The organism is Pseudobacteroides sp. (assembly GCF_036567765.1).
Taxonomy (GTDB): Bacteria; Bacillota; Clostridia; order Acetivibrionales; family DSM-2933; genus Pseudobacteroides.
Genome location: NZ_DATCTU010000004.1, coordinates 115343 through 173013, shown reverse-complemented (window position 1 = coordinate 173013; position 57671 = coordinate 115343). Strand labels below are relative to the sequence as shown.

The window sequence follows — 57671 nt, the reverse complement described above, 5'->3', positions numbered from 1 at the left end:
CAGATATTCATTAAAAGAAAACCTTTTTATAGCCTTAAGTTTCGACGGGATTCAAAAAGCACATGATGCAATGAGGGTTGACAAGTCAGGGGAAGGTACATATACGAGGCTTATAGATAAGCTTAGAATGATTATAAATGAGAGGCCTTATGCACCGGTAATGCTGGTGGTAAGTCCCGGCACAGTGAAGTATTATTATGAATCTGTTGTCTTTCTTTATGAAAAAGGCTTTAAGTATATAATATGCTCCTTGGACTATTCAGGGGCATGGACCAAAGAGCACACGGATGTTTTGAAAAAGGAGTATAAGAAGCTTTCAGAGTTTTATTATGATAGAACAATTAAGGAGGAAAAATTTTATTTTAGTCCCTTTGAGGTCAAGATAAGCTCCCATATTAATTGTGACAGTTATGGCACTGAAAGGTGTGAGCTGGGTAAAAAACAGATTTCGGTAGCACCTGATGGCAGCCTTTATCCATGTGTTCAGTTTGTGGGAAACTCATTTTACAACATTGGAAGTGTATGGACAGGCATTGACGAATATAAAAGGCAGGAGCTTTTTTATAGAAACGAAGAGGAAAAGGAGGGTTGCAAAGACTGTGCCGTTAGAAAGCGGTGCAATCACCATTGCGGATGTCTTAACTTCCAGACAACAGGAAGCATTGACATGGTATCGCCTGTACTGTGTGCACATGAAAGGATTGTAATGCCTGTTGCAGACAGACTGGCTGAAAGGTTATATAAAAAAAGAAGCGAAATGTTCATACAAAAGCATTATAACGATATGTTCCCACTCATATCACTGATCGAAGATAAAACATGATCGACGTTTTTTCATATTTTTCTTTATTTTTTTATGGGATTATTATAAAATATGTATATTAAATGTGATTCTAATCACATTTAATATACATATCAATTTCCTAGTATAAATCCATAAGGATGGTCAGTACGGTAGGTATTGAAATTTAGAAAAGTGAGGATGGTAGAACATGGATCTTGGGACATTAGGGTCTCTCTTATTGACCCTGTTACCGATTGTGGTAATTTTGGGTATGCTTATTATCTGGAAAAAACCAGCAGATATAAGCGGTATTGTAGGTTGGTTGGTAATCTCGATAGTAGCAGTTCTCTTTTTTAAGACTTCATTCGAAGTCATAGGTCGTTCAACTATAGCTGGTATTATTAAGTCCTTTCCGGTATCACTCATAGTAGCAACTTCTCTTCTTCAAATGGCTTTTATGGAAAAAACCGGTGCATTAAAAAGAGTTATCATTTTTATCAAGACCATAGCTAGTGATAACAAGGCTGTACAGATAATGATGATAAGTATCGGGTTTGGTACACTTATGGTTGCAGTTGGAGCAACTCCTGTATCCATACTACCTCCCATTCTTATAGCCATGGGATACAGCACTTATGTTGCAATCGCACTTCCGGCTATTGGATATGATTCATTATGTACATATGCACTTTTAGGTGCCCCTGTAGTTGTTTTCTATGACATAGCTAACGGATTTATAAAGCAAAATCAATTGGGGCCGGAACTGACACTGGCACAGATAGGAAGCATATTCTTCATGTTCCTGCCGGTGGTTTCCACCATGATAGGATTTTGTATGTTGTGGATAGTTGGAAAGTGGAATGCTATTAAGCAAGGATGGCTTCCATGTATAATTACCGGGATTGTCATTGGTGTAGTATCTTTCTTTACAAATCGATTTGAAAATTTGGTTACCCTTACAGGTGTACTGTCAGGTTTGGCGGTAATTGCTGCAATGGTAATTTATCTCATAGTTACAGGCAAAAAGGTTATAGATAAAAGCAAGCTTTCCAAGGAAGAATTGGATTATGAGAAGAAATATCCTCTATGGAAAGCACTTACACCCTGGTTCTTACTTATAATTGTTATACTGGCATTAAACATGCCAAAGAGCATGTTTGACTTTTTATACAAAGAAATGACTTTACCCATTAAAGGGTTATCAGCAAACTTCAAGGAAGAAATTAAGACAAGGGTGCTGTGGAATGCTTATACGTGGATTCTTGTAAGCACAATACTTTCAATGATATTTATTCGCCCGACAGGCAAGCAGATAAAGGAAACGCTTTCAGTATGGAAAAAAAGGGCACCCAGACCGGTGTTTTCTGCGGCAATATTTTTTGCCATAGGTGAAATTATGAACATGTCGGGGTTTAGCATTGCAGACCAGAAGCAGGCAGTAAACAGTATGGTCCAGGTTCTTGCAAGCTTTTCATCCGACTTATTTAAAGGTGCATATGGAGCTGTAGTAGGATTTATAGGCCTCTTCGGCGGTTTTATAACCGGAAGTGAAGCCTCCACAATAGCAATGTTTGCCAAATATTCAATGGCTACTGCACAGAATCTGGGCCATGGAATAACAGGTCTTGTAATAATAACAGCGGCACTGGCATTTGGCGGCGGTCTTGCCAGCGTAATTTCGCCGGCGAAGCTGCAAAATGCTGCGGCATCAATAGACAAATTAGGCGAAGAGAACAAAGTTATTAAAGTAGCATTTGTATTTTCACTGATACTTACAGCAGTTACTTCTATATTTGCAGTTATTTTGTTAAACACTGTGAAGTCGTTAATATAAAGATTTAAAGGGGATAGGTATATGATTTGGAATAAAAATGCTGAGGTTTCAACCAGAAAAGACATGGAGGAGTTGCAGCTTCAAAGTTTAAAAACCGTTGTAAAAAGAGCTTATGAAAATGTGCCTTTATACAGAAACAGGTTTGATCAGATAGGCTTAAAGCCTGAACACATTGTAACCCTTAAGGATATTGAAAAGATACCTTTTACAACCAAGCTTGATCTAAGGGATAATTATCCATATAAGCTGTTTGCAGTTCCCATGAAGGAAATAGTAAGAATCCATGCCTCCTCTGGAACTACCGGCAAGCCTATTGTTGTAGGGTATACCAGAAGGGATATGGAAGCTTGGAATGAATGTGTGGCAAGGCTTATTGTAGCTGCAGGAGGAAACGATGAGGATATAGCCCAGGTAGTGTTCGGCTATGGTCTTTTTACAGGCGGTTTTGGACTCCATTACGGTCTCGAAAAGGTTGGAATATCCGTTGTGCCGGCTTCCAGCGGAAACTCTGAAAGACAGCTGATGCTGCTTCAGGACTTTGGAGCCACCATTATAGTAGGTACACCTTCATATGTGCTTCATCTATCGGAAATTGCAGAGGAGATGGGTGTTACAAAAGGCAAGCATAAGTTAAGGCTAGGTCTGTTTGGCGGAGAAGGCCACACTCCTGAAATGAGGGCACAAATAGAAAAACGCTGGGGAATACTTGCAACTGAGAATTACGGCTTAAGTGAAATTGTAGGCCCTGGAGTATCCGGCGAATGTATTCACCAGTGCGGCATGCATATAAATGAAGATCATTTCTATCCTGAAATAATTAACCCTGAAACAGGAGAAACACTTGCGTATGGGGAAAGGGGAGAACTAGTTCTTACAACCCTTACAAAAGAAGGTATTCCAATGCTTCGATACAGGACAAAGGATATTACCGTATTAAATCCCGAAACCTGCAAATGCGGAAGGACAACAGTAAGGATGAACAAAGTCTTAGGTAGAACAGACGACATGCTTATAATTAGAGGAGTTAATGTTTTTCCTTCACAGATTGAAAGCGTTCTCGTTGGTATGGAACATATAGGACCCCATTACCAGATAATTGTTACTAAAAAAGGTTATATGGATGCTATAGAAGTATTAGTTGAACTTATTGACGGAAGCGTCTTAGAAAAGTTCAGCGAGCTTGAAAAGCTTGAAAACCAAATAAGGCATAAGATCAAGACAACTCTGCAGGTTGATGCCAAAATCAGACTTGTGGAACCGAAGACAATCGAGAGGTCAATGGGCAAAGCAAAGAGGGTTATTGATTTAAGGAACAATTAATGTTATAAATATATTAATGATTATGTAAAACAAATTACTTTCAATATCAATGTATTCTTAAGAAAATAATATTATCTTTATAAACGATTTTAATCAGATGGGGGATTTTAATGAAAAAACTAATGCTTGGTAACGAGGCAGTAGCAAGGGGAGCATACGAGGCTGGAGTAACAGTCGCTGCGGCTTATCCCGGAACGCCCAGTACAGAAATTACTGAAAATATTGCAAAATATGATGAGATTTATGCCGAGTGGTCGCCGAATGAAAAGGTTTCATTAGAGGTTGCCATAGGTGCATCGGTTGCAGGTGCACGTGCTATTTGTTCAATGAAGCATGTCGGACTTAATGTTGCAGCAGATCCATTGTTTACAGCATCCTACACAGGTGTAAACGGTGGGCTTGTGATTATGGTAGCGGATGATCCGGGTATGCACAGCTCACAGAATGAGCAGGATAGTAGATTTTATGCCAGGTCATCAAAGGTTCCTATGCTTGAACCGTCAGACAGTCAGGAATGCAAGGATTTTGTGAAGGAAGCCTTTCAAATCAGCGAAAAGTACGACTGCCCCGTTATAGTGAGGCTTTCAACAAGGATTGCTCATTCACAAAGTATTGTTGAACTTTCAGAAAAAGTTGACTATAAGTTAAAGGATTATGTTAAAAATCCTGCCAAGTATGTAATGATGCCTGCCATGGCTAGAAAAAGGCATGTTGAGGTAGAAAAGAGGATGAAGCTTTTAAGGGAAGACTCAAACACGTCTTTCTTAAATAAAATAGAATGGGGCAGCAAGGATGTTGGAATTATAACCAGCGGTGTTGCATACCAATATGCAAGGGAAGCTTTCGGGAATGTATCCTACCTCAAGCTGGGGATGGTTTATCCTCTTCCTGAAAAACTTATCAGTGAGTTTGCCAAGGAAGTCAAGACCCTCTATGTTATTGAAGAATTGGAGCCTTTTATTGAGGATCATATTTTAAAAATGGGCATTAAGGTAATAGGCAAGGAACGCCTGCCTGTTATTGGAGAATTAAGTGCACAAATAATAAAGGAAAAAATCCTTGATATTAAAAATGATCAAGGTGCAAAAATAGAAGAAAATGTTCCTGTCAGACCTCCTGTAATGTGTCCGGGATGTCCCCACAGAGGAATGTACTACATCCTTAAAAAACAAAAACTTACAGTTAGCGGTGATATAGGGTGTTATACATTAGGGGCACTTCCTCCGACAGAAACAATGGATATGTGTGTGTGTATGGGTTCTAGTGTAAGCGGTGCCCATGGATTTGAAAAGGCAAGGGGTAAGGAGTTCGGCAAAAAGACTGTTGCAGTTATAGGTGATTCCACATTTATGCATTCAGGTATTACAGGACTTATCGATATTGTTTACAATAAAGGAAATTCCACAGTCATAATATTGGATAACTCCATAACTGGTATGACCGGACACCAGCACAATCCTACAACAGGTTTTACAATTAAGAACGAGCCTACAAGACAGGTCGACCTTGTAAAACTGGCAAATGCAGTAGGAATTGACAGAGTAAGGGTAGTTGATCCCTTCAACATAAAAGAGGTTGACAAAGTGGTAAAGGAAGAAACATCCGCAGATGAGCCATCGGTAATAATTGCTCAAAGACCGTGTGCTCTGTTAAAGGGTGTCAAATATGACGGACCTAAGAAGATAAACATGGAAAAGTGCAAAAAGTGTAAGCTGTGCTTTACTATAGGCTGTCCTGCCTTGGTTAATGTTGGGGACCATATTGAAATAAACGATGCATTATGCATAGGCTGTGAGTTATGTACTAAACTGTGCAACTTCGGTGCAATAGAAAAGGCTGGTGAAAACAATGGATAAACTTAATATAATGATAGTTGGAGTTGGCGGACAGGGAACATTACTTGCCAGCAGGATTTTAGGAAATGTTGCGATGAAGTTGTCCTTTGATGTAAAGGTTTCTGAGGTTCATGGAATGGCTCAGAGGGGTGGAAGCGTTGTAACTTATGTGAAGTTTGCAAAAAAAGTTTATTCTCCTATTATCGAAAAGGGGGAAGCTGATATAATACTTGCCTTTGAGAAGTTGGAAGCATTAAGATATGTTGAATATCTTAAAAACGGAGGAAGCTATATAGTAAATACACAAAGGATTGATCCAATACCTGTAATATTAGGAAAGGAAAAATATCCTGACAGTATTGTCGAAAAAATAAATGGGGTTGTAAATAAGACTATAGCCGTGGATGCTTTACCTATGGCCAGAGAATGTGGAAATATCAAGGCTGTAAATGTTGTTCTGTTAGGTCTGTTAGCAAAGGCAACAGGTATTGACAAGGAAATATGGCTAGAGTCCATTCGAGAGACAGTGCCGCCTAAACTTCAGGAAATAAATTTCAAAGCATTTGAAGCTGGATATGCTCTTGCAGTATAATTAATAAGAATAAGATTAATCAACTTTCATATGTATAAAACTGATTGGTCCATATTGACAGTCATATATTTCTAATCTTTTGAGGAGGTTTGAGGATGCAATACTGGAATTCCACCTATGAGTGTATGCCAAGAGAAGAGTTAAGGAAGGTTCAGAGTGAGAGACTTGTTGATATAATAAAAAAGATATATCACAACGTACCCTTTTACAGATCAAAGATGCAGAAACAGGGCATAGAGCCTGGAGATATCAAATCTGTAGACGACCTAAAAAAGCTGCCGTTTACTTATAAACAGGATTTGAGAGACAATTACCCTTACGGCTTATTTGCAGTACCGATGAGTGAGATTGTAAGAATACATGCCTCTTCAGGTACTACCGGAAAGCAGACTGTTGTAGGGTATACCAGAAAGGACATAGATACCTGGGCTGAAGTAATGGCAAGGACTCTTACATCCGCAGGTGCCAACAGAGAATCCTTTATTCAGGTAGCTTACGGCTATGGTCTGTTTACAGGCGGACTTGGTGCACACTATGGTGCTGAGAGAGTAGGAGCATCCGTTATTCCTATATCAGGCGGAAATACTTCAAGGCAGCTCCAGATAATGAAGGATTTTGGAACAACGCATCTTGCTTGTACTCCATCATATGCCCTTTATCTTGCAGAGGCCCTTGAAGAAGCAGGCTTTAAAAAAGGTGATTTGAAGCTTCGGGCAGGGGTATTCGGTGCAGAGCCCTGGTCTGAAAATATGAGAAAAGAAATTGAAGACAGGCTTGGCATCTTAGCAATAGACATATACGGACTTAGCGAGATAATCGGACCTGGCGTGGCAAGCGAATGCCACTGCAAGGTAGGTATGCATATACAGGAGGACCATTTCATACCCGAAATAATTAACCCTGATACAGAAGAGGTTCTTCCTGCAGGGGAAAAGGGTGAACTAGTATTTACAACCATCACTAAAGAGGGTCTTCCTCTCATTAGATATAGAACAAGAGACCTTACAGTCCTCAATACTGATACCTGTGATTGCGGAAGGACTTTGACAAGAATGAATAAAGTTACAGGCAGAACAGACGACATGCTTATTATTAGAGGTGTAAACGTTTTCCCATCCCAGATTGAAAGCGTTCTGTTGGAGATTGGTGAAACAGCACCCCATTACCTGTTAATCGTTGACAGAATGGATAACCTGGACTTACTTGAGGTTCAGGTAGAAATGACTCCGGGACTGTTCTCCGATGAAGTCAAGAAGATTGAAGAGATTGAAGGAAAAATTAGAAAAGGTATTGAAAGCACTCTTGGAATCAATGCGAAAATAAGGCTTGTTGAACCAAAAACTATTGAAAGAAGCGAAGGTAAAGCAAAAAGGGTTATAGATAAGAGAAAAATGTAATCCGATTAAAATGCATAATAATTATCGCAAAACATATAGTATTTGATAGACAAAAATAAAAAATAGGAGGGTTTGGTATGCTGGTAAAACAAATATCTGTTTTTCTGGAAAACAAGTCGGGAAGGCTTGCAGAAGTAACTAAAACTCTTGGTAAAGAGGGAATAGACATAAGTGCATTGTCTATAGCCGATACAACGGATTTTGGGATATTGAGGCTTATAGTTAACCAGCCTGAAAAGGCAGAAGCAATTTTAAAGGAAAACGGTTTTACAGTCAGCAGTACAAGTGTTATAGCGATTGCTGTACAGGATAAACCCGGAGGATTGGCTTCTGCACTGGATGTATTGGAGAGCCAGTCTATTGGAATTGAGTATATGTATGCTTTCATTGGAAAGACAACAGATGAAGCTCTTGTCATTTTAAGGGTTGAAGACTCTGAAAAGGCTATTCAAACCTTGGAAAACAATAATATAAAGGTTATTTCTTCAAAGGATGTCTATGATCTGTAATTATACAGAAATATTGAATTTTTCACGAACACAATCAATGTTTATAATAAGGCTGCTGCATTTATGTACTTTGCAGCAGCCTTATTAGTATTTCAAGTTTTATTCATATCATATAGCAAGGATTGAAAGGATGATTAAATATGAAAAAGGAAGTACTTACAACAAAAAAGGCTCCTGAAGCAATTGGTCCATATTCACAGGCAATTAAGGTAGGGGATTTTATTTACACATCAGGTCAGATTCCCATTGAGCCTGTAACAGGTCAAATAGTGCCGGGTGGTATCGAGGCACAAACAAAACAGGTTCTCGAAAACATAAATGCAATTCTAACTAATGCTGGAAGCAGTTTTCAAAATGTTATTAAATCAACAGTCTTTGTAAAGAACATGAATGATTTCACTGCCATAAATAATATATACGGGCAGTATTTTAAAGAGCCCTATCCTGCAAGATCTCTGGTAGAAGTTGCAAGGCTTCCTAAAGATGTTCTTATTGAAATTGAGGTTATAGCCTTAGTGTAGATAAAAAGTTATAAATCTTTTAATAAAAGTAAATCAGTATAAGCAAAATAGTTAATTATTTGACAATTGAATGAATTGCTGATTTTGAGGGCGATTTGTTATAATTTTAATATATGATTTTTTGCTGATATTAAAATACTTCACAGATTCAATTATTTGTGGAGTATTTTAATGCCTAGGGAATTATGGTATATTCTATACCAAATTTCTCACAGCAACATATATAAATATAAAATTATAGGAGGTAAGTATGTATAAGTGGAGCAAGTTACACAAAAAAATTGCTTTTTTTCTTTTGATCACGTTTACCGTATCAATTACCGTTTTGCCTCGGACTGTTTCGGGTGCGGCAGACTTCAACTATGGTGAGGCCCTTCAGAAGGGGATAATGTTCTATGAGTTCCAGCGTTCGGGTAAGCTTCCAGACAATATGAGGACCAACTGGCGTGGAGACTCTGGAATGACCGACGGTGCAGATTCCGGGTTGGATTTGACAGGCGGATGGTATGATGCGGGAGACCACGTCAAATTTAATCTTCCGATGGCGTATACAGCTACCATGCTTGCATGGAGTGTTTACGAAAACCGCAGCAGCTATGAAAAGAGCGGACAACTTCCTTACATACTGGATAACATCAAATGGGCAACTGATTATTTGATAAAATGCCATCCAAGCCCCAACGTGTACTATTATCAGGTAGGTGACGGAGGGCCTGACCATAATTGGTGGGGACCGGCAGAGTGCATGCAGATGAAGAGACCTTCCTATAAGGTAGATACTGCAAAGCCGGGATCGGCTGTTGCAGGGGAAGCAGCAGCAGCACTTGCGTCAGCGGCAGCCATATTTAAGGCTACAGATCCGGAATACTCGGCTTTGTGTCTAAAACACGCAAAGGAGCTTTTTACTTTTGCCGATGCAACAAAGAGTGATGCAGGATATACCGAAGCTGCAAATTTCTACAAGTCATGGAGTGGATTTTACGATGAGCTGACATGGGCTTCCATGTGGATATACCTTGCCACTAATGACGAAACATACCTTAAAAAGGCTGAAAGCTATGAGCCAAATTGGGCAAGGGAAAACCAAAGCACTACTATAAAGTACAAATGGGCACACTGCTGGGATGACAAGCTTATGGGTGCGTTATTGCTTCTTGCAAGGGCTACAAACAAGCCGCTCTATAAGGAGTGCTTTGAAAGGCATCTTGACTATTGGACAACCGGAGCCGGTTCAAACAGAATTGCTTATACCCCTAAAGGTTTGGCATGGCTTGATACATGGGGGTCATTAAGGTATGCAACAACCGAAGGTTTTTTAGGAAGTGTTTATGCTGAGTGGTCAGGAGCCAATGCTACAAAAGCTGCAACATATAAAAGCTTTGCAAAGAGCCAGATTGATTATGCGTTAGGAAGCACAGGAAGAAGCTTTGTAGTGGGATTTGGGGTCAACCCTCCGCAGCATCCTCACCACAGAACAGCACACGGCTCATGGTCCGATCAGGACACTGTTCCAGATTATCATAGGCATGTTTTGTACGGTGCACTTGTAGGAGGACCAAATGCATCTGATGGTTACACTGATGAAATAAAGGATTTTACATCCAACGAGGTTGCATGCGATTATAATGCAGGCTTTGTTGCCCTATTATCATATATGGTAGGCAAGTATGGCGGAACTCCAATACCAAACTTCAACGCAATAGAAAAGCCAACCAATGATGAATTCTTTGTTGAAACATCAATCAACGGTAAAGGCGATAACTACATAGAAATAAAGTCATTGACCAATAACAGGTCTGGATGGCCTGCTAAAGTGTCAGACAAATTATCCTACAGGTACTATATAGACATAACTGAAGCGGTTAATGCAGGGTTTAAGGCAGAGGACATGGTTGTTTCAACAAATTATAATGACGGAGGAAAGGCATCAAGCCTAAAGCCTTATGATGCAGCAAAGAATATATATTATGTTGAGGTTGACTTTACAGGAACCAAGATTTATCCTGGAGGACAGTCAAATTACAAAAAGGAGGTTCAGGTAAGGATTGCCGGACCAAAGGATACCAAGTTCTGGGATAATACAAACGATTTCTCCTTCCAAGGTGTTGCACCACAAGGAGAAACACCTAAATTGAATAAGTATATTACAGTTTATGACAACGGCGTGAAGGTTTTCGGTACCGAACCAAACGGTTCTGGAGTGCCAAGCCCAACGTCATCGGTTAAACCAACAGTGTCGCCAACAGTATCACCTACAAATACACCTGTTCCCTCCGGAACTCCTGTAGTATCAAGCAGACCCATTAGCGGATATGTAGACGGATCAGGTTTCAAGGTTGAACTTGAAGGAACACAATACTATTCAACATCCGATTCAAACGGATACTTTATTATTAATGACGTTACCCCTAATTCATCCGGATATACGGTTAAGATTTCCAAACCTGGATTTTTAGCCAGAAGGGTTACTACCAAAATTCCAATAAACTACTACAGTATTTCTATATCAAGTAAAAGCAACCCTATAGGCTTAGTAGAGGGAGACTTCAATGATGATGGAGCTATAAATATGGGAGATATAATACTATTGGCAAGATACTTTAATACTACGACTGGCCAAGCGGGTTATGATTCTAAGTTTGATCTTACTAAAGATGGTGCACTCAATATGGCTGATGTTATGAAGCTTGCCATACGTTTCGGAATGACATCAGAAGATTATGCACCTATTTATGTTCCTCTTCCTCAGGGATGATGCAGATATAGACAGCCACGTTTTTTAGACCTATGTAATAGTATATTACTAGGAATAGAATAATGTGGTTATGAAAATGGAAATATTGAGACTGGGCTCAACAGGGCCAAATGTGAAACTGATTCAAAGCCTTTTAAGACAGATTGGTTATAATATTGAAGCGGTTGACGGGGTTTTTGGAAATAATACAAGGCAAGCAGTGGCTAGCTTTCAAAGGAATAATGGGCTTACCTCGGATGGAATTGTCGGGCCTGCAACATGGGCTGTTTTTGATAGGTTGTTACTGGGCTATGACACTTATGTTGTTAGGCCCGGTGATTCTCTATACAATATTGCAAGGAGGTATTACACTACCTTAAACGCTATATTGACTGCCAATCCCGGAATAAATCCAAGTGCATTAAGGATTGGTCAGCAAATAATTGTGCCTTATGGTATTGATGTTGTTTTTACAGATATTGACTACACATATGAGATTCTTGAGAGACAGATAAGAGGGCTCAGGGTGAGGTATCCCTTTATAGAAATTGGTGTTGCCGGAAAAAGTGTTTTGGGTAAAAATTTATACTACATTAGACTTGGACGAGGTACAAAGCAGGTGTCCTACAATGCTTCACACCATGCAAATGAATGGATAACAACGCCTTTACTGATGAAGTTTGTTGAAAACTTCTCAAGGGCTTACTCTGTAGGTGGATTTTTAGGAGGATATAACGTTCCCGACATATGGAGGCAGACGAGTATCTATATTGTGCCAATGGTTAATCCTGATGGGGTTGATCTGGTAAATTACTGGCCTAATTATACCAACCCTGCTTATGTGGAGGCAGCAAGAATAAATACAACAGGACGACCCCTTCCAAGTGTATGGAAGGCAAATATTAGAGGTGTTGACATAAACCTCAATTACCCTGCAGAATGGGAAAAGGAGAAAGAGCTTGAGATTGAAGCAGGAATAACGGGACCGGCACCAAGAGATTATGGAGGGCCTGCACCATTATCAGAGCCCGAATCTAATGCCATGGTAAACTTTACTAGAAACCGGAATTTCAGGTTGGTTATAGCTTACCATACTCAAGGTGAGGTAATATATTACGGCTTCCAAAACCTTGAGCCGCCTGAAACACAAACTATTGCACAGCTATTTGCAAGAGTAAGCGGGTATGCAATATCAAATAATCCGGCAGAAGCATCATATGCAGGCTATAAGGATTGGTTTGTTCAGGATTTTAGACGACCGGGATTTACAATTGAGGTTGGACGGGGCGTTAATCCGATTCCCGTTACACAATTCCCGACAATTTATCGTCAGAATGAGGAAATACTTATATTGGGAGCATTGGTATAGCTAAATAAAAAGGCTGCGGCAAAACTATTAAAGTTGTTTGCTGCGGCCTTTTTTATAGATACCAAAACCCAAAAGCCATTGTTCATGTGTGAAAATATGGAGTATTCTATACCCCTCTAATATAATTATATCATGTATTGTTTTTTAAAAATAGACTTATATTAAGCATTGATTCTGTGTATCATAGATTGTATGTATTATAGGAACAGGAGGAATATGATGATTACTGACAAAAAGACTTGGGATTATGAAAAGGCCTACCTGGACAGAGTTATCGACGAAATAAGGAAACAATTTGATAATGGGATTAATGCTGCAAGCAGCTACAAAAAAGAAGCCATCGAGCTGCAGAAGAGTATGTGGGAAGATGTTAGATGTGCACCTACCGGTTTATCTGATCTGGAGGGTGCTGCTCAGATGTGGCAATATCAGGTGGAGTTGTCTAATCAAGCACGAAAATACAAGTTTTCAAATGAGAAGGTAAACCGTCTTGAAAAGATGTATCAAGGCCCATACTTTGGAAGAATAGACTATATTGAAGATGGCGAAGAAAAAGTAGAACAAATTTACATTGGTATATACACATTAAGCACAAACAATAACATGGACATTCTTGTTTATGACTGGAGAGCACCAATTTCCAGCATGCTCTATGATTATGAAATTGGTTTATGCAGCTATGAGTGTCCAGCAGGTTCTATAAACGGGGAAATGATGCTTAAAAGACAATACAAAATCCAAAATTCCAACATAGTTTATATGTTTGACAGCAGTCTAAGTATTAACGATGAAATGCTGAAAGAAATTTTAGGAAAAAGCACGGATAATAGAATGAAAACTATCGTGACCAGTATACAAAGAGAACAAAATTCTGTTATAAGGAATAGTCAAAACAGAATACTTATAGTAGAAGGTCCTGCCGGCAGTGGTAAGACATCTATTGCACTTCACAGAGCTGCATATCTTTTGTATAAATACCGGGAGAGTATAAAATCGGAAAATATTCTTGTTTTTTCTCCGAACCATGTCTTTGAGGATTATATTTCCAATGTTTTACCTGAATTAGGTGAAGAGAATATAAGAAGAAGCACATTTATGGACTTTTTTGCAAATATGTTTGAGTCCAAGTTTCGAATTGAATCTATGAATCAACAAATGGAATATATACTGTCAGGCAATCATGATAAAACAAGATTACGTTGCATTAGATTCAAAGCCTCATTAAAGTTTCTAAACATATTGAAAAAATATATACAACATGTTGAAAGCGGTTTGTATACTGAATTTAAAGATTTAATTTACAATGGTACCCTTATTATTTCTGCTGAAGAGATATTTAGCACCTTTAAAAATGATTATAGTCTTTTTTCCTATGCACAGCGGCTGGAAAAACTTCGTCAAAGGCTTTTTTATCTTCTGGAGCAATACGAGGAAAAGAGGGTCAGGGAATTATTGGAGAAAGAAATGTTGGAAGACAATACAATTAGTGAAGAAAAGAAAAAAGTGGCAAAACAAAAAGCAAGGGAGGAATTTGAAGCAGTTAAAAATGAAATAATTAAAATGACATCTTTTGATATTTACATGCTATACACTGAATTATTCAGGAATATGGAGTCATTTGCCGAGCCTTCTGATAAACAGGAAAGTGAGGAACTCAGTAGTCTGGCTAATTATACCATTCGACAATTAGGGCGGGATATCATCCATTATGAGGATCTGGCACCAATTATATTGCTAAAAACGGTACTTGATACCGTAGATAATACAAAATCCTTAAAGCATGTAATTATTGACGAGGCTCAAGATTATACAGCCCTTCATTATGAGATTATAAAGAAAGCTTTTGATCATTCCAACATTACTATTTTAGGCGACTTGAACCAGTCTGTTAATGGGTACATGAATATTGGAAGTTTTGAAACTATCTCAGATACATTCAATATGAAGGATACTAAAAGTATTAAATTAACAAAAAGCTATCGTTCAAGCAAAGAGATAGCGGATTTTTGCAAGGAAATCCTTATGTCACAAAGCAACTTGGAACAGCTAAATCGACATGGAAGTAAACCAAAAATCATAAAAGCTGATAAAAGTAATATATTTAAAAGAATATCTGATGATGTTACTGAACTAAAGGACAAGGGCTGTAAGCTCATAGCAGTTATATGCAAGACAGCAGGCCAATGCGAAATGTTATATAAATCAATAAAATCATATGTGGGTATAAGTCTTATTTCCAATCAAAATGAGGTTTATCGCGGGGGTGTAGTGATAATCCCGTCCTACCTGGCTAAAGGCCTTGAATTTGATGCTGTTTTAGTTAATTCAATTGAGGATACGGTTTATTCTCAAGAAGAGGATAGAAGGCTTCTATATACTGTATGTACAAGAGCTTTACACGAGCTGTATTTATACTACTCTGACACAATGTCTCATTTTATAAAAAACATAGGGGAGGAATATTACAATATAATTTCTTAAACATAACATACACATCAAAAAAAGCACATCGAAATGTGCTTTAATAATATCTGTGCTATCTACTAAAAAAAAGAGGTATAAGGAAATATCATATTACCTAATTTCCTTTAATTTATCTTAAAGAGCTATAAACAGAAGCTTTTAATGGCGGCCTGGCAATCATAGTATCAAACTTTAGACCCACGGCTTTGCGTCATCTTCTTTCAAAGACTTTGCCCTGTTTCATAAGGTTCTACTTATATCTCCTTATACCTGTTAGTAGGGGAATTATTTAACCTCAATATTATTATATCACATCCCAATGTAAAAAGTAAGTACTTTATATAAAATAAAGCATAGTTTTTATGTTAATTATGATTAACCCAAAATTACTTGTTCTTTTTGTTGAAGTCTTTTATATCCAGATTCTTGTCAATCACATCCCGCTCCTTCAATGTCTTCACAAGATTGTCAAGGCTGATTCCGAATCTTGAGGCAATATCCCTGGCATAGCTGTTGCCGAGAGGAGGACCTGGAATTATTTTATATGTCCGTATGGCGATTTCGTTATTGTTCTTTATGGCATCCTCTACATTGTATACACCGGATACTAAGCTTATAACCCTGCTGTCTCCGAGCTTGTTTTTATTAAAAAAGTCAAGATCCAAGGCAAGGTCGTGCAAGTGGGTTGCAAATACTGCCCGCACACCTAGAAGCTTTAATGCACATACGATATCCTTTGCAATGTATAAGCTTTCGCCTGCACTGGTGCTTGATAGAGATTCGTTTAACAAAACAAGACTATAACGAGTCGCCTTTTTAAATATTTCCTCTAATCGTTTGGATTCTTCGCCAAGCCTTCCCAAGTTTGAATCGGGTTTTTCCTCTGTTGGGAAATGGGTGTAGATCATGTCAACCGGACTAATTTTAGCCTTGGCAGCAGGAACATAGAGGCCTATCTGTGCCATGATTTGTGTAAGACCGATAGCCTGTGTGTATGTGGTTTTTCCACCCCTGTTGGGTCCTGTAAGAATGAAAATACGCCCGCTGTTATCAAAGTTTACGTCATTTGTGACTATCATGCTGGTCAGAAATACTGAGGGCTGCTTATAATGCATGAACAAGGCCAGATTTATATTGTATATTCCTTCTACATTGAAAACACGCTGTTCCTTTGAAACAATTTCCGGCTTGCACATGTGAAGCCCAAGGGCCTGTATCCTTCCTATAAATCTTGCAGATCCTATAAAAAATTTCAGTTCAGGTTCCAATTTTGCCAGAAAACCGGAATTGATTTTTGTAAAGTAAGCAATTTCAGAAGATATGGGCTTAATAATGTTTTCGAGAATAGGCTTAAGGTCATTAAAGAGAGTTTGCGTAAGTGCCATGCTGTTTATTGTGTCCTTACCCTTAAAGTATGAATTTTTATGGGAGAGGAGCTTTAATGCTGAGGCAGAACTATTGTTGGGATCCCAATGAACCGTAGCATCATCAAGGCTGTGAAGTTCAGAAATACCTACAAAATCATCCTTATGCTTTTTCTTATTAAATATTTTTTCTAAAAAGGGTTCTCCTTTAAACTTTTGCTTGTTAATTGAAAGCAGAGTTGCTTCAACAGGTCTTAGCTGAGCATCAAGGTTTATGCCGACAGTTACGCTTGAAAGGCCTTCGAAGTTGGTACGAAGTTTTGGAAGCCTTTCAGAAAGCGATCTGAATATGGTTGAGTCCATAGTGTTTTTAAGTTTGTTCTGAAGCCTTGTAAGACCTCTTGATTTATTTTTCTTTTTGCTGTTTGCCAATAGTGAGTATAATTGTTGTACACACTTCACATAGAGATCCAACTCTCCCAAACGTTTAACTGCTTTTAGAAGTTGAGACTCCTCAATACCCTTGTTGATCGTTATATCGGTAAGTTCTGCCAGCATTGGCAGCATACCTTCAAGGCCGTTAACGAGATCAGGGTTGTTGACAAAATCTTCTATTATTTCAAGTCGGTAATTTATTATTTCAGAGTCGTCTGTAAACATAGACATAAGGGCTGGAGCATTTAATTTGGATCTGTTGTTAAAATTTAGGGCTTTTGCCAACTCTTCCAAAGCAATATCTTCAATCATGCCATAATTATCAGGCAAGTAATGGTTTTGGATTTTATCCTCATCCGGCCAAATAAGGCTAATTTGTTCCTGTATAGATTGTATATCCATTCATATAGCTCCCTTGTTAAAAAATAAAACTCAATGCAAGGCCTAGCAGCACTTTTATACGGTTAAATATAGCTTTTAATTATTCATTCTATCTATGTGTATTAAGCTGTATATTGATTGAAATTACTGAAGCGATTGTTTGTGAAAAAATACCTTTAACATACCAATTTTACTCCAAAATACACATGGAGTCAACAATTTACCCTAATATGTCTTTACTTTGAAATGTAAATCTAAAAAAAATTTGAAATATTAATACAAGATGCCTATAATATATATAAAGATAACGACCTTATATGAAAAGTGTTATTAAAAGACAAATAAAAAAGAGGAATATAATATGGGGTATAAAAGTTTTGATGAGATTAATGAAAAAATTAGAGCAGGGAAAGCAGTAGTAGTAACAGCAGACGAAATTATTGACATTGTAGAGGAGAAAGGGCTTAAGCAAGCCGCAAAAGAAATTGATGTGGTTACGACAGCTACATTTGGGCCTATGTGCTCAAGTGGTATGTTCATCAACTTCGGACACTCGGATCCGCCTATTAGAATGGGGAAGGTGTGGCTCAACGATGTACCTGCCTATGCAGGGATTGCAGCAGTAGATGCATACATAGGTGCTACGGAATTATCCGAAACAAAAGGAATGGAGTATGGGGGAGCCCATGTCATTGAGGACTTGATTTCAGGAAAGGATATAAAGCTCTATGCTGAAAGCTACGGTACAGACTGTTATCCCCTGAAGGAAATAACCACATATATTAATAAAAACAATATCAACCAGGCGTTTATGTTCAATCCGCGTAACGCTTACCAGAACTATAATGCAGCTACAAATTCTTCAGAAAAAATATTGTACACATACATGGGGACTTTACTTCCGCAAATGGGTAATATTACATACAGCACTTCGGGGCAGTTAAGCCCGCTTTTGAATGATCCCAACTACAGGACAATAGGTATCGGTACCAGGGTGTTTATAGGGGGAGCACAAGGGTATGTAGCGTGGGAAGGCACTCAGCACAACCCTGAGCAAAACAGGGGAGAAAATGGTGTTCCCGTAGGATCATCAGGAACACTGGCACTAATAGGGGATATCAAGAAAATGGACAGAAGGTTTATCCGGGCTGCCGTTTATGAGAAATACGGTATCAGCATGTTTGTCGGAATAGGGATACCGATTCCTGTTCTAGATGAAGAAATTTTAAAATATACTACTGTACGGGATAGTGAAATATTTACAAACATATATGACTACAGCGTGCAGAAAAGATCAAGGCCTGTTATAAAGAAAGTAAGCTATGCGGAGCTTAGGAGCGGAAGCGTAGAAATCAACGGAAAAATTATTTCTACAGCACCTATGTCCAGTCTCAAAAAGGCACGTGAAATCGCCGAGCTTCTAAAGCAGCAGATCAGGACAGGTGAGTTTTTGCTTACACAGCCTGTTTCAAATATTCCAAGGGAAAACAGGATGAGTTCTTTAGATGTCAGGGGGGAGTCAAATGAAAAAGATTAAGGTATCGTTAATATACCCTGCAGGAGATGTAAGTAAACCGATAACATACCACCTGGTGAGGGATTTTAATCTGGTAATAAATATACTGCATGCGGATATAAGTTTAAATAAAATGGGTAAGCTGGTGCTGGATATAGAAGGTGAAGAACAGGATATTGAAAATGGACTGAAATTTGTAGAAGAGCAAGGTATAAAGTACAAGCTCTTTACCAAAACAATAATATGGCAGGAAGATGATTGCATACACTGCGGTGCCTGCACAGCGGTTTGTCCGTCAAACGCACTTTCAATGGACAAGTCTGACTGGAGTCTTACTTTTGATAGGGAAAAGTGCCTGATTTGCGAGCTTTGTGTGAAGTCATGTCCACTAAATGTAATGTGTGTATCAATCTAGACAGGATGCGGTTGGTGCTTTATTATGTATGAGAAGAGGAACTATAGAGAAAGTTTTTCGGGAAGCAACTTGATATTTTTTGATGCGGCAGTTATGGAAACCGACCTTAAAATTGGAGCAGACAAGAATCTGGGTGCTATAGCGTATAAATGGATAGTAGAGTATAGAAAACAACTGGAAGAATATATTAGATTCCAACCTCTGTTCTTAACGAGTCTGGAGCCGATAATTCCTATGAGCCCCTGCCCATATATAGTTAAAAGAATGTGTGAGGCAGCTAAAAAAGCAGGTGTTGGGCCAATGGCTGCGGTAGCAGGGGCATTCAGTGAATTGGTGGGTCTAAAGCTTCTTGAGGACTCAAAAGAGGTTATCATAGAAAATGGGGGAGATTTATTCATTAAATCCGACTCCATAAGAAAAATTGGCATATATGCAGGCAAATCTCCACTAAGCTGGAAAATAGCCATGGAAATAAGGCCGGAGAAGACCCCTCTTGGAGTATGTACTTCATCGGGTACGGTTGGTCATTCCTTAAGCTTTGGACGAGCCGATGCTGCTGTAATTGTTTCAAAGGACACATTCCTTGCCGATGCGGTTGCTACAGCCACCGGAAACCTGGTAAAGGATGCAGGTGATATTGAAAAAGGCATTGGATTTGCCTCATCTATTGAAGGAATTGACGGAGTAATAATAATTGTAGGCGATAAAATGGGAATATGGGGAGATATTAAGCTTTCTCGGTGGTAAGATCCAAAAGTAATATAGACAATAATAGAAATAATAATACAAATAATAATACAAAAAATAATTTATAGAGGAGTAAAATATGGGATTTTTTGATAGGTTTAGATACGACAAGGAAGGCCCCGGAGTGGAAAAGGATGCACCACCAAAGCATCCGTTAAGAGTTTTCTTTGGGGTTTATACAAGAAAGTTTTACAAGCTGCTGCAGCTAAATCTGATTCATTTCATTTGCAGCTTTCCTGCTATTTTAATAGCACTTATGATATCAGGTAATTTTTTCGGATCAATGTTTGAGAGTAAAAAATATCCGGTAAGTATATGGCTTGGTTTTGCAGCTTTTATGTGTGTTTTTAACATAGTAGCAGTGGGACCTTTTCAGAGTGGGTTTACATACGTTCTGAGGAATTTTTCAAGGGAAGAGCATGCATTTGTATGGCATGACTATTTAAGGACCGCAAAGAAAAATTTGAAACAATCGTTGATACTGACTGCTATAAATCTTGGCATTTTTGCTGCATTTTCCGCCAGCTTTTCATGGTACCTTGGCCAGAGTGAAAAATCAATATTCCTAAGTATTGCGGTCGGTATTCAAGGGCTTTTCCTGATTATATTTATGATGATGCAGATTTATACTTATCAGATTATGATAACCTTTGAACTAAAAATTAAGGACATATATAAAAATTCATTTTTATTTGCTATTGGCATGTTCGTGCCAAACATCGGTATAATGTTGATATGCATATTGCTCTCAACCCTTCTAATGACTCATATTGTTCTGGCACTTATTTTGCTCCCTACCTTCACTTTAAGCGTTATGGGTCTTATTGTTAACTTTTACTCGAACAGGGTTATTAAAAGACATATGATAGACAATCAAAATAAATAATAGCAAGATATAAATTGCAAATCTATATTAAGGAATATTGTTGAATTCCTATAAACATTAAATTTAGGAATTTTCAATATTCTTTTTTTGAATAATTAACAACATCAACTTGCAAAAAGTCATATAATATATTAAAATATATAAAAGCGATAATCTATCGCTTTACTATATTAAAAGTGTAGTTTATATTTTAAATAATTTTGGAGGGGAAGTCTATGAAATTATCAACAAAGGCGTTGTCAATTAGTCCATCATCAACTTTAGCCATAGATGCAAAAGCAAAGAAAATGAAAGCGGATGGAATAGATGTTATCGGGTTCGGAGCGGGTGAACCGGATTTTGATACTCCCGATCATATTAAAGAAGCTGCAATTAAAGCAATAAATGATGGTTTTACAAAATATACTCCTGCATCAGGTACTTTGGAGTTAAAGCAGGCTGTTTGCAAAAAGTTCGAAAGAGACAACGGCTTAAGTTATGCTCCTTCAAATATTGTTATAAGCAATGGTGCAAAGCACTCATTGGTTAATGCATTCCAGGCAATTTGCAATCCTGGCGACGAAGTTATCATTCCAGCTCCTTACTGGGTAAGCTATCCTGAAATGGTAAAACTGGCAGATGGTGTGCCTGTAATAGTAAACACTACAGAAGAAAGCGGTTTTAAGTTTACAATAGAGCAGTTGGAAGCAGCAATAACACCAAAAACCAGAGCTATAGTTATAAACAGCCCAAGTAATCCTACAGGGATGATTTATTCAAAGGAAGAACTAAAAGCTGTTGCAGATTTGGCTGTCAGTAAGGAAATTTATATAGTTTCGGATGAAATTTATGAAGAGTTGATTTATGACGGTTATGAACATGTAAGTATAGCTTCCTTCAATGATAAAATAAAAGATCTTACAATAGTTGTAAATGGTGTAGCAAAATCATACGCTATGACAGGTTGGAGGATAGGATATACAGCGTCCAACGCTAAAATAGCTGAAATCATGGGCAATGTTCAGAGTCATGCGACTTCCAATCCTAACTCAATAGCACAGAAGGCTGCTGAAGCGGCTCTTAACGGCCCACAGGATGCAGTTGGCATGATGGTTCAAGAGTTTATAAAAAGAAGAGACTACATGGTTGAAAAAATAAACTCAATACCAGGCTTGTCATGCATAAAGCCAAATGGTGCATTCTATGTTATGATGAACATATCTAAAATCATCGGAAAAGAGTTGTACGGCAAAAAAATTAACGGATCCGACGATTTTGCAAATATTCTTTTAGAAAAAGCAAATGTTGCATTAGTCCCCGGATCAGGCTTCGGAACTGACATTCATGTAAGGTTATCCTATGCGACATCAATAAAAAATATTACAGAAGGATTAAATAGAATTGAAAAATTCTTAAACACATAATATAATTGAACTTGTGCTTAATTTATTTAAGTACATAATCAATCTCATATTCATAAATATCTGGGCGGGATAATAATCCCGCAATTTTTTTTGATGTCTAGGAAATTATGATATGGAGAAGTAATGGATTTTAGAACATAAAAATTATATAATATGATTGTTATTTTAAAAGTAGGAGGAATACAAATTGAATAATGTATATGAAAGTCCTTTTAATTCAAGATATGCCAGCAGCGAAATGCAGGAGCTTTTCTCAAATGATATGAAGTTCAAAACATGGAGAAGGCTATGGATTGCCTTGGCTGAGGCAGAAAAGGAGCTTGGACTCAATATAACGGACGAGCAGATTGACGAGCTTAAAAAGTTTAAGGATTCAATAAACTATGATGTAGCCCAGCAGAAGGAAAAAGAATTCAGGCATGATGTAATGGCTCATATTCACGCATACGGTGAGCAGTGTCCAAAAGCCAAAGGGATTATACATTTAGGAGCTACTTCATGTTACGTGGGTGATAACACCGATGTAATAGTTATGAGAGACGCATTAAAACTATTAAAGAGAAAACTCATTGTTCTTATAGATAAGCTTTCAAACTTTGCTATGGAAAACAAAGATTTACCTACATTAGGCTTTACCCATTACCAGCCTGCACAGCTTGTTACAGTTGGGAAAAGGGCGTGTTTGTGGCTTCAGGATATTCTGATGGATTTGGAAGATCTGGATTATGTACTGTCAAACATGAAAATGCTTGGTTCAAAGGGTACAACCGGAACCCAGGCCAGCTTTTTAAACCTCTTTGAAGATGATCATGCAAAGGTGAAAGAACTAGAAAAACGTATTGCAAATAAATTGGGTTTTGACAGCGTGTTTCCTGTTTCAGGACAAACCTATACAAGAAAGCTTGATTCAAAGATACTTAATGTATTAAGCGGTATAGCACAGAGTGCGTACAAGTTCAGCAACGACATGAGGCTCTTGCAAAGCATGAAGGAAATGGAAGAGCCCTTTGAGAAAAGTCAGATAGGCTCTTCTGCAATGGCTTATAAGAGAAACCCTATGAGGTCTGAGAGAATATCATCCATTGCAAGGTATGTTATAATAAACGCACTAAATCCTGCTATTACAGCATCCACACAGTGGTTTGAAAGAACTCTTGATGACTCTGCCAACAGAAGAATAAGCATACCGGAAGCTTTCCTTGCGGTTGACTCCATACTCAATATTTTTATAAATGTTGCAGATGGTATGGTGGTTTATCCGAAGGTTATTGAGAAGCACATAATGGAAGAGCTTCCTTTTATGGCTACTGAAAACATTATGATGGAAGCTGTTAAACGCGGGGGGGATAGGCAGGAGCTTCATGAGAAGATCCGTGTTTATTCAATGGAAGCAGGAAAACAGGTTAAGGTTCATGGTAATAAAAACGACCTGGTAGAGAGAATTGCTGCAGATCCTGTTTTTGGTATGTCTTTAGAAGAGATTAACTCTGTTCTAGAGCCTAAGAACTATATAGGAAGAGCTCCCGAGCAGGTGGTTGATTTCATAAATGAGCATGTAAAACCTGTATTGGAAAGAAATAAGATAGAAGATTTTAATATAGATCTAAAGGTATAATACTGGCTATACAACAAAAATCCAATTGACAAAACAAAATAAGAAAAGTATAATTAATCTATAATAAAAACTTTACGAATCAGCAGATCATATGACTGGCGGAAATGGAGCTTACCATAGGGAGTATGATTGATAAGAAGCCGACCGCCTGGGTAACTGATATAGTTGTCCAGGCGTTTTTATTGTCTGGGAATTAAGTGTGTATTGTACACTACGATTTGTTTGAGTTTGTTTTAAACGGGTATATAAAGATTAATATGGGAAATTAAATATACACAGTTGTTGCTGATTGTATGACTGGCGGAAGTGGAGTTTACCACATGGAGTACAATCATTAGAAAGCCGACCGCCTGGGTGACTTTTATAAAGTTATTCAGGCGGTTTTTTATGTCGTGAGAAATCATGGTGTATGCTACACCACAATGTTGGGCAGTAAGGAGGATGTTTGTTATGGTTAAGAATTGTTGGAATGGATTTATTGGATCGGATTGGAAACAGAAGATAGATTTAAGAGGTTTTATAGTAGAAAACTACAGGGCCTATGAAGGTGATGATTCATTTTTGACAAAGGCCACTTTTAAGACAAGACGCTTATGGGACAGATGCAAAGAATTAATAAGCGAAGAGTCGAAAAAGGGTGGTGTGCTTGACATTGAAACAGACATTATTTCCGGCATAAACAGCTTTGCTCCAGGCTATATTGATGAGGGCCTTGAAATAATAAAGGGACTTCAGACAGATAAACCTTTAAAGCGTGCAGTTGTTCCAAACGGTGGTATAAGAATGGCGAAACAGGCATGTGAGAAGTACGGGTATAAATTATCCGATAAAATTGATGAGGTATATAGTAATTACAGAAAGACCCATAATGATGGAGTTTTTGATGTGTATACAACTGAAATGAAAAAAGCCAGGAAATCGGGAGTTATAACCGGACTTCCCGATGCTTACGGAAGAGGCCGCTTAATAGGTGATTATAGAAGAGTAGCACTTTATGGTGTTGACAGGCTTATTGAAGAAAAAACTAAAGAACTGAATGATCTTGTGCCGTCAGTATTTGATGACAACGCTATAAAACTCAGAGAAGAGCTCCATGAACAGATAAAGTCATTAAATGAGCTTAAGGTTATGGCTAATTCCTATGGCTTCGACATTTCATACCCGGCTAAAAATGCGTATGAGGCATTCCAATGGACTTATCTGGCGTTTTTGGGTGCAATGAAGGAAACTAACGGTGCTGCCAATTCATTAGGAAGAATGAGCACTTTTTTTGACATATATATTGAGAGGGATATAGAAGAAGGAAAATTGACAGAGGAGGAAGCACAGGAACTTGTTGATCAGTTTATAATAAAGCTAAGGCTCATCAGGCATCTTCGTACTCCTGAATACAACGAGCTCTTTGCAGGGGACCCTGTTTGGATAACAGAGTCAATAGGGGGTATGTGTGAGGATGGAAGACATATGGTAACAAAGACCTCATACAGGTTTTTACAGTCCCTTTACAACATAGGATCTTCACCTGAGCCCAACCTTACCATACTTTGGTCACAAGGGCTTCCAGCAAACTTCAAAAATTTCTGTGTGAAGGTGTCCATCGATACATGTACCCTGCAGTATGAAAATGATGATATAATGAGGCCGATTTTCGGGGATGATTACGGCATATCCTGCTGTGTGTCGGCTATGAGAATAGGTCTTGACATGCAATATTTCGGTGCAAGATGCAATCTTCCAAAGCTTCTGCTCATGGCTTTAAACGGGGGAAGAGACGAGATTTCGGGAGAGCAGGTGGCACCAGCATCATTGCCTTATCAGGGCGAATATTTGGATTATGAAGCTGTTTTAAATAAATATGAAGAACTGCAGGAATGGCTTGCAGGACTTTATGTCAATACAATGAATGCCATACACTACATGCACGATAAGTACGCATATGAAAGACTTATGATGGCTCTTCACCATACAGATGTAAGAAGGTTTATGGCCTTTGGTATAGCTGGTCTGTCGGTAACTGCAGACTCATTAAGTGCCATCAAGTATGGAAAAGTAAAAGCTCAAAGGGATGAAAGAGGCCTTATAACTGACTTTCAAGTAGAAGGCGACTTTCCTAAATACGGTAATGATGACGATAGGGTTGATGAGATAGCTGCCAATATAGTAAAAAACTTCTATAAAAGCCTCGAGAAGCATAAAACTATAAGGGGTTCAAAGCATACGCTTTCGGTGCTTACAATAACATCAAACGTGGTTTATGGCAGCAAAACAGGTTCCACTCCTGACGGAAGGAAGAAGGGAGAAGCTTTTGCACCAGGTGCAAACCCAATGCATGGCAGGGATACCAACGGCATATTGGCTTCATTAAATACTTTGGCCAAGATACCGTATGAATATTGCCTGGACGGTATATCCTATACTCTTTCAATAATACCGCAAGCCCTTGGAAAAACAGGAAACACTAGGCTGTCCAATCTGGCTGGGATAATTGACGGTTATTTTGCATTGGGCGGACATCATGTAAATATAAACATAATTGAAAGAGAGACACTGGAAGAGGCAATGAAAGATCCTACAAAGTACCCTCAAATGACTGTAAGGGTTTCAGGCTATGCTGTGAATTTCAATAAGTTATCCAAAAAGCAGCAGTTGGAAGTTGTAAACAGAACTTTTCACGGTGAGATATGAGAGGCAGGTAGTAGTTATGTCTGTAAAGGGAAGGATTCATTCTTTTGAGAGCTGTGGTACTGTTGACGGCCCAGGCATCAGGTTTGTAGTATTCATGCAGGGCTGTCCTTTTAAATGCATGTTTTGCCACAATCCCGATACCTGGGATTATAATGGCGGTAGTGAATATACAGTGGATGAAGTTGTGAGTAAAATAAAAAAATATCTTCCCTATTTAAAGGCTTCAGGAGGAGGCGTAACCGTTACCGGTGGAGAGCCCCTTATGCAAATTGATTTTATTATCGAGCTTTTTAAAGAGCTAAAAAAGCTCAATGTTCATACTGCTATTGACACTAATGGATATGCCGGGCCTAAAGCTAGGAATCTAAACAGCCTGATGGAACTTACCGACCTGGTACTCATGAGCATAAAACATATAAATTCCCATGCACATCAAAAACTAACAGGCTTCTCCAATCATAATACTTTGGAGTTTGCAAAGTTTCTTGATGAAATAGGAAAGCCTTTATGGATAAGATATGTGGTTATTCCCGGATTTACTGATGACTTTTTAAGCCTGTTTAATTTGAAGCAGTTTATCAATGGGCTTAAGAATGTTGAAAATGTTGAGATTCTTCCCTTTCATAAACAGGGAGAGAAAAAGTGGAAAAAGTTAAAGCTGCCCTATAATCTTGATAAGGCAGCCGTACCTAGCAAATTTGCCATTTCTAAGGCAAAGAAATTGCTTAAGAATGAGTCGGAAGAAAAGGTGTAACCTCTACACATATGATAAGTCACAGCTGCTCACCATTAGGTCGTTTATTTCATTTTGATCATCTTCAGAGAGATTTATAAAAGCTATTTCATACTGATAACCGCTGTCCATTTTTCTGCTCATTTTTATTATTCCTTCAGCATTGATTCTTACTTCAAAAATACTGCTTTTCATCACTATGTGAATTAAAACCTTTAATGATGTATCAATGTTTTCTTCCATTTGCACAAATGCACTTTCGGCGGAAATACTAATCAATTTAAAAGATACTTTTTTACCTGATGATAAAATTTCAAGCTTGCCGTTTCCAGCAATATTGCAGCTTGGATATTTTTTGTTGTCTGTCATAATAAGACCCCCTTCCGCAATAAGGTCCTTTCGGTCCTTTCACCTAATCACTTAATAACTATTTACCCTGCATAGTGAAAAAGTAACCTGTTGATATCCAAAATAGGTTAAATATTTGTTAATAAATATATCGGCAGAAATTAACGTTTTATGATGTAAAGTTATTCAGACATATAATAATGAATAACGTATATTTAACCGATTATTAATATTGGTTGGATTATTGTTGCAAAACACATAAATTATTTGGAGGAGTGCATATATGAAGCTTATAGAGGTAAGGGACCTGTACAAGGCATATGGAAGTCTTAAAGCGGTGGATGGAGTAAGCTTTAATGTTAATGCAGGAGAGGTTTTTGGACTTCTAGGACCAAACGGTGCCGGAAAATCCACACTTATATCTATGGTAACAACCCTGGCACGTCAGGATAAGGGTGAAATTTATATTGAAGGCAATGACATTAATAAAAAGTCCAAGGAAGCAAAACGCTCTATCGGTCTTGTGCCTCAGGAGATTGCACTTTATCCCACGCTTACTGCACGGGAAAATCTCATGTTCTGGGGAAGAATGTACGGTCTTGGAGGTAAAAGTCTTGGAGAAAGGGTCAATGAGGCTTTGGAGATTGCAGGACTGACAGACAGGCAAAAGGACAGGATAGATTCGTATTCGGGGGGCATGAAAAGAAGAATTAATATTGCTGCGGCTCTGCTGCATAAACCAAAGGTTCTAGTAATGGATGAACCTACGGTAGGTATTGATCCCCAATCAAGAAACCATATTTTAGAGACCGTCCTTAAGCTGAATAAAGAGGGTATGACCATTATTTATACAAGTCATTATATGGAAGAGGTGGAGTTTCTTTGTACCAGAATTGCTATTATGGACCATGGGAAAATAATCGCATCAGGATCTAAGGAGGAATTAAGAAAATTGGCAGGTGAATTTGACATCATTAACATTGATGTTTCAAATGCATCTGATGACTTGGAAGGAATGCTTAAGTCCATAGAAGGAGTTTCGAAGGTATCTATGGAGCAGAACACTTTGAAGGTATATGCAAAGGATTCTGGTACACTGCTTGCAAAAGTGATATCTGCACTGGATTCAAAAAAGAGTAAGATACATAATATCGGTATTGAGGAAACCAACCTTGAAACTGTGTTTCTGCATTTGACGGGAAGGGCATTAAGAGATTAAGTCATGATTAGTTAAGTCATGTGGCTGATGAAAGGCCATTAACACAAATAATGTTATGATTGATAAGAATGGAGGAAAGCCATGGTTTTTCACATTGCAATAAAAGACCTTAAGGTTTTGGCCAAGGATAGAAAAGCCCTATTAATGCTTCTGCTTATGCCGGCACTAATCATGCTTATACTTGGAACTGCTTTAAGCTCAGCTTTTGGCGGTGATGCTGCAGTCAGCAAATTTACTGTGGGAGTTGTTGACAAGGATAAAGGAAGCGAATCGGCAATCTTTATCGATGTTTTGAAAAAATATTACACCGATTTATTTGAAGTGGTGGAAGATAGCGAAGATGAAGCTGTGAAAAAGCTTCAATCCAATAAATCATCAGCCGTCATAGTAATACCGGAGGGTTATACAAGAAGTATATTAAGCGGTAAAAATACAGAGGTAGAAATAAAAACAAAAAACGATGATCAGATAAAGGGGCAAATAGTTTCGGGGTCTGTAGAAGGATATATGAATAACCTCTCTGTAAGTATTAAGGGGTACAGTGCCTTTTTGGATATGTTTAAAGTGCCGTCAGGCGAGGAGGGCGACAAATCCCCCGAATTTATTGTCACAGGCCTCATGCAAAGCCTTTCAGGAGATGTTGTTAAGTTTGTGGAAGCCACAAAAGAAAAGACAAGACCCATTTCTGCCATTCAATATTATTCTGTAGCAATGCTTGTTATGTTCCTGCTATTTAGTGCGGTAACAGGAATAAGCATGATGATTGAAGAAAGGGACAATAACACGCTTGGAAGAATAATAGGAGCTGGTGTATCCAAATCCCGGCTGATGATAGGCAAGTGTATGGGACTTATGCTTATAGGCTGCATCCAGATGCTGATTCTAATAATCTTTACCCGTTTTGCGTACGGAGTGAATTGGGGAGGCCCTGTTTACGGAATTGCTGTTGTAAGCTTTTGTGCCGTGTTTGCAAGCTCAGGATTTGGTATGTTTGTTGCAGCAGTAGGAAAGACAATGAAGGCAGCAAACGGAATGGGAACAATGGCTGTACAGGTATTTACCATTCTTGGAGGGGGAATGGTTCCAATTTATGTACTTCCTTCCTTTTTGAGAACCTTATCAAATGTAACACCAAATTGGCAGGCGATGGACGGATACTACAAACTTATGCAGGGAGTCCCATTTAGCGAGGTGATTCCAAATTGCTTGGTCCTTCTTTTGATGGGAGCAGTGTTCCTTACGATAGGAATTACCAAATTTAGAACGGTTTGAGGTGGCTATTATGATGAAAATATTAAATATTATTAAGTATGATCTTATAAAGATGACAAGGGATAAAACCGCATTGCTTTTTATGGTGCTGCTTCCCTGTGTAATGATTTTTGTATTTGGGAATATAAGCTTTTCAGGCACTTCAAAAATACCGTCTGGAATTGTAAACTTAGACAAAGAGGCCATTTCAAATGAACTGGTGAAGGAATTGAAAGCAGATAAGGTTATTTCCTTTGAAGAGTATAAAGAAGAAGATATTATAAAAGACATTGAAGATTCTGCGATAGAAATGGGGTTTATCATACCTTCAGGATTTACAAAGGATATTTTAAGCGGAAAAACTCCTGTGATAAAAGTAATAAGGCTAAAGGACACGGAAAATGCTATGGCAGCAAAACGTTCTGTGTCAAATGCTATGGCAAATGTAAGGAATAAAGATATTATTGTTGATTATTTTACAAAAGTCTTAAATTTAGGGAGTAAGACAGCCGGCGAATTTGGGAAAAAGGTAGGAGAAAACCTTGAAAAGCCTGACTTAATACAGGTTATAAACGTTAAATATGAAGGAAAGATCCAAAGTAAAACAAATGAAAATAAAGCCAATATAACTGTCGGATTTATGATAATGTTTGTAATGATGACAATTATATTTGCAAGTGCTGGTGTGATGCTTGAAGAGAAAAAGGATAACACATGGGAAAGGCTTATACTTACACCAACTGGGAGTCCTGTCATATTTCTAGGTAATATTCTTTCTACATTTATTAAGGGATTTATACAGGTGGCTTTTATAGTTCTCTTCAGTAAACTGTTATTAAATGTTAACTGGGGGAATTCACTTTTGGCTCTAATTGTTCTGATGGCTGTTTTTATACTTTGTGTCACCGGGATAGGAATGTTTTTATCAACCCTAGTTAAAACAAATTCCCAGCTAAATGCTATAGCGTCTGTTGTGGTTACATGCACTGCTATGATTTCCGGATGCTATTGGCCTATAGAGCTTGAGCCGGAGTTTATGCAGAAGACTGCTTTGGTGTTTCCTCAATATTGGGCTATGAAGGGTATGAGGAGTGTTATTGAGAGTGGATTGGGCTTTGAGGCCATTGTGCAGCCAATTTTGATACTTTTTTCAATAGGAGTATTATTTTTTGCAGCTAGTGTTTTAAAGGGTGGATTAAGGCAGAAAAAAATATAAAGGAATCAAGCTATAAATTAAATGAAAGAAACACATAATAATATCAATATTTATCTTGACAATGGTATTATTAGTTAGTATAATATCATTTGTCGGTTTTATGGGGTGGCAATATGAAAATTGATGTATCAAGTATAGTTAAAATTAATGGGGCAAGCCTTGATGTGAAGTTTGACCAAGTGTTAGACGATCTGAACAACTTTGAATCAGGATTTGTGTTCAATGAAGCTGTCAAGTTTGAAGGTGTGCTGACAAATGCCGGTGGTGTTTTAAAATTAAACGGCGATTTGAAGGTATCATACAATGTAAAATGTGGCAGATGCGTAAAGGATATTGAAGACAATCTTGAGCTAAAAGTCAGGGAAGACATCATCGAAGGCGGCGAAGCAACTGATGTGGATGCTTATACATATATGGATAACTATATATTGCTTGACAATATATTAAAGGATAATATAATTTTAAATTTGCCTGTAAAAAGGGTATGTGATGAAAATTGTAAAGGCCTGTGTCCAAGATGTGGTACAAACCTCAATGAGAAGACATGTGACTGCAAGGATGATAATATTAATCCACAGATGGAAGTACTTAAGAAATTTTTTGATAATTAAGATATAATGGGTTTAATAGGCGGGAGGTGTTATAATGGCAAATCCAAAGCGTAAATGGTCGAAATCAAGAACAGGGAAAAGAAGATCACAGTGGAAACTGTCTGCACCAAATTTGGTAAAGTGTCCACAATGTCATGCATTAAAGATTCCTCACAGAGTTTGTAAAGAATGCGGCTATTATATTGTTAAAGATAAAGCAGTTCAAGTAATTAAGGTTGAGGACTAATAAAAATGTTGGAAAAGCAGCAGTTGACACTGCTGTTTTTTGTTTATGTCTAAGAAATTATGGTGTATACTACACCACAATTTCCCACGACAACGATCAAGGTTGCAAAATCACTTTGTGATTTTGTAATGTCTAAGAAATTATGGTGTATGCTACACCACAATTTCCCACGACAACAACCAAGGATGCAAAATCGCTTCGCGATTTTGTAATGTCTAGGAAATGAGGAACCTGTTTTGAGAAAAGAAATACCTATAGTGATAAATAATGTATTGCCCGGCAGCATCGCGGAGGAGGCAGGAATAGAAAAGGGTGATATACTTTTAGCCATAAATGGAGAAAGCATAGAGGATATTTTTGACTATAGATTTCTTATATCCGATGAGGAACTCACCATCGAAATAAAGAAGGAAGACGGGGAGATATGGGAAATCGACATTGAAAAGTTTGAAGATGATGACTTGGGAATAGAATTCATCGACGAGCTTATAGATGAGGCAAAAAGCTGCTCCAATAAATGCATATTCTGTTTTATAGATCAGATGCCTCAAGGCATGAGGGAGTCTCTGTATTTTAAGGATGACGACATGCGGCTGTCATTTTTATCGGGTAATTATGTAACTCTTACCAATATGGATGACAGTCACATTGACAGGATAATAAAATACAGGATGTCTCCTATAAACATATCTGTACATACTACAAACCCTGATCTCAGAGTTTTTATGCTTAAAAACAGGTTTGCAGCAAATGTTATGGGCAAAATAAGAAGGCTTGCTGTAAGCGGTATTACACTCAATTGCCAGATTGTGCTGTGCAGGGGTATTAATGACGGTGAAGAGCTTCATAAGTCCCTTATGGATCTTACAAAGCTATATCCTGCGGTGAACAGCATATCTGTTGTTCCTGTAGGTATAACGAAGCACAGAGAGGGCCTGTGCAAGCTAGAAGCATATGATGAGGCTTCTTCCATGGAGGTCATAAACCAGGTTGAAAAGCTACAGAAGAGCTTTCTGGAAAAGCATGGATCGAGAATTGTATACTTGGCAGATGAGTTCTATATAATGGCCAGTAAAGAAATACCTGGCTACGAGGATTATGAAGATTTCCCTCAGATAGAAAATGGTGTGGGCTTAATTGCAAGACTCATTGATGAATTTGAGGATTATATAAAAAATGCAAGTTTTAGTGTGCAAAAAAAGAGAAAAGTGAGTATTGTAACAGGCGTTTCTGCTTATAATTATATTAGTCTGATTGCAAAAAAATTGGAAGAAAAATACGGTATTACCGTTTATGTGTATAAAATAATTAATGACTTTTTTGGTGAAAATGTAACTGTAACAGGACTTCTTACAGGAAGAGATATTGTAGCACAGGTTAGCGGCAAGGAACTTGGTGATGAGATTCTAATTTGCAAGTGTATGCTGAAGGCTGACACAGACATTCTTCTTGATGATTATACCGTTGGCATGCTTCAGGATGCTCTCGGTGTGAAGGTTACTCCTGTAGAAAACAGCGGGAAAAGTTTTATAAATGGCGTTTTAGGAATTTAAAGAAATAGGTTGGGAGTGATTTTATTGGCAAAACCAGTTGTTGCTGTTGTTGGCAGGCCAAACGTCGGTAAATCTACATTTTTTAACTATGTAGCAGGTAAAAGAATTTCGATAGTTGAAGATACACCGGGTGTTACCAGGGATAGAATTTATACCGATGTAGAGTGGAGAAGTAAGATATTTACCCTAATTGACACAGGCGGAATAGAGCCATACACAGAAGATAAGATTATGCAGCAGATGAAAAGGCAGGCAGAATTGGCAATCGATACTGCAGATGTTATAATATTCATGGTAGATGCCAAGGATGGTATGACAGCCTCTGATAAAGAGGTAGGAAGCATGCTGAGAAAGGCAAACAAGCCTATTATTCTTGCCGTAAACAAGGTTGACAGGGTTGGGGAACCGCCGCCGGAGGTATATGAGTTTTATAATCTCGGCTTAGGGGACATGGTTACAATCTCTTCCGTTCATGGTCTGGGTATGGGTGACCTTCTGGATGCGGTTTTTGAGCATTTTCCTGAAGATACAGGAGAAGAATATGGCGAAGACGTTATAAAGGTTGCTGTTATAGGTAAGCCGAATGCGGGTAAATCTTCCCTGATAAACAAAATACTTGGTGAGGACAGGGTTATTGTAAGTGATATACCGGGTACCACCAGGGATGCAATTGATACATATTTTGAAAAGGATGATCAGAAATATGTATTTATTGATACAGCAGGTATCAGAAGAAAAAGCAAGATTAATGAAAATATAGAAAAGTACAGCATTATCCGTTCATGGACAGCGGTTGAGAGGGCGGATGTTTGTGTTATAATAATAGATGCCCAGGATGGCGTAACCGAACAGGATACAAAGATTGCAGGTTATGCACATGACAATGGAAAGGCTTCCATAATTGTTATAAACAAGTGGGATTTGCTTGAGAAAACCACAGGTACCCTTGAAGAGTATAGAAAATCGGTTATGGAAAAGCTTGGATTTATGACTTATGCACCTGTATTGTTTATATCAGCAAAAACAGGACAAAGGGTCCAGAAGCTTTTTGAACTTGTAAATTTCGTTGCAAATCAGGCTGCCTTAAGGATTTCTACAGGAATGCTTAATGATCTTGTGAACGAGGCTATTGCTATGGTTCAGCCTCCATCGGACAAGGGCAAGAGGCTTAAAATTTATTATATGACTCAGGCTGGTGTTAAACCGCCTTCGTTTGTAATATTTATTAATGACAAGCAGCTCATGCATTATTCATACGAAAGGTACCTTGAGAATCAGCTAAGAAAAAGCTTTGGTTTTGAAGGTACTCCAATAAGATTCATGCTTAGAGAAAAAAGCAAGGAAACATAGTTTTCTGGACATTAGAATCCCTTTAGGAAGTGGGAAAGGATCGGTATGGTAATGGATATTTTGAAGATTTTATCTGTGTTTATTTTGGGGTATCTTTTGGGAAGTCTGAACTCTTCTCTTTTAGTAGGAAAGGCTTACGGTATTGATGTGAGAAATCACGGCAGCGGAAATGCCGGTGCCACAAACACATTGCGTACTTTAGGCAAGAAAGCTGCAGTTTTTGTTATTTTAGGGGATGCTTTAAAAGGTGTTCTGGCATGTACAATAGGTAGTTTGATACTTGGGTATGATGGACTTATGGTAGCCGGAATCGGTTCAATTGTAGGGCACAACTGGCCGCTTTATTTTAAGTTTAAAGGCGGAAAGGGAGTATTGACCAGCTTTGCGGTTGCATTAATGATTGATTGGAAGGTTGCCTTGGTTCTGTTTGCTATATTTGTTATACTAGTGGCAATTTTCAGGTATATATCATTAGGATCTATCATAAGTGCTTCAATATTTCCTATAGCAGCTTATATACATAAGGGAGAGGACAAATTATATATAGCAATAGCAGTGATTTTTGCTGCACTTATAGTTTTAAGGCACAGGTCCAATATTAAAAGAATAGTTCAGGGGACTGAGTCCAAATTCGGGAAAAAGAAAACTGCATAAGGATTTTTGGGAGGATAGTTTATGGGTAAAAATATTTGTGTTATGGGTGCAGGCAGTTGGGGAACGGCATTGTCTGTGCAATTGGCCAACAATGGTCATAACGTAAGAATGTGGTCATTTATTAAAGAAGAGGCCGAGGGTATTAATACCCACAGAGAGAATAAAGAAAAACTACCGGGAGTTAAGGTTCCTGATAAGGTTGTATGCACAAATGATGTTAATGATGCACTGGAAGGTGCAGAAGCTGTAATCATGGTAGTTCCGTCAGAGTTCATGAGGAGCAGTGTGAAAGCCATAAAGGGAGCTCTTAAGGACAAAATGGTTGTGGTTTCATGCTCTAAGGGATTGGAGGAAGGCTCGTTCCTCACTATGTCACAGGTTATAAATGATGAAGCACCAAATGTCAGGGTGGTTGCATTATCGGGACCAAGCCATGCTGAGGAGGTTGGAAGAGGCATACCTACAGCGGTTGTGGCAGCATCTTTAGACAGTGACGCTGCTTTATATGTTCAGGATTTATTCATGTCTCCCATGTTTAGGGTTTATACCAATTCAGACATAATCGGTGTTGAATTGGGTGGATCAATTAAAAATGTTATTGCACTTTGTGCCGGAATTTCCGACGGACTTGGTTTTGGTGACAACACAAAGGCAGCTCTCATGACCCGTGGTATAACTGAAATGTCAAGATTGGGTGAAATAATGGGAGCTAAACAGCAGACTTTCTCGGGTCTTGCAGGAATAGGTGACTTAATCGTGACATGCACCAGTATGCATAGCAGAAACAGAAGAGCAGGAATACTTATCGGAAAAGGTAAAAGCCTGGAAGAAGCATTAAAAGAGGTTGCAATGGTTGTAGAAGGTGTAAACACCACAAGAGCAGCTTACCATATGGCAAAGAAGCTTAATGTTGAGATGCCTATAATAAATCAGGCGTACGAAGTTTTATTCAACGGCAAGGATGCAAAACAGGCTGTAATTGACTTGATGATGAGGGATAGGAAACTGGAGATTGTGTAGCTTAAAGATATGTGATTGTGTCGAATAAATGGTGAGAAAAGGATTCCCTTTATAATAGCTGCTATTATAAAGGGAATTTTTGTTGTATAATAAAGGTAGGCGTCTATAACTAGATAAAACTTGGGGGTTATTATGGATGAAAAAGGGTTATTAGGTGCAGATGACACAAATGATACTAAAAATCAGTCTTCGGCAGGAGATAAGATGTCCATAATCGATATTAAACAAAGAAAGTATTCTTATTTCAAGAACCTTAGAGGAGAACTAAAAAAAGATGAATTTGATTATAAAAAACATGAGAGAAGCATGAAAACTAAAAGATTTTTACTTCTGTTACCTTTTAGAGTTATCTTTTTTCTCGTTGTTTTCATGTCTTTTTTATTCTTTTTTATTATTTTCTTATATGAAATTGGTATCATTAAGTCTCCCGGTGGTTGGTAAGGAACTTAAATGACTTCCTAATCTTCGGTTATACATACATTTACAAAAATAGGAGGTATAAATGCCAGATACAGGATATAATTCGACAGAAGTTCTAGAAGTATTAATTGGTGGATGTATTGGCTTTGTTGCAGTAATAGGTTTAATAATATTTTTTATATTAAGGTACAAAGTTAAAATTGAGCAAATAAAGGCGGATGCCATGGTCAAAGCTGAGGAGGTCAGGGCCAAAAACCAGCTGGAAATAGAACGAATGCTAATGCAAGAAAGACATAATAGTTATTATGATAATTTTAAAAGTAATTCATTACAAGATGAGATTTGTAACGATAATGAAATGATTCAAAATAGGCATAATGAAAGAAAAAGAATATAACAGCTACAACAATAGAAAGACCTGCTAATAGAAATCAAGCAGAAATTATAAAATCTTTTATTAAAAAGATTTTACTCAAAAATAGGTATAGAAAATAGGCCAGCAAGCTTGAAGATGCTTAGAATAACAGCAAGCGTTTTTTCAACATTTTGAAGGGCGTGCACAGCCTCAAGTACGAGCATTTTCGTAGATGGCATACTGGAGGACATAGTAGAGACACCATTCAGTGCATTCGTATACAAGCTTATTGCTTTTGTTTCACTGGTATGATGTCCCTTCTTTTTTGTCCATGCCACATAAGCTTCTATAAATTTATGCTGACTCATTTTTGTTACTTTATCTATGTGCCCGAAATTATTGCCTGCTCAGAATTCGGAGTTCTGCATAGACTGTGCTAGTTGCAGTATGCTCCGTCAATCGGGTTCAATAGTCAACACCATAGGATGCAATACGCATTGAATCGATAGAATCTGTTTTCTTTTTTCTTATACTCATTGCAGCATATTTTTGAATAATTATAGGATTAACGACAGCTACAAATATTTTATTTTCCTGCAGAAAGTTTAGGATTGGAAGATGATATGCACCTGTTGCTTCCATCACAACTTTTGATTTTCCTTTCAAAGATTGTATAACATCAGTGAGATGTGAAAGATCCGATATGGTATGTAATATATCAAATGGCTTTTTTACAACGTTTCCATCGATATCTAAAATTGATATAGTAGATTTTAATTTTGAAACGTCTATCCCTATGCTGTACATAAACAATAAGTTCCTCCTTAAATAGTAATGGCATCCATCTACACTTATTACAATTCATCCTGGTTAGTTACACGAAAGCCTTAATAGGTTTCAACCTGCTTAATCGAATGCTTATAATAAGAAGATGGCCAACAGTCTTTTTTGCGGATGTTAAATCCAAGGGGCGGTACGTCGGACCATGCATTCTTCTTATTATAAAAAAATAAGTGCGGGTAAACAATAACTGGTTGGTATTGTCTACTTACACTTTTATAGTGCCAGTCCTGATAAAGGATATCAAAGAATCAGAGATGACCTTGAACGATATCATGACATAAAGGCGAATGACAAGCGTGTTTTGCGAATATGCCGCAGACTAAATATAAAATCAACTATTAAGTATTCAAACAACGGTTGTGCACGACAAGCAGCAAATCCACAGTACATAGCAGAAAACATTCTGAATCGAGAATTCACTGCTGATGCTCCGAATAAGAAATGGCTTACGGATGTAACAGAATTTCATTATTACATTGGAATAGAAAGGCACAAAGTATATCTAAGTGCAATATTAGATTTATACGACAGACGCATAGTTTCATATGTTATTAGTAAAGAAAACTGTCATTAAAACTACTATCAGCTGCCAGAAATGGTAAAGAATGCTTGAGCCGTATGGGTTGGAAACTCTCACGTACGGTTCTTAGACGAGGGAAAGGTATTACGGAAAGAAATTTACCGCTAGAGAGTCTATTATTGAGATGATCGAGAAATATATTGAGTATTATAATAACAAACGATTACAAAGAAATCTTGGCGTATTAACGCCAATGGAAAAACATGAAATGTATTTGAAAGTAGCATGAAAACTGCCAGCAGGTTATACCTACTGGCAGAAAAGATTTTTATTTTTTTAATTGTATTCTTGACGGGGAGCGGTTCAAAATTAGTGTAGCCCCTTTTTTGATGCATAGGAAATTAAGATGTTATTTCCTAAAAACCACCCCATCCGCCTGTAGTAGTTGTTGGTTTCCATCCCGATGTATCCAGCCATGCTGCTCTCTTGAGCAGGAAGTTTTCAAGAATTGTTAACTGTTGTTCCCATGTTTGTGATGTCTGAGTTCCAAAACCACCTATTGTAGCAGTGTTTAGTATATTCCATTTCTGGAAGTTACGTTTTGCTGCATTTGTTATTGGCGTTGACAACGATTTAACTCTTGCCGACAAATTTGCATTAGACAGAGGACCACGGCGTAACTCCTGCCAACGGGCACTGATCTTACTTTGGAAGCTTGGGTCCTTCATTAGTGTGTAGTACCAGTCACAGGTAGTACCCATTCCTGGCATCATCATTGGCTGGAACTGCCAACCTTCTATTGTAGACGTTGATCCACCGAAGCCACCCATAACGAAGCAGTCATATCCGAGGTCAAAGTCCCACAAAGGACCGGCCATTAGCTTTTTATCACGATCTTTAAATATTCTGGTACTGCGCATATATGAGTCAGGCTGACGGGCAATCTCGTTTGTAATGATGAAATTAACGAATGAATCAACATCAATAAATGCAGGATAGCCGGTTGTCGGGTTGGACGGATTTGTACTGTGAATAGCATTATGTGTTTTTTGAATGTAGTTGGTTATCCAATTAATTTGTTCTGGTTTCGCATCGTTAGGCTCTGTTAATTCAAGGTCACTCCATCCGTTACCCTTAATTAATGGAGCTTCAGCTGCCTGCATGTTGAACTGCATAAGGTAGCCGCCTGAAATATTAGGCTCTGTCAAGTCATCTTCCTTTAACTTCTTTATATTGAGTCGGTCTTTGTCTATATCTATTGTCTCTACAAGCAAGTAAACGCCCTGGTAATCAGCTGCAGAGAGTGGCTGGTTGTCAAGGTTAAGGTAGACTTCCACATGTCTAAAACGCGGTGCCTCTAAGCCCATGTCTTTTCCCAAAGTATAAGCTAAAGCGTTACGAATAAGAGACTTGTCGGGGTAAGGTGACAAAAGTGCCCAATCGCCATCTCCAGGCATACCCAGCAAAGGATGCTTTGCATCTTTGTTCTCATTATCCCATAGCTCAAGTCTATAAGGTGTCTTCTCAAAATTTGACGATGACTGGCCGCGAACGCGGAACCCTGCACGTGTAGCTACAGTTGGAGCTTGCGTTAAGGAAAGTTCATTGTTTTTTGGCTCGAAAACCATTACAGCCACGTCTGCGTAGTTGACTTTACCTGGCTTTCCTTTGCCATATGCATCGAGAACTATAACAGGAATATCATGCTTGGTGTCGATTGCACTTGCAATATAGACTGCGGTACCCATTGCACCGCTTGGGATTCCATTAACAAAGGCTTGAGCTCTAAGCTGTGTAGTTTTTGTAAATGTCAAGGCATTATTATATAGAGTTGAGCCGGAAGTGGGAATGCTTCCATCGGTAGTGTATCGAATTTGAGAATTGGCAACTGCAGAACTTAAAGTCACAGAAATCTGATTTCTAAAAGTGCCGCTGGGTACCGAGAAAATAATATCCCCAGTCAAATTTGTATCATCCTTTTTTGTTGGAGTTGGCGTCGGACCGGATGTTGGAGTTGGGGTGTTTATAACACTATTAAACTTGGTTGCAACAATAATTACATCCGACATGTTTATCGCACCATCACCATTTATATCATATGATGAAACGTACTTTCCATCTCCTGAAACAGATCCGAATACAGTTGCCATAAGAATAACATCGGACATGTTTACAACTTTGTCCCCATTCAAGTCAGGTGATTTCATGTCTGCTGCTGCGGAAAAATCAGCATAAAAGCATACTGTGCTTAACATAACTGCCAAAATAAAGTTGATAGATAAAAATCCTAACCTTCTTTTCATACACTTTGCCTCCCTAGAAAATTATTCAACATATTATAAAAAATCTTATTATAATAATACATAAAAATTATTGTATTGAGTCGCTCTGAAAGAATAAGTTGACAAGTATTCTAAAGGAACTGAAAAAGAGATAAACCATAGCATAAATATGTATGGCTTATCTCTTAATTTACATTTTCGGTTTAGTTATTATTTTATTTGGGAAGGTTATCGGATTTTACCGATATCTTATTTTTTACTTTCTCAATGTATCCGAAAATTGCGGCTATCAGCAAGCAATAAAGAAAAATGGGAATGTAAATATAAAGAAAATTGTAATTATACTTGGCTTCATAAATGTAATTTTTAAATTGGATAAATATATTTTCACCAGGTGTTTTAGTTGTTATATCGTATATGGTAATGACTATTGCAAACAGAAATGAAAGCTTTGGTATAGTCCAGAGTCTATCTTTATTAAGAATATATGTCAGCAGAATAAGGGATAATGAAATTATTGGTACGTAAATAGGTATATTCCAAATAATGTCAATAATAGAACCTACCAATTCTGAAAAACTCATCACACAGCAGCTCCTTGTTAAAGTTATTGTACAACCATATGCTAAGGTATGAACGAAAAATTGATTTATATATTATATATATACTTTTATCACATTTCGCAAATTAAAGCAAAGATTGTTTTGTATTATAAATGTAAGATTTTTAATAAAAAAAGAATAAAGCATGGTATAATATGAGTGTAATAAGGATTTAAGGATCTTGCAGATTAACAATTTTAAACTAGATTAACTTATAACCCATGAAAGAGAGTACTGTTTTATGAAATTTATTTTTTTTACAGATACACATATTAAAGGAACCACGCCAAAAAACAGGAACGATAACTTTTATGAAACTCTCAAAAGAAAATTCCTAGAAATAAAAGAAATTTGTGACGAACTTGAAATAGATTATATATTGCATGGTGGTGACTGGTTTGACAGGCCGGATATTTCCCCGTCAATAGTTAAGGAATTTGCACTCATCATTCAATCTTACAAAAGGCCGGTTTTTACAATAGCCGGGAACCATGATATATACGGGCATAATCCTGATACTGTAGGGCGAACTATGCTAGGACTATTAGCGGGTGTTGGCATTTTGACACTTCTAAAATATAATGATGATGTGATTGTTGAAAAAAACGGAATAAAGGTCCAGATAATGGGCAAACCTTACAGATTTGACATTGATGACCTAGAGGTGTCCGAGAATTATTATGTTGTTCAGAAAAGAAAAGACGTGGATTATTTGATAAATATGGTTCACGGAATGCTGTTAAAGAAGCCGTTTTTTGAAGGAATCCCTTATACCCTGGTGGATAATATAACGGAAACTGAAGCTGATATAACCCTAGCAGGCCACTATCATGGCGGGTTCGGTATTGTTGAAAGGGATGGGAAATATTTTTTAAACCCGGGAAGTCTGGTTAGGATCACTAATGCAATCGGAGAAATAAACAGAATTCCAAAGGTTGTTATAATTGACTTAAGTGAAGGGATAAATATTTATGAAAGAGAATTAAAGTCTGCTGCTCCTGGAAATGAAGTATTAGACAGAAGACAGTTGGAGTATGCTCAGGATCGTAATGTTAAACTTCACAGGTTTTACCAGCAGCTTTCTGAAACCGGGAAATATCAAAAGGCGGATCTCGGCAAAATCATTGATGATATTACAGCTGACGAGAATATCAGCCGCGAGGTAAAGTATGAAACAATAAAGAGGATTGCTTTTGCAAAAGAAGAACTTTCTCATGATGAAGAGGATTAGACATGGCTATAATTACAAAAGTTAAAATTCAGAATTTCCAATCCCATGAAGATACAACCATAGACCTAGACAGAGGATTAAATATTATAACGGGGCCTTCAGATAATGGGAAATCTGCTATTATTAGGGCTATAAAGTGGGTATTGTTTAATGAACCCAGGGGAACGGAATTTATAAGACAGGGTACTGCTGCAGCCAAGGTAACCATAGAAATGGATAACGGCAATACTATAATACGGGAAAGGTCAAGCAGCAAAAACAGATATACAGTATTATACCCCGAGAAGGATCCCATAACATTCGAAGGCTTTGGAAATGAGATACCCCAGGAGGTTATAGGGGCACATGGTATTACCAAGGCTTATTTGGACAGCAGCTTAAGCTCAAGCTTAAATATTGCTGAGCAGTTGGAGGGGCCTTTTTTGCTGTCTGAGACCGGGTCGGTAAGGGCAAAGGCTATAGGAAGGCTCATCGGGCTCCATATAATCGATAGAGCTATTAAAAACAGCAATGTGGATTTGAGGCGTGAGAACCAGTCAAAAGACAGGGTGAGCAGCGAGCTTAAAGAGGTTGAGTCCACCCTTAAAGAGTATGAATACTTAAAAGAGGTAGAGGTAAATTTAGAAAAATCAGGACAGATAATAGAAAAGCTTTCAGAGGTGCTCACTCGTAAAAAAAGGCTGGAGGTAAACTTAAAGAATATTATATCTATAGAAAACGATTATACCGCTCAAAGTGCAATTGTTAAAAGCCTAAACAAACTGGAGCGGTACGAACTTTGCATTAAAAGTATTGAAATAATCAACGAAAAGCTGTATAAGCTAAAGAGAGTATTTAAAACTTTGAATGAAATAGATATTGAAATTAATTCAGCTTTCTTTATAATTAGAAATACTGAGAGAATAAATGAGTGCACCGGGCTTCTGGAGAATATAACCACTAAGACTGGGGTTATGGATAAGGCAAAAAGTCTTAAAGCTGCTTTTGCGAAGGTTGAAAGGTCGGAGGGTGAAGCGAAGTGGCATTTGTATGCAACCGTCAATGTAAAGCCCATGGAGGACAAGCTTAAGAAGCTTGATATAAACATATCAAAGCTTGAGAGTATTAGGGGGTTAAATGTTGAAATAAAAAGATTAAATAAAGAGCAGGAAAAGTATAGTGAGATATTACAGTCTGCAGCGAACATTGACAAATTATCGTCAATTCATAACTTAATACAGGAAAAGATTGAAAAGCTGGTCAAGGTTAAGAAATCGGCGGAAAAGCTTAAGGATGTATCAAATAAAATTGTTGATGGAGAAAAATATATCATTTCCAACAAAATTGAAACCGACAAGCTCTTGAAGGATTATTCAAGTGTTTTAAGAAATGCAGGGAAATGTCCTGTTTGCAGAAGCAATATTGGAAATGATATCCTAAATGAAATAATTAAAAGCTATAGTAATTAAGGCATGAATGAAAATTTAAAGCAGAAGTTATTTTAATCATGGCTAAACGGAGGGATATATATGGCTGACGAGTCGGACAAATCATTAGACTACGGTAAAACAATAAGTCAACTTAAGGAAAATCTGGACAAGGCAAAAAATATGAGGATCCGTGCCGAGACAAGGATGGAGCAGCTTAACAAACAAAAACAGGAAATATTAAAGGAAATTGAGGAGATGGGCGTAAAGCCTGATGAGCTTGAGTCCGAAATAGAGAAGCTTAAAAATGATATTGAGGAAATGATTAGGGAGGCTAATAATATGCTTCCTATGGATTTGATCAACGAAAATAAAATATAATCAATATTACGATAATTGTAAGGGGAGAGCAAATGAAAAAGAAGATAGGTGTTGTTTCGCTTGGATGTCCTAAGAATCTCATAGACAGCGAAATAATGTTGGGACTTATTAAAGATGGGGAGTATGAAATTGTTAACGAAAAAGAAGAAGCACATATACTTATTGTAAACACCTGCGGGTTCATTGAGTCAGCCAAGCAGGAGTCAATAAATACCATTCTTGAAATGGCCGAGTGCAAGAAGGATAAGTGTGAGGTTCTTATAGTTACCGGATGTCTAGCAGAAAGATATAAGGAAGATATAATCAATGAAATACCTGAGGTTGATGCTTGTGTTGGAACCGGTAATGTAAGTCTTATCTGTGAGGTTATTGAGAAGGCCTATAAGGGCGAGAAACAGGTTTTATACGGCAAACTGGATAATATTGATTATATGAACTCTGAGAGGGTTGTTTCCACCCATAACGGGTATGCATATATAAAAATTGCAGAAGGTTGTGACAACTGTTGCACCTATTGTATTATTCCCAGTCTTAGAGGAAGGTTTAGAAGCAGAAAGATAGAAGATGTTTTATCCGAGGCTGTGAAGCTTTCACAAAACGGTGTAAAGGAAATAATACTGGTAGCACAGGACACTACGAGGTATGGTCTTGATATATATGGGAAAAAGATGCTGCCATTGCTTTTGCAAAAATTAGGTGCTATTGATGAAATAAAATGGATCAGGCTTTTGTATTGTTATCCTGAGGAAATTGACGAGGAACTTATTAATGAAATATCTAATAATGATAAGGTAGTTAAGTACCTGGATATTCCATTTCAGCATACCAGTGACAAAATATTAAAGGTCATGGGCAGGAGGGGAACATCAGAGGATTATAGAAAGCTTATAAAGGACTTGAGGGCTAAAGTTCCCGGGATTGTACTAAGAACCTCTGTAATTGTAGGCTTTCCCGGAGAAACCCAAGAGGATTTTAGTGAACTTTATGATTTTTTTAATGAATATAAGGTTGACAGACTCGGTGTTTTTTCTTATTCTAAAGAAGAGAATACTCCTGCAGCAAAATTAAAAAATCAAATCAGCAGCAAAACAAAGCAAGCTAGATTTGATACTATGATAAACCTTCAAAAGGAAACTATGGACTTAATTAACAGGCAAAGGCTTGACAAAGTCTACCCTACAATAGTTGAAGGAGTTGCTGATGACGGGATTTTCTATACAGGGCGTACTTACGCCGAAGCACCTGAAATTGATAGTCTTATTTACTTTACAAGTGAAGAGCCCGTCCAAACAGGGGACATAGTAAATGTTAAGATTATGAATATAGATAATTATGATTTAATAGGAGCTGTTGTTAATGAATTTACCGAATAAGTTGACCTTGTCAAGAATTTTACTGGTACCGATTTTTATGATTTTTATACTCCCTATTCCTGAATGGGTAGTAAACAGTGAGTATTTAACTTTTTTACACTCCCAGATGGTAGCACTTAATGAATTTATAAAGGGTACAGGCAAATACATTGCTGCGGGGATATTTATTATTGCATCGCTAACAGACGGTGTGGATGGATATATTGCGAGGAAAACCAAACAGGTAACAAGAATGGGCAAATTTTTGGATCCGGTTGCAGATAAACTTTTGGTCACAGCTGCACTTATTGTGCTTCTTCAAAACGGTATGCTCAGCGGATGGGCTGCAATGTTTATAATAGGCAGAGAGTTTATTGTAACGGGCTTAAGGCTTATAGCAGCTGGGGAAGGCATAGTTATAGCCGCAAGCAACTGGGGAAAAATAAAAACTGCTACTACCATGGTTGCAATAGTGTTGTCTATATTGGAGAATTTCCCGTTATCCCAATTCACAGATTTTCCATTTGACAGGGTAACAATGTTTATTGCAGTTATAGTAACAATCTATTCAGGCTATGACTATATTGCCAAGAACAGCAAGGTATTGGATTACGGTAAATAAAGGTTTTGTTACTTACAATTCAGATTGGATTATTTAAAGAAAAGGTTACGATTGTATGGCGTAGCCTTTTCTTAATGTTCAGGAAATTATGGTGTATTATACACCATAATTTTTCCTCAAAAAATAATTTTCTTGTTAATTTTAAGTTAAATATTGCATATAATCTGATTATATAATATACTCTTGGTATCAGAATATATTATCTGGTAATAATTATTATAGTTATAAGAATCAACGATTTTATAAAAAACCTAGAGGTGTGGTTAATGAGCAGGTCATCGCTGCATAAGAAAGAACGGCACAAAACTCTTATAGAAAAGATTAATGAAGACCCTTTTTTAACGGATGAGGAGTTGGCCGAAAAATTTAGCGTAAGTATACCTACCATAAGGCTTGATAGATTGGAACTTGGTATTCCTGAGCTTAGAGAAAGAGTAAAGAACGTAGCTGAAGAAAGCTATAGAAAAGTAAAATCACTGCAGGTAAAGGATTTTTTTGGAGAGCTTTTAGATATTACGTTAGGAAAGTATGGCATATCAATATTACAAACAGATGGCAGCATGGCTTTTGAAAAAACAAAAATAATCCGGGGACATTTTATATATTCCATGGCAGAATCTCTGGCAATAGCAGTAATAGATGCACATGTTGCTCTTGTAGGAGTTGCAAATATCAAATACAAAATGCCGGTGTATTCGGGAAATAAACTCGTTGCGAAGGCAGAAGTAAAACAGCAAAGAAATAATAACTATATAGTATGGGTAAAAATAACGGAGAGACAGGTAGAGGTCTTTAGAGGAAAATTTATATTAGTATCCCTTGAAAAAGTCGACAAAAAATAGTAAAGTATGATATGGGATTTTTGGATATTATATGTATAGGGAATTTGTATAGCATATCATATTAAAAATTATATTAAGTTCTAGGGAGTGAAAGTATTGCTTATTATGGTTGACGCAATGGGTGGAGATAATGCCCCATATGAAATAGTAAAAGGTTGTATGGATGCTATTAATGAAAATGATGATTTTGATATTCTCCTGATTGGAGATAAGAGCAAGATTAATAGCATTTTAAAAGAAAATGATTTCAACAATAAAAGACTGGATGTTTTCCATACGACTGAAGCCATTACGAATGAAGATAGTCCTGTAAAGGCCATTAAGAGAAAGAAGGACTCTTCAATTGTAGTTGGACTGGAAATGATAAAGGACAAAAAGGCAGATGTCTTCCTATCGGCAGGAAATACTGGTGCGTTAATGGCAGGCTCCAAAATTATTTTAGGTATGTTAGAGGGTGTAGACAGACCGGCCCTAATGAGTTTTTTACCAACGAGTAAAGGGCTATCAGTTATTGTTGATGCGGGTGCCAATACAATGTGCAAACCTGTTAATCTATTACAGTTTGGCGTAATGGGATCTTTATATATAAGTGAAGTCTTTGATGTTAAAAATCCAAAAGTGGGTATAGTTAATGTCGGAGCTGAAGAAAATAAAGGGAATGATCTTGTAAAGAGTTCATACTCAATGTTAAAGCAGGCTAATATAAACTTTATAGGCAACATTGAAGGGCGGCAGGTTTTAGATGGAGATGCGGACGTTATAGTCTGTGATGGATTTGTCGGAAACGTGCTTATAAAAACTCTTGAAGGTGCTGCAGGTTATTTGTTCGGCAGTCTTAAAGGTATATTCAACAAGAATGTCATAACAAAACTTTCGGGAGCACTTGTAAAGAAAGAGTTGAAAAAATTCAAAAAACATATGGATTATACAGAGTATGGAGGAGTTCCATTACTCGGAGTTAACGGAAAAGTAATTAAGGCTCATGGAAGCTCTAATGCAAAAGCTATCAAGAATGCCGTTATAAGAGCAAAGAGCTATGTAAAGAGCAACGTTTTGGAGCAGATAAGAGAAGATTTTAAGAATATGGAGGTTGAAGATATTGAGTAATGAAAGATTTGGAATTGGCGTTTTAGGTTTGGGAATAAGTATACCTAAAAATGTTCTTTCTAATAGTGATCTTGAAAAAAAAGTTGATACTTCTGATGAATGGATAACCAAAAGAACAGGTATTTCAGAAAGAAGGATTCTTGATAAAGATATGCCAGCCTTTACATTGGGTGCTGAGGCTGCAAAGATGGCAATAGAAGATGCAGGATTGACTCCTGAAGACATTGACCTTATAATAGTTGCTACTGAGACACCTGACTATCTGACTCCATCATCAGCCTGTATGATACAAAAACACATAGGTGCAACGAAAGCTGCTGCTTTTGATTTGAATGCCGCTTGCTCAGGTTTTATGTACAGCTTGACTGTAGCAAAGCAATTTCTCCAAACAGGTTTTAACGGATATAAAAACATACTTGTTGTGGGCTGTGAGGGACTTTCTAAGGTGACCGACTATGATGACAGAGCTACATGTATCCTTTTTGGAGATGGGGCAGGAGCTATGGTTTTAGGTAAGGTTGAAGAAGGATATGGAATACTCTCCTCATATATGGGTGCAGACGGTAATGAGGGACATAATATTACAATGCCATGCTGCTATAACACTGAAGAGGATATAAGTGTAAGAGAGCATGAGAATAAAAGGGTAATATGGATGAATGGATCCGAGGTGTTCAAGTTTGCGGTAAGGGTTATGGAACAGTCTACATTAAGAGTTCTTGATGATAAAAACCTATCTTTGGACGATGTGGATCTTATAGTTCCTCATCAGGCAAATATCAGAATTATTGAAGGAGCCACCAAAAGGCTTAATGTTGCAAAAGAAAAGGTTTACTCCAATCTGAAAAAATACGGAAATACATCATCTGCATCAATTCCAATAGCATTATATGAAGCAATTCAGGATGGCCTTGTGAAAAAGGGTGACAACATTGTTATGGTAGGATTTGGTGGAGGTCTTACCTGGGGATCTGTGCTTCTAAAATGGAATAAATAAAGTCATTTCATAAATATAATACAGTTAATTTGGAGGTAATAATGGGTAAGTTAGCTTTTATTTTCCCTGGTCAGGGAGCACAAAGTGTTGGTATGGGGAAGGAAATCTGTGAAAACTTCAAAGCTTCCTCCGATATTTTTGAAGAAGCATCTGAAAGCCTTGGTTTCGATATTAAAAAAATGATTTTTGAGGGTGATATTGAAACATTAAAAATCACAGAAAATACTCAGCCTACTATACTTACAACAAGTATTGCATGTCTTATGCCATTACTGGAAAACGGCAAAAAGCCTGATGTAGTAGCAGGATTAAGCCTTGGGGAATATACAGCACATGTAGCAGCATCTACTATGCTTTTTAAAGACGCTGTAGCCCTTGTTAAGAAAAGGGGTAAATATATGCAGGAGGCTGTTCCTTTAGGGGTTGGCACAATGGCTGCCATACTTGGTCTTGAGGGTCAGGATGTTATTGATTGCTGTAAGGAAGCTTCTTCAGTGGGGATTGTAGAGCCTGCGAACTTTAATTGCCCCGGTCAGGTTGTTGTTGCAGGGGAAGTTAAGGCCGTTGAAAAAGTTGTTGAGCTGGCAAAGGAAAAGGGAGCGAAGCGTTCAATGGTATTGCCTGTAAGTGCACCTTTCCACTGCAGCATGTTAAAACCTGCAGGTGATAAGCTTGCTTTAGAGCTGGGGAACATCAATCTAAATGAGTTTAAGTGTCCTTTGGTCACTAATGTTACTGCCAAATACATAAATGATACGTCAGTGGTTAAGGACTTATTGGTCAGACAGGTTTCCAGCCCAACTCTCTGGGAAGAAAGCGTAAAATCCATGCTTAATGACGGCGTAGATACATTTGTTGAAATAGGCCCTGGAAAAGCTTTATCAGGGTTTATTAAGAAAATAAACAAAGAAGCAAGAACTTTCAATGTAGAAGACATGGAATCACTTAAAAAGACACTTAGTGAGATGTAATGGGAGGAATGAATACTATGCAGCTAAAGGGGAAAACTGCAGTTATTACTGGTTCTTCCAGAGGCCTTGGAAAGTCAATTGCTTTGAAGCTGGCTCAATTGGGTGCTAACATTGTTTTAAACGGCAGTTCGGATGCTGTTTTTAAGACCGCAGAAGAATTTAAGGCAGCAGGTTACAATGTAATTGTTATAAAAGGAAATGTCCGTAATGAGGACGATGTTAAGCAGATGGTCAATTCTGCGGTAGAAGCATTTGGAAGCATTGACATTCTTGTTAACAATGCAGGTGTAACAAAAGATAAGCCTTTGGCTATGATGTCTTTACAAGATTGGGATGATGTTTTGGATATTAACCTTAAAGGGGCATTCTTATGTACTAAGTATGCTTCAAAGGTTATGATTAAAAAGAGGACGGGAAAAATTATCAATATTGCGTCGGTAGCTGGTAGATATGGTAATCCGGGACAGATTAACTATTCTGCTTCAAAAGCTGGGCTAATTGGTATGACTAAAACTGTTGCTAAAGAACTCGCTTCCCGCGGTATTACCTGTAATGCGGTTACACCAGGTCTTATTGAGAGCGATATGACCAATGTATTACCCGAAGAAGTCAGAAACAATTATTTAAAAAATATTCCGCTCGGAAGGTTTGGGACACCTGAAGATGTGGCTAATGTTGTGGCTTTTCTGGCTTCGAACGATTCAAATTATGTAACTGGGCAGGTAATAGATATTGACGGCGGGCTGGTAATGTAATAATATCTTTATGTGAAAGTTTTACCAACACATTCACAAATTGATGTTAAATATTAACCCCCTGTGGAAGGAGGTGAATGAATAGTGTTTGAAAAGGTTAAAAAAATTATCGTAGAACAATTAGGTGTTGAAGAAGACGATATTGCCTTAGAATCTTCATTTATTGACGATTTGGGAGCGGATTCACTAGATATAGTTGAGCTTATTATGGCGCTTGAAGAAGAATTTGATATTGAAATTCCTGACAGCGAGGCAGAAAAGATTGCAACAGTAGGTGACGCTGTAGATTTCATTAAGAATAACTCATAAAAAAAAGTCCCTATAAAGGGGCTTTTTTTTCAAAACGGATAAAACTTGAAACAATAACTAAAGTTACCATTATCACACGAATGGCAATTTTATTAAAATAAATTCTTAATTAAACAAAGTAAGTTTTAAAAAGTAATTTTTAATATGAAAGTTTCGATTGCAAATATATAAGGAGGTTGTTTTATGAAAAAGAGAGTCGTAATAACAGGACTGGGTGTTATCTCATCATTAGGGTTTGAAGTTAATAAGTTCTGGAATTCAATAAAGGAAGGTAAATGCGGTATAAGCACTATTGAACGTTTCGATATATCAAACTATACAACAAAAGTTGCAGCTGAAATCAAGGATTTTGATCCGACTGTATACGTTGATAAAAAGGAAGCAAAAAGGATGGACAGATATACTCAGTATGCTATGGCTGCTGCGAAGGAAGCTGTAGAGATGTCACGCCTTGATTTGGAAAAGGTTGATAAGCACAGATTCGGATGTATCGTAGGTTCAGGTATAGGGGGCATCGAAACCTTTGAAAACCAGCATGAAACATTAATGAATAAAGGACCGGGAAGGGTAAGCCCATTCTTTATACCAATGATGATTGCAAACATGGCTTCCGGTCGTATCGCAATACAGTATGGTGCAAAGGGATTCAATGAGACTGTTATAACAGCATGTGCTACATCTACAAACGCCATTGGAGATGCTTTCAAGGTAATTCAGCGTGGAGATGCTGATATAATGATTACAGGTGGTTCTGAAGCTGCCATCACTCCTATATCAATTGCAGGTTTCTGTTCAATGAAGGCGATGTCTACAACAGAAGATCCAAGCGATGCATGCAAGCCATTTGATGCTGGAAGAAATGGATTTGTAATGGGTGAAGGGGCTGCAATAATCATATTGGAAGATTATGAACATGCGGTTGCCAGAGGTGCCGAAATTATTGCAGAGGTTATTGGATATGCTTGTACAAATGATGCTTTTGACATAGTTGCACCAGCACCGGAAGGTGAAGGCGGAGCAAGATGTATGAGTCTTGCCGTTAAAGATGCGGGAATTAAGCCGGAAGATGTAGACTATATAAATGCACATGGCACATCAACAGAGTACAACGACAAGTATGAAACAGCCGCTATCAAAACTGTTTTCGGTGCCCATGCCAATAAGCTTGCGGTAAGCTCAACAAAATCCATGACAGGACACCTTTTAGGTGCTGCAGGTGCTATAGAAGCAATAATTACATCGTTGGCATTAAAAGAAGGATTTTTACCTCCAACAATTAATTACAAAAATCCTGATCCTGAGTGTGATCTCGATTATGTTCCTAATGTTGGACGCAGTGCGGATATAAAATACGCAGTATCCAATTCATTAGGTTTTGGAGGACACAACGCTTCTATAGTATTAAAGAAATTTGAATAAATTAAAGTGTGTGCAAAACACATATTAAATATTAGTCACGATCAGAAAAAACTTCCGCTATAAATTTCGCTCATGTGTTGACTTAGCCCGTCAACACCCGCTCAAAAGCGGAAGTAATTTTTTGATCATAACCTAAGCACAGAATAGAGGACGTGACATACGTCCTCTATTGGTGTCTGGAAACTATATAATATTAGGTTTTGGAGGCTTTATGATTAACTTGGAAATTCTATTGGAGAGTATTGGCAGCTTTGAAGAGCGGATAAACTACAAGTTTAAAAATAAAAAGAATATTATTTTAGCACTTACTCACAGCTCGTATGCTAACGAGAACAGAAATGAAAGGCTTTCAAGCAATGAAAGACTGGAGTTCCTAGGTGATGCAGTATTGAACATTATAATAAGCGAAACTATTTATAATAACTACCCCAATTTGTCGGAGGGTCAACTTACCAAAGTAAGGGCGAATATTGTTTGTGAACAATCTCTGGTAAAGTGCTCCAACAACATTGAAGTAGGTAAGTTTCTTCTTTTGGGAAAAGGTGAAGACATAAGCGGAGGAAGGACAAGGACTTCAATTTTGTCCGATGCATTTGAAGCTGTTATCGGTGCCGTTTATCTTGACGGAGGCATGAAAAATGCAAAAGCCTTTGTATACAGCCAGATGGAACACTTGATAAAGGATTCTGTTTCAGGCATTATTTTTCTAGATTACAAAACTCAGTTCCAGGAGATTGTGCAAAAAGACGGCGAAAAGAAAATTGCTTATGAAATAGTTGAGGAGAACGGGCCGGATCATGACAAGGAGTTTGTAGCACAGGTAAAGGTAGCTGAAAGAATTATCGGAAAAGGTAAAGGGAAAAGTAAGAAGGAAGCGGAGCAGGCTGCTGCCAAGGCGGCTTTGGAAATGCTCAGCACAAAATAAAATGTCGCAAAAGGTGATATTGTGGGTAAAAAGCATATGATAATCCCTGTTTTTATTCCTCATAAGGGCTGTCCCTTCGATTGTATTTACTGCAATCAGAAAATAATCAGCGGGCAAACCGAGGAAATGACAGTTGAAAAGATGCGTGAAACTATAGAGGCACATCTATCTACTGCAGGGGAAGACAGTTACATTGAAATAGGATTTTACGGAGGAAGCTTTACCGGTATTGACACCCAAAGACAAATACAGTTTTTAGAAGCTGCCGATATGTATTTTAACCTTGGAAAAATTAAAGGAATAAGGCTTTCTACAAGGCCCGATTATATAGACCCCGAAATTGTGGGCAGATTAAAAAAGTATAATGTAAATACTATTGAGCTTGGTGTTCAGAGCCTTGATGAAGAAGTTCTTAGAATAAGCGGCCGCGGACACAGTGCAGATGATGTATACAAGGCTGTAAGACTTATCAGGGAAAGCGGAATAGAACTTGGAATTCAGACTATGATAGGTCTTCCGGGCTCAAATACTAAGAAGGATATTGATACAGCAAAAAAAGTAGTGGATCTTAAGCCAAGCATTGTAAGGATTTATCCAACGCTTGTTGTTAAAAATACTTATCTTGAAAAAATGTTTAAGGATGGAAAATATATCCCCTTAGATGTTGAAGAAGCAGTTGGTCTATGTGCAAAACTTCTGGATATTTATAATAAAAATGACATAAAGGTTATAAGAATAGGCTTGCAGCCTACAGATAATATTAACAGCGATTTTGATGTTGTAGCAGGACCTTTTCATCCATCCTTCAGACAATTAGTGGAGTCAAGGCTGTGGCTGTGCAGGATAGAAAATTATTTAAAAGAGTATTCATTATTTCATGAACGTGATATAATTATATATACAGGAAAAAAATACATTTGTGAAATCATTGGACAAAGGAGGGGTAATATCGAATACCTTAAGAATAAATACGGTTTCAAAAGTATTTTAGTAAAATGTATTGAGGATGTAAACACGGAATTTTTCATAAGGGGGTCGTAAATAACAATAAAATTTGAAGATTTATAAGAAAATTTGCAGGAATTTAAAAACTAGTGTAGAATTATAAGTACGTATTATTTAACACTGATATATAGATAAAATATTTGATTATTTGTAGGGGGATAAGTGTATGGAAGTTCTTAAAGTATCGGCTAATTCTCAGCCTAAATCTGTAGCAGGGGCTCTAGCAGCGGCATTGAGGGATCGTAATTGTGCGGAAATTCAAGCAGTTGGAGCCGGTGCAGTAAATCAAGCAGTTAAGGCTATTGCCATTACTAGAGGTTTTGTTGCACCAAACGGAATTGATTTGGTAGCGGTACCTGCATTTTCAGAAGTCAGCATCGATGGGGAAGAAAGAACAGCTATAAAATTCTTAATACAACCTAGGTAAAAGAATAATCTCAAGCCTGTTCATTAGTAAAATAATGGACAGGCTTTTTAATATGAACGAATATTACAGGAATTTTACATATTTCTAAATAATGACTTTAGTAACTATACTTTTGGCAATAAACTATGTATACTTAAGGAAGATTTATCACTTTTGATTAGAGAGTCAATTTTAGGGGGAGACGTATGAATAGAGAAAGAGTTTTATCTTATTTTCTTGTAATTATCATGATTTTGTCGTTATTTAGTCCGCAGGTGATGGCACAAGATAATGGAGGTAACGTACAGAGCTATGATGAGGAGTCGTTTTATAAGGTTTTTATGGACAGAGAGTTTGGTAAAGAGGTGCTGGCGGCTTTAAGGGCAAATCCGGATAACGTAGATTGGTCTTTAGTTAATGATGAAAGCCTGGCTGCTATAAAAAGTATTAAACTGGGTAATGGAGTTTTAAATCTAAAGGGTATGGAAAAACTATCCGGGCTTGAAAAGCTTTATATTCAATGTACGGAAGTTAGTGAATTCCCTGATAACATTGAAAACAGCCTTAAAAATCTCAAATCCCTGTCCTTGGACCGCAATCGTAAACCATTGACAGTACCGGCGTTTGCATCCTTGACAGAATTTTTCGCTCTGTCAGGGCAAGCTATAACAATGGAATCCAAAGCCTCATTCGAATTGATGTCTAACCTCAAAACATTGCATTTATCGAACTCAAAAATTACAGATAACATATCAGTATCGAAAGTCATCGATTATTCAAAGTTTCAGGAGCTTGAAAGCTTATACATATGCGATGCTGGATTGGACTCACTGCCGGACGGTATTAAGGAGCTTAGTAAGCTAAAGGTTTTGGATGTAAGCTCAAATTCCATTGGATCTGTACCAAATGGATTCTTTGAAAATTTAAAAAATATAGGACATCTAAGAATGAGTGGCTGTAAATTAAGTTCTATTCCTGATGATATCCTTAGTATTACAGACTTATCATATCTGGATATATCATATAATCATATAAGCTCTTTACCATCTATTAATAATGTATCTAGCTCATGCAGTACGCTAGATTTAAGTGGTAATAAAATAAATGTTTATCAGGATGATTTTTTTGATTCATTTCCCAATCTGTCCAATTTACATTTAGATGATTGTGGCCTAAGTGAAATTCCTCAAATTTTATTGAAATTGGAAAAGCTAACATATTTAAGTTTAGGGAGAAATCTTCTAGAAAATGCAATCAAAAACAGTAATTTTATAAGAAACTTTGAAAATCTACAAGGAATTGATCTTTCCAACTGTCAGCTAACTGAGTTTCCATTGCAAATTGGTGAATTGCCCCATCTATTTTCCCTAAATCTTTATAATAATAACATAAGAAATTTTCCGGACAGTGATGCTTTACAGGGCAAATTTGATAACCTTAGGTATCTTGATATGGTAAGCTGCAATCTTACTGAGTTTCCTGACCTGGCATGTTTTCCGAATATATCCAATTTGGATTTGCAGGGCAACTTCATTAATAGTGTACCTGAAGATATGGATCTAAGCAAAATGGAATATGGGTATATTGATTTATCAAACAATTATTTTATCAGCATTCCAAAACTATTTATTGAGCATGCAAAGTCCAATATTTGGATAAATTTATCAGAAAACTTTATAAAAAATGATGATGTGTTGCCTGAAAGCATAAGTGTTAGCCCAAATCAGCTTATTTTTAAAGATATGCCGCCTTATTTTGTATCTAATCAGAGTGTTGATATGTCTTTGTATTTATCTACCGAGGACAAACTTTATTCTAGTGTGGCGGAGGATATATATGCAGTAAAAAACCTGGTGGAATATACAGTAGCAAAGGACGGACAAATAATCGACGGACTTATAGATAATGATGGTAAGCTTACAATAGTTGATAAAG

53 protein-coding genes, 1 pseudogene and 3 riboswitches (2 of these 57 running past the window's edge) are annotated in these 57671 nt (G+C 37.5%); of the genes and pseudogenes, 48 read left to right on the top strand and 6 right to left on the bottom strand.

What is annotated here, in order from left to right; genetic code table 11:
* The 11 genes from VIO64_RS00795 to helD all read left to right on the top strand — a co-directional run.
* A protein-coding gene (locus VIO64_RS00795; protein WP_331914254.1) for a radical SAM/SPASM domain-containing protein crosses the window boundary here: on the top strand, positions 1–823 show its 3' portion. It extends 293 nt beyond the left edge of the window; 823 of the gene's 1116 nt are visible here — the last part of the coding sequence; its start codon lies beyond the left edge, outside the window; the stop codon is at positions 821–823.
* Between the two features lie 169 nt (positions 824–992).
* Positions 993–2618, top strand: a complete 1626-nt coding sequence (locus VIO64_RS00790) for an L-lactate permease (RefSeq protein WP_331914252.1) — start codon at positions 993–995, stop codon at positions 2616–2618.
* 21 nt (positions 2619–2639) lie between these two features.
* A complete protein-coding gene (locus VIO64_RS00785) occupies positions 2640–3938 on the top strand; it encodes a phenylacetate--CoA ligase (RefSeq protein ID WP_331914250.1) in 1299 nt (432 codons plus the stop codon).
* Positions 3939–4048: 110 nt separating this feature from the next.
* A complete protein-coding gene (iorA, locus tag VIO64_RS00780; protein WP_331914248.1) occupies positions 4049–5794 on the top strand; it encodes an indolepyruvate ferredoxin oxidoreductase subunit alpha in 1746 nt (581 codons plus the stop codon).
* Positions 5787–6365, top strand: coding sequence for an indolepyruvate oxidoreductase subunit beta (locus VIO64_RS00775; protein ID WP_331914246.1), 579 nt, complete (start codon positions 5787–5789; stop codon positions 6363–6365). The genes iorA and VIO64_RS00775 overlap by 8 nt, the downstream gene beginning before the upstream one ends.
* A gap of 95 nt (positions 6366–6460) precedes the next feature.
* A complete protein-coding gene (locus tag VIO64_RS00770) occupies positions 6461–7762 on the top strand; it encodes a phenylacetate--CoA ligase (protein ID WP_331914244.1) in 1302 nt (433 codons plus the stop codon).
* A gap of 77 nt (positions 7763–7839) precedes the next feature.
* Positions 7840–8271 carry an ACT domain-containing protein gene (locus VIO64_RS00765; protein WP_331914242.1) on the top strand — a complete coding sequence of 144 codons (432 nt, stop codon included), beginning with the start codon at positions 7840–7842 and terminating at the stop codon, positions 8269–8271.
* 140 nt (positions 8272–8411) lie between these two features.
* On the top strand, positions 8412–8792 hold the full coding sequence (locus VIO64_RS00760) for a RidA family protein (protein WP_331914240.1): 381 nt from the start codon (positions 8412–8414) through the stop codon (positions 8790–8792).
* Between the two features lie 250 nt (positions 8793–9042).
* The gene (locus VIO64_RS00755) at positions 9043–11547 is read left to right on the top strand and encodes a glycoside hydrolase family 9 protein (protein ID WP_331914238.1); all 2505 of its coding nucleotides are present in this window, start codon (positions 9043–9045) and stop codon (positions 11545–11547) included.
* Positions 11548–11623: 76 nt separating this feature from the next.
* Positions 11624–12895: a M14 family metallopeptidase gene (locus VIO64_RS00750; protein WP_331914236.1), complete on the top strand. Its 1272-nt coding sequence runs from the start codon at positions 11624–11626 to the stop codon at positions 12893–12895.
* A 219-nt stretch (positions 12896–13114) separates the two neighbouring features.
* Positions 13115–15376 (top strand): RNA polymerase recycling motor HelD, encoded by a 2262-nt coding sequence (helD, locus tag VIO64_RS00745; RefSeq protein WP_331914234.1) that lies wholly within the window; start codon positions 13115–13117, stop codon positions 15374–15376.
* Between the two features lie 143 nt (positions 15377–15519).
* A riboswitch (cyclic di-GMP riboswitch) is annotated at positions 15520–15603 on the bottom strand.
* Positions 15604–15744: 141 nt separating this feature from the next.
* On the opposite strand, the gene VIO64_RS00740 is transcribed toward helD, so the two are convergent.
* Positions 15745–17559, bottom strand: a complete 1815-nt coding sequence (locus tag VIO64_RS00740) for a MutS-related protein (RefSeq protein WP_331914232.1) — start codon at positions 17557–17559, stop codon at positions 15745–15747.
* Between the two features lie 340 nt (positions 17560–17899).
* On the opposite strand from VIO64_RS00740, the gene VIO64_RS00735 reads away from it, so the two are divergent.
* The 8 genes from VIO64_RS00735 (at position 17900) to pflA (ending at position 27559) form a co-directional block, all read left to right on the top strand.
* On the top strand, positions 17900–19075 hold the full coding sequence (locus VIO64_RS00735) for a homocysteine biosynthesis protein (protein ID WP_331914230.1): 1176 nt from the start codon (positions 17900–17902) through the stop codon (positions 19073–19075).
* Positions 19062–19469 (top strand): NIL domain-containing protein, encoded by a 408-nt coding sequence (locus VIO64_RS00730; protein ID WP_331914228.1) that lies wholly within the window; start codon positions 19062–19064, stop codon positions 19467–19469. Before VIO64_RS00735 ends, VIO64_RS00730 begins: the two co-directional genes overlap by 14 nt.
* A 24-nt stretch (positions 19470–19493) precedes the next feature.
* Positions 19494–20216, top strand: coding sequence for a UPF0280 family protein (locus VIO64_RS00725; protein WP_331914226.1), 723 nt, complete (start codon positions 19494–19496; stop codon positions 20214–20216).
* Positions 20217–20295: 79 nt separating this feature from the next.
* The gene (locus tag VIO64_RS00720; protein WP_331914224.1) at positions 20296–21102 is read left to right on the top strand and encodes a DUF624 domain-containing protein; all 807 of its coding nucleotides are present in this window, start codon (positions 20296–20298) and stop codon (positions 21100–21102) included.
* Positions 21103–21317: 215 nt separating this feature from the next.
* Positions 21318–22505 carry a pyridoxal phosphate-dependent aminotransferase gene (locus tag VIO64_RS00715; protein ID WP_331914222.1) on the top strand — a complete coding sequence of 396 codons (1188 nt, stop codon included), beginning with the start codon at positions 21318–21320 and terminating at the stop codon, positions 22503–22505.
* A gap of 187 nt (positions 22506–22692) precedes the next feature.
* A complete protein-coding gene (gene purB, locus VIO64_RS00710; RefSeq protein WP_331914220.1) occupies positions 22693–24120 on the top strand; it encodes an adenylosuccinate lyase in 1428 nt (475 codons plus the stop codon).
* A gap of 81 nt (positions 24121–24201) precedes the next feature.
* A riboswitch (ZMP/ZTP riboswitch) is annotated at positions 24202–24281 on the top strand.
* A 122-nt stretch (positions 24282–24403) separates the two neighbouring features.
* Positions 24404–24483: riboswitch (ZMP/ZTP riboswitch) on the top strand.
* An 87-nt stretch (positions 24484–24570) separates the two neighbouring features.
* The gene (gene pflB / locus VIO64_RS00705) at positions 24571–26805 is read left to right on the top strand and encodes a formate C-acetyltransferase (RefSeq protein WP_331914218.1); all 2235 of its coding nucleotides are present in this window, start codon (positions 24571–24573) and stop codon (positions 26803–26805) included.
* 16 nt (positions 26806–26821) lie between these two features.
* Positions 26822–27559, top strand: a complete 738-nt coding sequence (gene pflA / locus VIO64_RS00700; RefSeq protein WP_331914216.1) for a pyruvate formate-lyase-activating protein — start codon at positions 26822–26824, stop codon at positions 27557–27559.
* 3 nt (positions 27560–27562) lie between these two features.
* On the opposite strand, the gene VIO64_RS00695 is transcribed toward pflA, so the two are convergent.
* The gene (locus tag VIO64_RS00695) at positions 27563–27907 is read right to left on the bottom strand and encodes a hypothetical protein (RefSeq protein WP_331914214.1); all 345 of its coding nucleotides are present in this window, start codon (positions 27905–27907) and stop codon (positions 27563–27565) included.
* Positions 27908–28169: 262 nt separating this feature from the next.
* Here VIO64_RS00695 and VIO64_RS00690 point away from each other — a divergent pair, with 262 nt between their 5' ends.
* The 11 genes from VIO64_RS00690 (at position 28170) to VIO64_RS00640 (ending at position 37803) form a co-directional block, all read left to right on the top strand.
* Positions 28170–29105: an ABC transporter ATP-binding protein gene (locus tag VIO64_RS00690; protein WP_331914212.1), complete on the top strand. Its 936-nt coding sequence runs from the start codon at positions 28170–28172 to the stop codon at positions 29103–29105.
* 81 nt (positions 29106–29186) lie between these two features.
* The gene (locus VIO64_RS00685) at positions 29187–30377 is read left to right on the top strand and encodes an ABC transporter permease (protein ID WP_331914210.1); all 1191 of its coding nucleotides are present in this window, start codon (positions 29187–29189) and stop codon (positions 30375–30377) included.
* Positions 30378–30387: 10 nt separating this feature from the next.
* Positions 30388–31572 (top strand): ABC transporter permease, encoded by a 1185-nt coding sequence (locus tag VIO64_RS00680; protein ID WP_331914208.1) that lies wholly within the window; start codon positions 30388–30390, stop codon positions 31570–31572.
* Between the two features lie 113 nt (positions 31573–31685).
* Positions 31686–32183, top strand: coding sequence for a DUF177 domain-containing protein (locus tag VIO64_RS00675; RefSeq protein WP_331914206.1), 498 nt, complete (start codon positions 31686–31688; stop codon positions 32181–32183).
* 34 nt (positions 32184–32217) lie between these two features.
* Positions 32218–32409 carry a 50S ribosomal protein L32 gene (gene rpmF / locus VIO64_RS00670; protein ID WP_331914204.1) on the top strand — a complete coding sequence of 64 codons (192 nt, stop codon included), beginning with the start codon at positions 32218–32220 and terminating at the stop codon, positions 32407–32409.
* A 236-nt stretch (positions 32410–32645) separates the two neighbouring features.
* Positions 32646–33962: a DUF512 domain-containing protein gene (locus VIO64_RS00665; protein ID WP_331914202.1), complete on the top strand. Its 1317-nt coding sequence runs from the start codon at positions 32646–32648 to the stop codon at positions 33960–33962.
* Between the two features lie 24 nt (positions 33963–33986).
* A complete protein-coding gene (gene der, locus VIO64_RS00660) occupies positions 33987–35312 on the top strand; it encodes a ribosome biogenesis GTPase Der (protein WP_331914200.1) in 1326 nt (441 codons plus the stop codon).
* Positions 35313–35357: 45 nt separating this feature from the next.
* Positions 35358–35966: a glycerol-3-phosphate 1-O-acyltransferase PlsY gene (gene plsY, locus VIO64_RS00655; protein ID WP_331914198.1), complete on the top strand. Its 609-nt coding sequence runs from the start codon at positions 35358–35360 to the stop codon at positions 35964–35966.
* Between the two features lie 21 nt (positions 35967–35987).
* A complete protein-coding gene (locus tag VIO64_RS00650; RefSeq protein ID WP_331914196.1) occupies positions 35988–36986 on the top strand; it encodes an NAD(P)H-dependent glycerol-3-phosphate dehydrogenase in 999 nt (332 codons plus the stop codon).
* A gap of 132 nt (positions 36987–37118) precedes the next feature.
* Complete coding sequence (locus VIO64_RS00645) at positions 37119–37427, top strand: hypothetical protein (RefSeq protein WP_331914194.1); 309 nt, start codon at positions 37119–37121, stop codon at positions 37425–37427.
* A gap of 61 nt (positions 37428–37488) precedes the next feature.
* Positions 37489–37803 carry a hypothetical protein gene (locus VIO64_RS00640; RefSeq protein WP_331914192.1) on the top strand — a complete coding sequence of 105 codons (315 nt, stop codon included), beginning with the start codon at positions 37489–37491 and terminating at the stop codon, positions 37801–37803.
* 71 nt (positions 37804–37874) lie between these two features.
* Here VIO64_RS00640 and VIO64_RS00635 read toward each other — a convergent pair whose 3' ends face one another.
* Together VIO64_RS00635 and VIO64_RS00630 are read right to left on the bottom strand one after the other, a co-directional pair.
* Positions 37875–38129 carry a hypothetical protein gene (locus VIO64_RS00635; protein ID WP_331914190.1) on the bottom strand — a complete coding sequence of 85 codons (255 nt, stop codon included), beginning with the start codon at positions 38127–38129 and terminating at the stop codon, positions 37875–37877.
* 97 nt (positions 38130–38226) lie between these two features.
* Positions 38227–38568 carry an IS110 family transposase gene (locus VIO64_RS00630; protein ID WP_331914188.1) on the bottom strand — a complete coding sequence of 114 codons (342 nt, stop codon included), beginning with the start codon at positions 38566–38568 and terminating at the stop codon, positions 38227–38229.
* A gap of 223 nt (positions 38569–38791) precedes the next feature.
* Between VIO64_RS00630 and VIO64_RS22990 the strand changes: the two genes are divergently transcribed.
* Both VIO64_RS22990 and VIO64_RS22985 read left to right on the top strand, forming a co-directional pair.
* On the top strand, positions 38792–39178 hold the full coding sequence (locus tag VIO64_RS22990) for an IS3 family transposase (protein WP_414705222.1): 387 nt from the start codon (positions 38792–38794) through the stop codon (positions 39176–39178).
* A gap of 91 nt (positions 39179–39269) precedes the next feature.
* Positions 39270–39413, top strand: a pseudogene (locus VIO64_RS22985) (IS3 family transposase); the annotation flags it as partial.
* A gap of 127 nt (positions 39414–39540) precedes the next feature.
* Here the strand turns inward: VIO64_RS22985 and VIO64_RS00615 are convergent.
* Both VIO64_RS00615 and VIO64_RS00610 read right to left on the bottom strand, forming a co-directional pair.
* Complete coding sequence (locus VIO64_RS00615; protein WP_331914186.1) at positions 39541–41427, bottom strand: CotH kinase family protein; 1887 nt, start codon at positions 41425–41427, stop codon at positions 39541–39543.
* 194 nt (positions 41428–41621) lie between these two features.
* A complete protein-coding gene (locus VIO64_RS00610) occupies positions 41622–41990 on the bottom strand; it encodes a hypothetical protein (RefSeq protein WP_331914184.1) in 369 nt (122 codons plus the stop codon).
* A 259-nt stretch (positions 41991–42249) separates the two neighbouring features.
* On the opposite strand from VIO64_RS00610, the gene VIO64_RS00605 reads away from it, so the two are divergent.
* The 16 genes from VIO64_RS00605 to VIO64_RS00530 all read left to right on the top strand — a co-directional run.
* A complete protein-coding gene (locus VIO64_RS00605; RefSeq protein ID WP_331914182.1) occupies positions 42250–43239 on the top strand; it encodes a metallophosphoesterase in 990 nt (329 codons plus the stop codon).
* A gap of 2 nt (positions 43240–43241) precedes the next feature.
* The gene (locus tag VIO64_RS00600; protein WP_331914180.1) at positions 43242–44687 is read left to right on the top strand and encodes an AAA family ATPase; all 1446 of its coding nucleotides are present in this window, start codon (positions 43242–43244) and stop codon (positions 44685–44687) included.
* Between the two features lie 60 nt (positions 44688–44747).
* Positions 44748–45026: a hypothetical protein gene (locus VIO64_RS00595; RefSeq protein ID WP_331914178.1), complete on the top strand. Its 279-nt coding sequence runs from the start codon at positions 44748–44750 to the stop codon at positions 45024–45026.
* Between the two features lie 32 nt (positions 45027–45058).
* A complete protein-coding gene (rimO, locus tag VIO64_RS00590; protein WP_331914176.1) occupies positions 45059–46399 on the top strand; it encodes a 30S ribosomal protein S12 methylthiotransferase RimO in 1341 nt (446 codons plus the stop codon).
* Positions 46383–47000 (top strand): CDP-diacylglycerol--glycerol-3-phosphate 3-phosphatidyltransferase, encoded by a 618-nt coding sequence (gene pgsA, locus VIO64_RS00585; protein ID WP_331914174.1) that lies wholly within the window; start codon positions 46383–46385, stop codon positions 46998–47000. Before rimO ends, pgsA begins: the two co-directional genes overlap by 17 nt.
* Positions 47001–47266: 266 nt before the next feature.
* Positions 47267–47842: a transcription factor FapR gene (fapR, locus tag VIO64_RS00580; protein ID WP_331914172.1), complete on the top strand. Its 576-nt coding sequence runs from the start codon at positions 47267–47269 to the stop codon at positions 47840–47842.
* A 96-nt stretch (positions 47843–47938) separates the two neighbouring features.
* Positions 47939–48949, top strand: coding sequence for a phosphate acyltransferase PlsX (plsX, locus tag VIO64_RS00575; protein ID WP_331914170.1), 1011 nt, complete (start codon positions 47939–47941; stop codon positions 48947–48949).
* Positions 48942–49946: a beta-ketoacyl-ACP synthase III gene (locus VIO64_RS00570; protein WP_331914168.1), complete on the top strand. Its 1005-nt coding sequence runs from the start codon at positions 48942–48944 to the stop codon at positions 49944–49946. The genes plsX and VIO64_RS00570 overlap by 8 nt, the downstream gene beginning before the upstream one ends.
* A 41-nt stretch (positions 49947–49987) precedes the next feature.
* The gene (fabD, locus tag VIO64_RS00565) at positions 49988–50917 is read left to right on the top strand and encodes an ACP S-malonyltransferase (protein WP_331914166.1); all 930 of its coding nucleotides are present in this window, start codon (positions 49988–49990) and stop codon (positions 50915–50917) included.
* 17 nt (positions 50918–50934) lie between these two features.
* Positions 50935–51672 carry a 3-oxoacyl-[acyl-carrier-protein] reductase gene (gene fabG / locus VIO64_RS00560; protein WP_331914164.1) on the top strand — a complete coding sequence of 246 codons (738 nt, stop codon included), beginning with the start codon at positions 50935–50937 and terminating at the stop codon, positions 51670–51672.
* Between the two features lie 84 nt (positions 51673–51756).
* Positions 51757–51981 (top strand): acyl carrier protein, encoded by a 225-nt coding sequence (gene acpP / locus VIO64_RS00555; protein ID WP_331914162.1) that lies wholly within the window; start codon positions 51757–51759, stop codon positions 51979–51981.
* Positions 51982–52164: 183 nt separating this feature from the next.
* Positions 52165–53400, top strand: a complete 1236-nt coding sequence (fabF, locus tag VIO64_RS00550; protein ID WP_331914160.1) for a beta-ketoacyl-ACP synthase II — start codon at positions 52165–52167, stop codon at positions 53398–53400.
* Between the two features lie 211 nt (positions 53401–53611).
* The gene (gene rnc / locus VIO64_RS00545; RefSeq protein WP_331914158.1) at positions 53612–54325 is read left to right on the top strand and encodes a ribonuclease III; all 714 of its coding nucleotides are present in this window, start codon (positions 53612–53614) and stop codon (positions 54323–54325) included.
* A 21-nt stretch (positions 54326–54346) separates the two neighbouring features.
* Positions 54347–55366 (top strand): elongator complex protein 3, encoded by a 1020-nt coding sequence (locus tag VIO64_RS00540; RefSeq protein ID WP_331914156.1) that lies wholly within the window; start codon positions 54347–54349, stop codon positions 55364–55366.
* A gap of 130 nt (positions 55367–55496) precedes the next feature.
* On the top strand, positions 55497–55757 hold the full coding sequence (locus VIO64_RS00535; RefSeq protein WP_036944348.1) for a stage V sporulation protein S: 261 nt from the start codon (positions 55497–55499) through the stop codon (positions 55755–55757).
* A 185-nt stretch (positions 55758–55942) separates the two neighbouring features.
* Positions 55943–57671 carry the start of an S-layer homology domain-containing protein gene (locus VIO64_RS00530; protein ID WP_331914150.1) on the top strand. The gene runs 3068 nt beyond the window's last position, so the window shows 1729 of its 4797 coding nt (coding positions 1–1729); its start codon is at positions 55943–55945; its stop codon lies off the right edge, out of view.

Bases quoted from the DNA above. Each gene is read 5' to 3' on its own strand.
- helD (WP_331914234.1), top strand. From the start codon at position 13,115: ATGATTACTGACAAAAAGACTTGGGATTATGAAAAGGCCTACCTGGAC.
- VIO64_RS00720 (WP_331914224.1), top strand. From the start codon at position 20,296: ATGGGATTTTTTGATAGGTTTAGATACGACAAGGAAGGCCCCGGAGTG.
- rpmF (WP_331914204.1), top strand. From the start codon at position 32,218: ATGGCAAATCCAAAGCGTAAATGGTCGAAATCAAGAACAGGGAAAAGA.
- VIO64_RS00630 (WP_331914188.1), bottom strand. From the start codon at position 38,568: ATGTACAGCATAGGGATAGACGTTTCAAAATTAAAATCTACTATATCA.
- VIO64_RS00770 (WP_331914244.1), top strand. From the start codon at position 6,461: ATGCAATACTGGAATTCCACCTATGAGTGTATGCCAAGAGAAGAGTTA.
- VIO64_RS00715 (WP_331914222.1), top strand. From the start codon at position 21,318: ATGAAATTATCAACAAAGGCGTTGTCAATTAGTCCATCATCAACTTTA.
- VIO64_RS00675 (WP_331914206.1), top strand. From the start codon at position 31,686: ATGAAAATTGATGTATCAAGTATAGTTAAAATTAATGGGGCAAGCCTT.
- VIO64_RS00690 (WP_331914212.1), top strand. From the start codon at position 28,170: ATGAAGCTTATAGAGGTAAGGGACCTGTACAAGGCATATGGAAGTCTT.
- VIO64_RS00600 (WP_331914180.1), top strand. From the start codon at position 43,242: ATGGCTATAATTACAAAAGTTAAAATTCAGAATTTCCAATCCCATGAA.
- VIO64_RS00595 (WP_331914178.1), top strand. From the start codon at position 44,748: ATGGCTGACGAGTCGGACAAATCATTAGACTACGGTAAAACAATAAGT.
- VIO64_RS00755 (WP_331914238.1), top strand. From the start codon at position 9,043: ATGTATAAGTGGAGCAAGTTACACAAAAAAATTGCTTTTTTTCTTTTG.
- VIO64_RS00750 (WP_331914236.1), top strand. From the start codon at position 11,624: ATGGAAATATTGAGACTGGGCTCAACAGGGCCAAATGTGAAACTGATT.
- rnc (WP_331914158.1), top strand. From the start codon at position 53,612: ATGATTAACTTGGAAATTCTATTGGAGAGTATTGGCAGCTTTGAAGAG.
- pgsA (WP_331914174.1), top strand. From the start codon at position 46,383: ATGAATTTACCGAATAAGTTGACCTTGTCAAGAATTTTACTGGTACCG.
- VIO64_RS00610 (WP_331914184.1), bottom strand. From the start codon at position 41,990: ATGAGTTTTTCAGAATTGGTAGGTTCTATTATTGACATTATTTGGAAT.
- VIO64_RS00765 (WP_331914242.1), top strand. From the start codon at position 7,840: ATGCTGGTAAAACAAATATCTGTTTTTCTGGAAAACAAGTCGGGAAGG.
- VIO64_RS00635 (WP_331914190.1), bottom strand. From the start codon at position 38,129: ATGAGTCAGCATAAATTTATAGAAGCTTATGTGGCATGGACAAAAAAG.
- VIO64_RS00680 (WP_331914208.1), top strand. From the start codon at position 30,388: ATGATGAAAATATTAAATATTATTAAGTATGATCTTATAAAGATGACA.
- VIO64_RS00730 (WP_331914228.1), top strand. From the start codon at position 19,062: ATGAAAAAGATTAAGGTATCGTTAATATACCCTGCAGGAGATGTAAGT.
- VIO64_RS00535 (WP_036944348.1), top strand. From the start codon at position 55,497: ATGGAAGTTCTTAAAGTATCGGCTAATTCTCAGCCTAAATCTGTAGCA.
- pflB (WP_331914218.1), top strand. From the start codon at position 24,571: ATGGTTAAGAATTGTTGGAATGGATTTATTGGATCGGATTGGAAACAG.
- VIO64_RS00760 (WP_331914240.1), top strand. From the start codon at position 8,412: ATGAAAAAGGAAGTACTTACAACAAAAAAGGCTCCTGAAGCAATTGGT.
- VIO64_RS00775 (WP_331914246.1), top strand. From the start codon at position 5,787: ATGGATAAACTTAATATAATGATAGTTGGAGTTGGCGGACAGGGAACA.
- fabG (WP_331914164.1), top strand. From the start codon at position 50,935: ATGCAGCTAAAGGGGAAAACTGCAGTTATTACTGGTTCTTCCAGAGGC.
- plsY (WP_331914198.1), top strand. From the start codon at position 35,358: ATGGTAATGGATATTTTGAAGATTTTATCTGTGTTTATTTTGGGGTAT.
- iorA (WP_331914248.1), top strand. From the start codon at position 4,049: ATGAAAAAACTAATGCTTGGTAACGAGGCAGTAGCAAGGGGAGCATAC.
- fabD (WP_331914166.1), top strand. From the start codon at position 49,988: ATGGGTAAGTTAGCTTTTATTTTCCCTGGTCAGGGAGCACAAAGTGTT.
- VIO64_RS00725 (WP_331914226.1), top strand. From the start codon at position 19,494: ATGTATGAGAAGAGGAACTATAGAGAAAGTTTTTCGGGAAGCAACTTG.
- VIO64_RS00650 (WP_331914196.1), top strand. From the start codon at position 35,988: ATGGGTAAAAATATTTGTGTTATGGGTGCAGGCAGTTGGGGAACGGCA.
- VIO64_RS00790 (WP_331914252.1), top strand. From the start codon at position 993: ATGGATCTTGGGACATTAGGGTCTCTCTTATTGACCCTGTTACCGATT.
- VIO64_RS00645 (WP_331914194.1), top strand. From the start codon at position 37,119: ATGGATGAAAAAGGGTTATTAGGTGCAGATGACACAAATGATACTAAA.
- VIO64_RS00695 (WP_331914214.1), bottom strand. From the start codon at position 27,907: ATGACAGACAACAAAAAATATCCAAGCTGCAATATTGCTGGAAACGGC.
- VIO64_RS00785 (WP_331914250.1), top strand. From the start codon at position 2,640: ATGATTTGGAATAAAAATGCTGAGGTTTCAACCAGAAAAGACATGGAG.
- VIO64_RS00685 (WP_331914210.1), top strand. From the start codon at position 29,187: ATGGTTTTTCACATTGCAATAAAAGACCTTAAGGTTTTGGCCAAGGAT.
- fapR (WP_331914172.1), top strand. From the start codon at position 47,267: ATGAGCAGGTCATCGCTGCATAAGAAAGAACGGCACAAAACTCTTATA.
- fabF (WP_331914160.1), top strand. From the start codon at position 52,165: ATGAAAAAGAGAGTCGTAATAACAGGACTGGGTGTTATCTCATCATTA.
- pflA (WP_331914216.1), top strand. From the start codon at position 26,822: ATGTCTGTAAAGGGAAGGATTCATTCTTTTGAGAGCTGTGGTACTGTT.
- VIO64_RS00605 (WP_331914182.1), top strand. From the start codon at position 42,250: ATGAAATTTATTTTTTTTACAGATACACATATTAAAGGAACCACGCCA.
- VIO64_RS00735 (WP_331914230.1), top strand. From the start codon at position 17,900: ATGGGGTATAAAAGTTTTGATGAGATTAATGAAAAAATTAGAGCAGGG.
- rimO (WP_331914176.1), top strand. From the start codon at position 45,059: ATGAAAAAGAAGATAGGTGTTGTTTCGCTTGGATGTCCTAAGAATCTC.
- VIO64_RS00740 (WP_331914232.1), bottom strand. From the start codon at position 17,559: ATGGATATACAATCTATACAGGAACAAATTAGCCTTATTTGGCCGGAT.
- VIO64_RS00640 (WP_331914192.1), top strand. From the start codon at position 37,489: ATGCCAGATACAGGATATAATTCGACAGAAGTTCTAGAAGTATTAATT.
- VIO64_RS00615 (WP_331914186.1), bottom strand. From the start codon at position 41,427: ATGAAAAGAAGGTTAGGATTTTTATCTATCAACTTTATTTTGGCAGTT.